The organism is Cupriavidus sp. FW305-3-2-15-C-LB2 (genome assembly GCF_058787575.1).
Genome location: NZ_JBYSZW010000026.1, coordinates 6,973 through 62,185 on the forward strand (window position 1 = coordinate 6,973; position 55,213 = coordinate 62,185).

The window sequence follows — 55,213 nt, forward strand, 5'->3', positions numbered from 1 at the left end:
GCTGCGCGACGGTTGGGCCGAAACACCGCTGCGGTCCAGGCCGGCTACCGTGCGGGCACCGTCGGTGTAGGGATCAGGCTTGCCAACGCGGGCACCATCGGTGTACGGGTCGAAGCTGCGCGACGGTTGGGCCGAAACACCGCTGCGGTCCAGGCCGGCTACCGTGCGGGCACCGTCGGTGTAGGGATCAGCCTTGCCAACGCGGGCACCATCGGTGTAGGGATCGGCCTTGCCAACGCGCGCGCCTTCGGTGAACGGATCAAACTTGCCGGTGCGGGCGCCTTCCGTGAAGGTGTCGAACTTGCCGGTGCGGAAGGTGTAGCCGTACTTGTCGCCGGTGAAGGTGCTGTCCTGCACGCTGGCCGCTTGCGCAACACCGCCCGCGAGCGCGGCGGCAAGGGTGGCGGCGGTAATCAGGGTCTTGGTGATCTTGGTCATGATGGGCTCCAGGGTGCGATGTTTCGGGATCGCGTCAATTCGGTATCAGTGGCTGTGGCAGATCGCTTTTTTCGATCCCGCATCTACTAGTAGATAGATACTCGGCCTCGAAAAAATGACCGCCTCCGGTCATGCAATGGGACCGCCACGTTTTCGCCTTGTCTTGCTTGTTGCCGGCGGTGCAGCGCTTCCATGAGTCAAATACTATCTACTACTAGGTAGAGAGTCAAGGAAAAACATTTCTATCGGCCCGATAGCCTATGCCTTTTCTGGCTCTATCTCGTTGTTTTAAAAGCGCTTATCACCGATTCCGAAGCGCCGGCGGCCGACCGGCTGTCTGCAAATAAAAAAGCCGCCATGCAGCTTGCGCCACATGACGGCTTCAGACGCGCCACTGATATTGCGCGAAAACCTTAGCCGGCGACGGCGGCCATCAGCGTATCCGCAGCGGCTTCCACCCGGTCGGAGGTCCCGAACAGGCGTGCCGCAATCAGCCCGCTCTGCAGCGAGCCAAACACCACCTGTGCCAGCCGCGCCGGCGGCACCGGGAACGGCGTGCTGCGCTGCGGCTGAGCCCGCTCCAGCAGGCCGGCCAGCCATTGTTCGTTCATCAGGAAGAAGCCCTGCAGCAGCTTGTGCACGGACTCCGGCAGGCACAGCGTCTCGGTCGACAACATGCCGCACAGGCAGATCTGGTCCGAGCCGCAGCTGGCGCGGAACGGCGCCAGGTAGATGGCCGCCTGCTCGGCGACCGGCAGACTGGTGTCGATGGAGCGGATGCGCTCGGCCAGGCGGGCGCTGTATTCCTTCACCGCCTCCAGTACCAGGTCCTCTTTGGACGGGAAGTAATAGTGGATGCTGGAGGTCTTGACCCCCACCAGTTCCGCCAGGTCGCGGTAGCTGAAGCCGTTGAAGCCGCGGCGGCGGATCAGGACGAGGGTGTGCTCGAGCAGTTGCTCGCGTACTGATTGCGTTTTCATGAAAACAGTTTATCTACGCGAAGATAGGCGCTCAAGCCGAAATGCCCCGGGGCTGGGGTAATTCCCTAGCCCGGGGCATCTAAGGCATGTGCTTTAACCAGGCAGGACCTGCGCGGCGAAGGTGATCATCGAGCCACTCGTCACGCAAAGCACCAGCCATCCGCCAAGCAGCAGGATACTGTCACGCAAACTCATGATGGACTCCATCGGACGGCAGTCAGCGTGACCGCCGCCGTAAAGTTGTTGGCCGCCGGCCTCAGCCGGCAGCAATCAAGCCAGGGCGCCGTCGGTGTAGGGGTCAGCCTTGCCGACGCGCGCGCCGTCCGTGTACGGGTCGAAGCTGCGGGCCGGCCCGGCCGACACGCCACTACGGTCCAGGCCAGCTACGGTGCGGTACCCGTCCGTGTAGGGATCGGTCTTGCCGACGCGGGCGCCGTCGGTGTACGGATCAAACTTGCCGACGCGGGCGCCTTCCGTGAACGGGTCGAACTTGCCGGTGCGGGCACCTTCCGTGAAGGTGTCGAACTTGCCGGCGCGGTAGCTGTAGCCGTACTTGTCGCCAGCCGAGGTGTTGTCTTGCACGCTGGCGGCTTGCGCCACGCCACCTGCCAGTGCGGCGGCAAGGGTGGCGGCGGTGATCAGGGTCTTGGCGAACTTGGCATTCATGATGGGCTCCTGGGTGCGATGTTTCGGGATCGCTTCAATTCGGTATCAGTGGCTGTGGCAGGGTCACTCTTTCGAGCCGCATCTACCAGTAGATAGATGACAGGTGCTAAAAAAATGACCATGCCGGTCTTGCGATGGGATCGCCACTTTTCCGCCCGTTCTTGCTTGCTTCCGGCGGTGCAGCGGTGCCATGGACTCAATACTATCTACTACTAGGTAGATAGTCAAGGCAAAAGTTTTCTATCGGGCCGATAGCCGCCTGCCGACGCTGCACGATATGGCTGCGAATCCACTTAAGGCATGCGTGCGAATGAACTTTTCTTCACCCGGACGCCGATGGCCTGCTAGCCTGAAGGGAACGCCATCCCGAAACTCGCCATGCCTGAAGGCCCCCGCCCCGCTCAGCCGGAATCCCGCCACCGCTGGCTCGCCACCGCCGCGGCACTCGCCGTGGCCGCGGGTGTTGCGCGGCATCTACTGTTTCGTGCGGTAGAACGCAAAGCCTTTGTCACGCCGACGGATGAAACAAAGGACGCGGCAGCACCCGACATTTCAGCCCTGACGGTGCGCCATGCCACGTTCGCCAGCGGCAATCGCATCCTGCACGCCGCCTTCATGCCGGCCGCGGACCCCGAAGCGCCAGCGCTGATGGTGTGCCACGGCGACAATGAGAGCCTGCCCGACTGGGCCCCGGTCCAGGCCATGCTGGCGGGCGCGGGCATCGCCTCCTACGTCTTCGACTACAGCGGCTACGGCCGCAGCAGCGGGCGGCCAAGCGTGCGCCGCCTGCGCGAGGATGCGCTGGCCGCCTACCGGCAATTCCTGGCAGCCACGCCGCAGGCAAAACGGCGCGTGGTGCTGGGGCATTCGCTGGGATCCGGCATCCTGCTGGAGGTGGCGCAGCGCTTCGATCCGCAGCCCGACGGCTATGTCATTGCGGCGGGCTTCAGTTCGGCGCGCCTGGCCGCAGTGCAGACCGGGCGCATACCCGCATGGGCCGCGTGGCTGCTGCCGGATCCGTGGAACAACGCTGCGCGTGCCAGCCGGCTGGAGCGGCCGCTGCTGGTGGTGCACAGCCGGGACGACGCGGTGATCGTCCCACCCCACGCGGAACGCGTGGCCCGTGCGGCCAGGCATCTGCATGCGCTGGTGATGCTGGACGCCATGCCGCATGACGCAGCCATCCTGCCAGAACATATCGAGGCATTCTGGCCGCCGATCCTGCGCTTTGTGCGCGCGCAGGACGGCGATGCCATGCAGGCACTGTTGGCAGGAAACGACGCGAAATATGAAGGCGATCCGCCTGGCAACGCGGATCAGGCAGGCACATCGACCAGTCGCACAGGCACATTGGCGACAGCAAGCGGCGAGCGCAGGCAGTAGGGTCGCGGGACGGCCGGACCATGGCCGAACAATCTACCGCAGACGTCCGCCACCGGCAATCATCCTTGTGGGCGAGGCGCCACGGCGAGATGCCCGAGAGACTTTTTGCCGGTTTCTTGTCTATATTGGACCCCATGGCACGAGCATCGCAATTTCGCCATTGACAGCACTGGAGGTACTGCCATGCGTTGGCTTGCAAACCTGTTCAGTCCGCCGACCCCGGAGAAAATCGCCGAGAGGGAACTGCAAGACATGAGGCTGACGCTGTTCCAGGCCGAAAGGCGCTTGCTCGAAGCGCAAATGCAGGTGGCCTACTACCGCGACATGGTGGCGTTCCTGGAAGACGTCGCGGCCAAGGGCGTGGAAGACGTGGTCGACAAGCGCCGCGCCACGCCGCCTGCGATGCCGGAGCTGCCGGCACGCACGCCTGGCCTCACCACGGTCCCTATCGTTCCGTCCGCGGCCTGACGCAGCCGGGACAGGCCCCGACCTGTGCGATACTCGCGCTGCCTGGCGCCCGTGCGGCGCGCAGGCGCATATCCACAGGAACCAGCCCCATGAGCGAACTGCTGCCCGCGATCGAATTCGAAACCGCGCCCAATCCCGCATGCGCCGTCATCTGGATGCATGGGCTGGGCGCCGACGGCAGCGATTTCGCCCCGGTCGTGCCTGAGCTGCGCCTGCCCGCAGCGCCCGGCGTGCGCTTTATCTTCCCGCACGCGCCGGCTATCCCCGTGACCTGCAACGGCGGTTATGTCATGCCGGCCTGGTATGACATTTATTCCCTCGATGAATCCGGGCGACGCGCCGATGAAGCCGGCATCCGTGCCTCTTGCGAAGCCATTCGCGCACTGATTGCGCGCGAGAACGCCCGTGGCATCCCCACGCACCGCATCGTGCTGGCAGGCTTCTCGCAGGGCGGCGCGATTGCCTACACCGCCGGGCTGAGCCATGCCGAGACGCTGGCCGGCATCGTCGCGCTGTCCACCTACATCCCTGCGCCGAAAGCGCTGGCGGCCGAGGTCAGCGCCGCCAACGCCACCACGCCCGTTTTTGCCGCCCATGGCACGCAGGACGACGTGGTGCCGCTGCAGCTGGGCGTCGCCGCCCGCGATTTCGTGCAGGCGCGGCAGCACCCGGTGACCTGGAGCACCTATCCGATGGGCCATTCGGTCTGCCTGGAAGAGATCGCCGCCATCGGCGCCTGGCTGGCAGCGCGCTTTGCGCAGGCAGCCACCGCGCAGTCCTGATCCGCTCCCCGACAAGATGATTGCCGGCCGCTGCGCCGCGCATCGCACCACGCCGCAAGCATGACCCTCGCCCCACTCCCCAGGATCGATTTCAATACCCGCAAGGCACTGCTGTTCGCACTCGCTGCCGAACGGCTGTCGGCCTACTATGAACACCGCCAGTGGATGACCGACGCCCAGGGTGCGACGCTGGCCGGCGAATGGCTGTCGCGCTCGAAGCTGCAGTTGCCGCTGTCCGAGCGGCGCCTGTTGTCGGAACTGAGCGACCAGGTTGCACGCCAGCTGGCTGAGACCCTGTCACGCGAGGCCGGCCTGTACGCCGCGCACGAAATGATGGAAGCCCTCGATCCCAACTACCAGTCTGCGTTTGCCTACGACATGCTGGAAGAATGCGAGCGGCTGCTGCATGAAAACGGCGTGACGGAATAGCGGGCCGGACGGCGGCCGGCGTTTGCAAAGATTGACAATTGCATTGCGCGCGGGCGCGTAAACTTCGCGCACTGATGACGCCCCCCTCCCGCCTACCATGGAACGCAAGCACTGCCTGGCCTGGATCGCGCTGAGCATGATCGCAGCAGCCTTGCTGACACTGCTGTGCCTGATCCTGAATGACCACGCCGAGACCCAGGCCGCCAAAAGGGTCGAGCAAATGGCCGTCCGGGTGAAGCCCGCCGGCGCAGGCCTGATCCAGACCCACGCTGCGTCCCCGGCCGCTCAACAGCCGGAGCGGCTGTCGCAGGCCCTGGGCGCGCGGCGCTGAGCCGCATCGGGTGCGCCCCGGCCCGTAACTTCAGAACGACGACCAGTGGTTAAGAAGAACAACAGCACGGGCCGGAGCGCGGGCTTGAGTGTAGGCGCGGTGCCCACCGACGACTGCAAAGAATTGATAAGAGCGCGGTAGCCGCCGCCTACGCGGCTGCCTCTGCAGGGCCTGTGCCGCCACAAACGCCCCGCAGCAGCGCATCGTGCTGCCGCACCGCCTCGCGCAGGGTGGCCTAAGCCCCTGGCAATGCCGGCCACGCCACGCCGGCCAGCGCGGCGAGCGCCGAGTAGGACGTCGCCAGGTGGTACGGCGAGGTCGAAGGCATCTCGGCGCGTACCACGCTGCCCGAGCGCGCCAGGCATTCATGCCAGCCGTGATCGTGCAGGAAGCGGCTGCGGAACTGCTGCGTCCAGGCTTCCAGCGCCGCCAGCGACTCCGGCGCGCCATGCACGGCGAGCGCGCGCGCATATTCGGTCTGCGCCCAGATGCGCTGGGTATCGTCCAGCATGGAGCCATCGGCGTTCAGTGCCGCGCTGACGCCCTGCGTCGACGGCACCACGCCGTGCCGCTGCGCAAAGGCAAAGGCCTGGCGCAGCGTATCGGCCAGCGGCAGGTCGCCGAGCAGCGCCGGCCTGCCTGCCACCAGCGAGAACCACTCGAACTGGTGGCCCGGCTCGATGCGGTTGCCGGGGCTGCCTTGGGGCAGCTCGGCAATGCAGCCGCTGGCCGGATCGACAAAGCGCTCATGCACCGCCATCGCGATCTCGCGCAGGCGTTCGGCATACCATTCGTCCCCGGTCGCATCCAGCGCGGCCAGGTAGGCCTCGGTCAGGTGCATGATGGGGTTCTGCAGCACGCCGGCGCCCTTGGGCCGGAAATGCTCGGTAAGCGCGGCGTGGTACAGGCCCTGTTCGTCGCCGAAGAGGTCCTCGACGACATCGACGGTTTCATCGAGCACGTCGAGCGCATCGGGATTGCCGCGCCGCGCATGATAGTTGGCGCAGGCGAAGATCACGAAGGCATGCGTATAGAGGTCGCGCGTGGCATCGAGCGGCGTGCCGGCCGGGTCGACGCTATAGAGCCACGCGCCCTCGCCATTGCCGAAGTAGGCCTGCAGCGAGCCGAACAGCGTATCGGCATGCGCATGGTTGCCGGCCAGCGAGAACACATAGAGCTGGCGGGCGCATGCCATGGCGCGATAGCGGGCCGGCGCCAACGGCGCGGCACTGGCGCCGTCGAGTGCCTCGTAGGGCAGCAGCAGGTCGCCGTTCCAGCCGCTGGCGGTCCACAGCGGCAGCACGGTGGCATCGTAATGTGCCGTCAGGGCGGCGACCCCTTGGTTGAGCTCAGGCGAGATGGGCATGGTCTGGCGGAAAGTACAGGCGCGGCGAAGGCCGCAAAGGCCGTATCTTGCCATGCCGCGGCCGCAAGACAGTCATGGCATTTGCGGCGACCTCTTGCTAGCATCAATGGCGCCCACCCGCGAACGGGAGACAGCCATGTCGACTTTGCCCCTCACGCTGACTGACGATCACCGCACATTGGTGCTTCACGTCCTTGAAGATGCACCCGGCCAGTTCACCTGGCGCATCGTCATGGAAGAACGCTGTGGCGCCGCCGACGAGGATTGCACCGTCGCAGCGCCATCCACCTACGGTTCCCGCGCAGAGGCCGAGGCCGCCTGCTGGGCCGCCGGCAACGGCATACTGAACGGTCCGCGCGCCGCAGGCGAGCTGCACGCCACCTGAAGCCCCCACGGCATCGCGCAACACTTGCACTACGTGCCGCGTGTCCTAGTCTGGAAGCGTGGCAGTGGCAACGCGGGGTATGCATTTACCTGCGGTTTTCCGTTCCGGCCACGCCCGGGCAACGTATGCTGCCCGGGGCGCTTCCTGCCACCTGCCTGTCATATTCCTGGCCTTAACTGACCTGGTCGCCATGCCGCCCCTAGAAACGGGCACGGTGGGCAAGGCCGCAGGAGCATGCAATGGATAAGCCGGTCGTCACTCCCCAGCGCTTCGTTGAACTGATGAACGAGCGCCTCACCAAGCATCCCCTCTTCCGCGAGGGCATGCGCGTCTATGCCATCCCGCAGCACACCGACCATCCGCGCAGCCTGGTCTGCGTGGGGCCGCGCGGCACCGAATGCGTATGCGCCACCATTGAAAACATCGTGCGGGGTGAATGTGAGGTGTTCCCGGACATCGACCAGGACTGGCACCGCCCGCCCAAACCCGGCAACCCCGCCGAGATGCGGGCGCGTTGAGTTGCCCCGGCGCGCCTCACGTCTATGCCCAGTGGATGGCATGACCAGAACGTGACATACCGCGGCCACCGCATCCATGTCGCGGCGCTGCGCTATGGCGGCCAGCATGACGGGTGGTGGACGCTGCGCGCGGAGATCTGGCATCACGGCAGCAAGCTGGCGCTGCCCTGCCCGGCCGCGCAGACGCGCTTTGGCTGCGCCACCGACGCCACGCGCGCGGGCATTGCCTGGGGGCGCGAGGCCATCGACACGCACATCGCCGGCCTGCACGATGCCGAGGACGCGGCGCTGCAATAGCGGCGCTGCACCAGCGCCGCTTCAGCCCATCAAACGTCGATCGCCGAATCCGACTTCACCTTGCGGCGCAGCTCGAACTTCTGGATCTTGCCGGTCGAGGTCTTGGGCAGCGGCCCGAAGTAGACCGCCTTGGGCACCTTGAAGCCCGCCAGCAGCGTGCGGCAATGCGCGATCAGTTCTTCCGCGCTGACGCTGGCGCCGTCCTTCAGTTCGACAAACGCGCATGGGGTCTCGCCCCACCTGGCATCGGGCTGCGCCACCACTGCGGCGGCCAGCACCGCGGGATGCCGGTAGAGCGCGTCCTCCACCTCAACGCTGGAGATGTTCTCGCCGCCGGAAATAATGATGTCCTTGCTGCGGTCCTTGATCTTGATATAGCCATCGGGCATGCACACACCCAAGTCGCCGGTATGGAACCAGCCGCCGGCAAAGGCCTCGCGCGTGGCCTTCTCGTTCTTGAGGTAGCCCTTCATGCAGATATTGCCGCGGAACATGATCTCGCCGATGGTCTCGCCATCGGCCGGCAGCGGCTGCATGGAATCGGGATCGAGCACCGCCACCTGCGACTGCAGGTGATAGCGCACGCCCTGACGCGCCTTCCTGACCGCGCGGTCTTGCTCGGACAGCGTGCTCCAGTCATCCTGCTCGGCGCAGACCGCGGCCGGGCCGTAGACCTCGGTCAGGCCATAGACATGGGTCAGCTCGAACCCCATCGCCTCCATCTGCGCCAGCACCGCGGCCGGCGGCGGTGCGCCGGCCACCATGCCGCGCACCGGGCCGCGCACGCCCTCGCGCCACGCGGCGGGCGCATTGACCAGCGCGGTATGCACGATCGGCGCGGCGCAGTAGTGGGTCACGCCCTCTTCGCGCATCAGGTCGAACACCAGCCTGGGCTCGAACTTGCGCAGGCACACGTTGACGCCCGCGCGCGCGGCAACGGTCCACGGGAAGCACCAGCCATTGCAGTGGAACATCGGCAGCGTCCACAGGTAGACCGGGTGCTTGGGCAAATCCCACTCGAGGATGTTGGACACGGCATTGATGGCCGCGCCGCGGTGGTGGTAGACCACGCCCTTGGGGTCGCCGGTGGTGCCCGAGGTGTAGTTCAGCGCGATGGCTTCCCACTCGTCGGCCGGCATGTGCCACGCATAGTCCGGGTCGCCCGAGGCGAGGAAGGCTTCGTAATCGGTGTCGCCGAACGGCGCCTCCTGCGGGCCCAGCACGTCATGCACGGCGATGACCTTCAGGCCGGGGATCTCCAGCGCCATCTGGCGCGCCAGGTCGGCAAACTCGGTATCGGCCAGCAGCACGCGCGCCTCGCCATGGCGCAGCATGAAGACCAGGTTGGCGGCGTCGAGGCGGATATTGAGCGCATTGAGCACGGCGCCCGCCATCGGCACGCCGAAATGCGCCTCCACCATGGCCGGCGTATTGGGCAGCAGCGCGGCCACGGTATCGCCCTTGCCGATGCCGGCACGCGCCAGCGCGCTGGCCAGGCGCCGTGCGCGCGCATAGGTGTCGCGCCAGTTCTGGCGCAGCGGGCCGTGCACGATGGCCAGGCGCTGGCCGTACACCTCGGCGGCGCGGACCAGGAAGTCGATGGGCGTAAGCGGCACGAAGTTGGCCGCGTTGCGGGCCAGGCCGCTGTCGAAATCGGTGGGCATTGCTTGTGTCTCCGCGTATCTGGCGGCGTTGGCGGCAGGGCCGCGCAACAGGCCGCGTGATGCTGTCAATGCGCTGCATGGGTGCAGCGATGTCCGGGGCGAGGTGACCATTGTCCGCGCCATCCGGCGCTGTCACTTTTTCTGGCACAAGGCTATCATCGCACACGCTGGCGCACTGTCGCCGAGACGACAAACCTGCCGCAAACCCGCGCCAGGCAAGGCTTACACGATTCTTACAGGGACCCGGCCCGAGCCGCGCGTCCATGCCATGAGCGAACCTGCAGACCCGATTTCCGCCCCTGCCGCAGTCCTTGCCGGCCATGCCTGGTTCGGTGCCCTGGCGCCGGAACACCAGGCGCTGGCCGCGCGCGAAACGCTGCTCCAGTCCTTTGCCGCGGGCGCCTTCATCGCCCGGCGCGGCGAGCCGTCGCGCCACTGGATCGGGGTGGACAGCGGCCTGATCAAGCTGGCGGTGTACACCCCCGACGGGCGCGGCTGCACCTTCTCCGGCGTGCCCGCCGGCGGCTGGTGCGGCGAAGGCAGCGTGATCAAGCGCGAAGACCGCCGCTATGACGTGATCGCGATCCGTGACTCGCAGGTGCTGCTGGTGCCAGAGCCGGTGTTCAATACGCTGCTGGCGCAGAGCCTGCCGTTCGCCAGCTTTGTCGTGCGCCAGCTCAATGAGCGCATGGGCCAGTTCATCGCCACCGTGCAGAACGACCGCCTGCTGGGCGCCGATGCGCGCGTGGCGCAGGCCATCGCGCAGCTGTTCCACCCGGACCTGTATCCGCGCACCAGCCCCGTGCTGGAGCTGTCGCAGGAAGAGATCGGCCTGCTGACCGGGCTGTCGCGCCAGCGGGTCAACCAGGCGCTGCGCCGGCTGGCCGATGCCGGCATGGTCCACCTGTCCTACCAGAGCATCCGCGTGACCGACCTGCCCCGGCTGCGCCACTTCGGGCTGTCCGAGCTGTAACGCCGCCGTCACCGGGCGCCGTGAACGATCAAACGGACGACGTCCGCGGCCTTGCGCCGCCCGTTGAATCCTGCGACAGTTACCGGCCGCACCCCCGCTCAGCTTCCGGGTTGTCTTCCGCATGCCGCTTGTCAGCCGTCACCACGTCCGCTTTGCCCGCCTGCGCTTCCCCTTTGCCGTGCAGGTACAAGCCCTGCACGGCACGGCCAGCCTGCGCGACGCCAATGCGCGGCGCGAGGTGCGGCCCGGCGACCCGTTCGTGGTCCACGCCTTTGCCCACTTCGACTGCGACTTGCCCGGCACGTGGCAGCACCCTTGCGCCATCGTCCTGACTGCCGTCCCAGACAGTGAATGCCCGCGCCTGGCCGGCAAGCCCGGCGACAGGCCCTGGTCGCGCCGCTTTGCCGGCCTGGTCTTTTCCCGCCCCGATACCGACTGGAATGTCGAGCGCCTGGCCGCGCAATGGCAGGTGCCGGCCCGCCAGGTGCGCGCCCGGCTCTTCGCCGAAGGCGAGGCGCTGCACCCGCTGCTGCGCGAGCAACGCGCCGCCCATGCCCTGCACGCGCTGGCCGCCGCCGGCCCGGTGTCTTCGCTGGACGTGCTGGCGGCGCATGCCGGCCTGCGTTCCGGCAGCGCGCTGGCGCGCAGCTGGCAGAACTGGTTCGGCATCGATGCGGCGCGCCTGGTGGAAGATTGCCGGGCAGGCAGCCGCACCACAGCGCCCACTGCCACCTGGCCCGGCCTTGTGCCGACGGCTGCCTGACACAGCGGCCTGGGCGTCACATGGCGCGGAGTTTGTCAACCACCGCGCGCAGCAACCAGCAATGCATCGGCAATGATTGCGCTGATCCCGGGCAATACCGCCCTGACCCTCGGCATCGGCGTGAACGGATTGTTCTACGATATTTCGGTCGGCCGCCCGTAACCTCGCCCCCAACCGTGAATCCGGGCACCCCGCGCCCGGACACGAACCAAGCCGGTGCCGCCCTGCGGCACCGGCTTTTCTTTTTTTCCGCCAGACCAATGAATGCAACCACGGCAGCCAGGCACGTGACAGCCATCCTGCAGCGTTGCCGCAGCAGCCTCTGCCCACACACTCCCGACAATTTGTCAATCGCCTGAACTCGGGTTGGCCCCATCCCCCCCTATCACGCAGACTCGCCTCGCGGGGCGGGTCAGCCACCCTGCGGGCGGGGCCTGCATGAGCCGGATATCGACCACCGCAGGACTCCGCCAGAACAAAAACCATACAGGGCGAAACGGGATGAAAACAAAACAACTGTTCTTGACGGGTCTGGCGACGGCGGTCCTGTCTGCATGCGGAGGCGGCGATGGCGGTTCGACCGCGCCGACCACCACCACGGCGGCACCTGCCGCCACCAGGATCAGCGGCACCGCCGCAGTTGGCGCCGCACTGGGCAATGCCGCCGTGCAGGCCAAGTGCGCATCGGGCAGCGGCACCGCCACCACCGCGGCGGACGGCAGCTTCACCATCAGCATCGAAGGCGCGACGCGTCCCTGCGTGCTCAGCGTCACGGCGCCTGACGGCACCACGCTGCATTCCGTGGTCGAAGCCGGCACCGGCACCACCGCGACGGCCAACATCACGCCGCTGACCGAGCTGGTCACCGCTTCACTGGCACAGGGCAACACCGATGCCTTCTTCGAGCAGTTCGATGCGAACGCGCAAGCCAGGCTCACCTCCGACAACGTAACCAGTGCCATCGGCGCCGTGCGCCTGGTGCTGACGGGCGTGGTCGACCTTTCCAGCATCGACCCGGTCAAGGATCCGCTGGTGGCCGCCAACGGCGCCAACGCGGGCAATGCGCAGGACCAGTTGCTGGACCAGTTGGGCGATCGCCTGGAGGCATCCAAGACCACGCTGGCTGAGCTTTCTTCGGCAGTCGCTGCCAATGCCGGCGCAGCGGCAGTCCAGACCGCACTGCAACCGGCAGCGGCCACCTGCGCCGGGTTGAAGACCGGCAAGTACCACGTCGTGGAACTGGGCACGCCGATTGGAGAAGCCGGCGAAATGGACGCCGCCACGTTGCAGTTCAAGCTGGGCACCGACGTGACCACCTTCACCGCCGACGCATCGGAAGCCTGCCGCTTCACCGCAGGCACCGACACCGTGCTGGTCACCAAGTCGGGCCTGAGCGTGGTGCTGCCTCCGGCTGGCACGGTCAACCGCCTGCCCGCCCTGCTGATTCCTGCCCAGGCACTGGCCCTGGCCGACCTGGCTGGCGACTGGAATGGTCTTGGCTATGAGCGCGATGGCCCGTCGCCGTACGCGGCGTCGCGCGTGAACTTCAGCCTGGATGCCGCGGGCAAGGTGACCGCCGGCGCAGATTGCTCGGGCCTGGATTCGTGCTCGGCATGGCTGCCGGATGAATTTCCCACCATCACGCTCAACCCCGATGGCGGGCTGAACCTCACCGATCAGGACGGTGGTGTTGAGCGGGCCTACGCGTTCAAGGGCACCGACGGGCAACTGGTCATCGTCTTCACCCACGGTGACGGATTCACGATGGCCACCAGGCGGATCGCCCGTGCGCTGCCTGCCGTGGGCGCGACCAGTTCGTTCTGGGACATGAGCATTCTTCCGGTGGACAGCAACTCCGCCACGGCCGATGGCATCAGCACGACGACGGCCTCCACGGTCAAGGTCACCGCGGTGGATGCCCAGGCAAACACGTACACGCGCGAGCGCGACGACGGACGGGTGGACACCTGGAAGGTGAACACCCCGCTCGACGGGCTGCGCTACCGTGCCCCGACGCCCAACAACAGCGGCGGTAGTGAGGCCATCAGCATGTCGATTGGCAACACGGGCCTGAATGTGGCGATCGGCGTGAATACGGCTCGCCGGTTCTTCAGCATCTCGGTCAACCGTCTGTAACTCCGCTGCAAGTCGTCAGGCCGGACTGCTGCGTCCGGACAGCGATTCAAGCCGGTGTCGCCTTGCGGCGCCGGCATTTTTTTCGTTGGGCTGCACAACCGGTGCTACCGCAGGACTTGCCGGCAGCGATCGATACGCTGCCGCGCGACTCGATCACGCAGGGCGAAGGCAACCCCGACCGTCAGGCGGCGGCCGCGGTAGAATCAGCAGAACCCCCGCTCAGCCGGGGGCCGGCGGCATCAGCCGCCCGAGTGCAGCGGGGACAGCGAATAGGCGAGCACCAGCCCCGCAACGATCGCCGGGGAACCCAGCCGGATCGCCGTGCTGCGGGACAGCACGCCCAGATACACATACAAACACACCAGCACCATCGCAGTCACATACAGCAGGCTGTCATAGACTTGCATGGATGTCTCCCTTGCCATTGTTCTTATTGCTTTACTTCGGTGGGCTGCCGACGGGGCGTGATGCGGGGGTCTTGCGGGAATGCGTGGGGGCGCTCCGTCGCCAGCATGCTATGGCTGTCTGTTGAAATGATAGTCACCACTTCGACGGAGCGTGGCAATCATGGAAATCCCTTTGCGGCACTGCACCAGTCATGATGCAGCGCCGCAAGGCAAGGTCTTGATAGAAGGAACGGGGCGTGCGCAAGGCGCGCATCGCGCCGGTCCTTAATCCGCGGGCAACATCTCAGGATTCCAGGCGATTTCCCACAGATGCCCGTCGGGATCCTGGAAATAGCCGGCGTACCCGCCCCAGAACGTATCCTGCGCCGGCTTGACCACGCTGGCGCCCGCGGCCAGCGCCTGGGCCATCACCGCATCCACTTCCGCCTTGTCGCCGACGTTATGCGCCAGCGAGAAATCCGTCTGCGCGCGCGGTGTCAGCTGCAGTCCGGTGTCATGCGCAAGACTGGTGCGCGGCCAGACCGCGAGCTTCAATCCGGCCTGCAGGTCGAAGAAGGCCACGGCGCCGTGCTCGAACTGCTCGCCGACAATGCCTGCGGTGGGCAGTCCCAGGCCGTCGCGATAGAAGCGCACCGCACGCTGCAGGTCATCGACACCCAGCGTGATCAGCGTAATCCGGGGTCTCATGGCGGGTTCCTCCTGTATCGACCGGCAGCCTAGCGCTGCCCGAAAGCCGCATCGGCAAACAGGTCTTTCAGTTCGCGCGGCTGCGACCGCCAGTATTGCTTCGGCGCCTGCACGCTTGCGCCCAGCCGCGCGGCCGCATGCCAGGGCCAGCGCGGGTCATACAGCATGGCACGGGCCAGCGACACCGCGTCGGCTTCGTGGTTGGCGATGATGGCTTCGGCCTGCTCCGGCTCAGTGATCAGGCCCACCGCAATCGTCGGCAGGCCAACCTCGGCCTTTACGCGCTGCGCGTACGGCACCTGGTAGCCGGGCCCGAGCTTGATCGCCTGCTGCGGCGACACGCCGCCGGTGGTCACATGGATCGCCGCGCAGCCGCGCGCCTTGAGAGCCTTCGACAACGCCACCGTGCCTTCGATATCCCATCCGCCCGGCACCCAGTCGGTTGCGGAAATACGCATCCACACCGGACGCTCAGCCGGGAACACCTCACGCACCGCGTCGAACACCTCGATCGGGAACCGCATGCGGTTCTCCAGGCTGCCGCCGTATTCGTCGTCACGATGGTTGGCCAGCGGCGACAGGAACTGGTGCAGCAGGTAGCCGTGCGCGGCATGGATCTCGATCCCGTTCAACCCAAGCCGCGCCGCACGCCTTGCCGCCGCGACAAAGTCGTCGCGCACCTTGTCCATGCCGGCACGGTCCAGCGCGGCAGGCGCGACTTCTTCCGCGCCATGCGGTACCGCGGAAGGCGCCACCGCATGCCAGCCACCAGGCGCATCCGGCGCGATCTGCTGCCCGCCATCCCATGGCGCCTGGCTCGACGCCTTGCGGCCGGCATGCCCCAGCTGGATCGCAATGGCGATCGGCGAATGCGCGCGCATCGCCTTGACCACGCGGCCAAGCGCCGCCTCGTTTTCGTCCGAATACAGGCCCAGGTCCTGCGGCGTGATGCGCCCTTCGGGCGAGACTGCCGTGGCTTCCACGATCAGCATGCCGGCGCCGGACAGCGCCAGCGAACCGAGGTGGATCATGTGCCAGTCGCCGGCGTTGCCGTCCCGCGCGGAGTACTGGCACATCGGGGCGATGATGATGCGGTTGGCGAGGGTGAGATCGCCGATGGCGAGCGGTTCGAACAGAAAGCTCATGCGTGCTGCTCCATGCAGGGATCGGACAGGAAATATCGATTCTAGGCCGGCGCCGGAATTGCTGCCGGCCCGGCCGCGCCGCTACGACGCCGCCAACGGATCGCGCGCTGCCAGGCGCAGCCAGCTCGCGATCGCGGCCAGCCCGGCGAAGCCCGCGCCCAGCGCCAGGGCCAACCCCGGCCCGTGGTCCCCGGCAATGCCAAAACACAGCGCCACCAGTGCTGCACCCGTGGCCTGCCCCAGCAACCGCGCCGTGGCCACCACGCCGCTGGCGCCACCGCTGCGCTCGCGCGGGGCGCTCGTCATCAACGCCTTGAGGTTGGGCGACTGGAAGAAGCCGAAACCCGCACCGCAGATGCACATGCGGATGCCGATATCAAGCGCGCTGGGGTCGGCCGGCAGCATGGCCAGCGACAGCATGCCAACGCTAAGCACCGCCAGCCCCACGCCGCCGAGCACGGCCGGCGGGTAGCGGTCAGACAGGCGCCCGGCAAGCGGCCCGATCAGCGCCACCACGACGGACCACGGGGTCAGCAGGAAACCGGTCTCGACCTGCCCGCGCCCGAGCACGTGCTGGAAGTAGAACGGCAGCGAGACGAAGGCGAGGCCTTGCGCGGCGAAGGAGCACACCGCGGTCAGCGTCGACAGCGCGAACATGGGCCGCCGGAACAGGTCCACCGGCAGCATCGGCGCCGGATGGCCGCGCTCGCGCCACAGCAGCAGGCCGAACGTCACCATGAAGATGCCCGCCGCGGCCAGCGACAGATGCAGCGGCGCGCGCTGCGCACCTTCGCCCAGCGCAAGGACCAGCGCGGCAAAGGCAACCACGCTGAGCCCCGCCGCGACGCGGTCGAACCCATGCGCACTGCGCGGCGTCTGCGGCAAGGAGCCGCGCCCGATCGCCAGCGCGAGCAGGCCGATCGGCAGGTTGACGGCGAACAGCCACGGCCACGTGCCGAATGACAGGATCACCGAGGCCACGGTGGGGCCCACCGCGAACGACACGCCCACCACCAGCGCATTGAGCCCCAGTCCGCGCCCGAGCCGGTGCGTGGGGAAGATCGCGCTGATCAGCGCCGTGTTGACGCTCATGATTGCCGCCGCGCCGATGCCTTGCAGCACACGCGCCGCCGCCAGCGTCGGCAGCGACCACGCCAGCGCGCACACCACGGAGGCGGCGGTGAACAGCACCACGCCGCCAAGGTAGATGCGCCGGTGGCCCACCACGCCGCCCAGCGCCGCGAACGGCAGCAGCGTCGACACCATGGCCAGCTGGTAGGCATTGATCACCCACACCGACGCGGCCGGCGTGGCGCGCAGGTCCGCCGCGATCGACGGCAGCGCCGTGTTGGCGATCGCGGTATCCAGGGTGGCAAGGGCGACGGCGATGAGGATGGCGGCCATGCCGCGGCGCTCGCGCGAAGTCATCGCGGCGTCCGCGGTGGAAGCGGATTGGAGGGGTGCTGTGCTGGACACTGTCTTTACCGGTTGCCGCCATGCCGGGACTAGTGGTGCGAGGGCTGCACACAAGGCATGGTGAACGTCAGGTCAAGACGATACGGGAAAACCCTTCAACGTGCTGAAGGCGCGTTCCTATGTATGCACATTTCGCCTCCGCCCGGCCAATGACACTGAGCATCGGCCGCCCGCCACGGCACGGGGTTACTGCGCCGACAGCCCGCCATCCACGCCGATGCTCTGCCCGTGGATAAAGCGCCCGGCCGGTGCCGCCAGCAGGACGGCAAGACCCGCGACATCGCTGGCCTCGCCGATGCGCCGCATCGGCACGCCCGCAGCCAGCCGCGCCTCGCGCTCCGGATCGCCCCACAGCGCGTCGCGTGAGAACTCGGTGCGCACCGGGCCGGGATTGATTGCGTTGACGTTGATGCCGGACGGCCCCAACTCCAGCGCCAGGCTGCGTACCGCCTGGTCGATGGCGGCCTTGGTCACGCTGTACATCCCCAGGAAGGCAGAGCCACGCTTGGCGGCAATGCTCGACATGAAGATGATGGATCCGTCATGGCGACCGATCATCTGCGGCGCCAGGGCGTTCACCAGCACCAGGTTGCCGCGCACATTGCCCGCCATGGCCGCATCGAACACCTCGGGTCCCTGGCTCAGCATCGATCCGGGCTGGCCGCTCGCGGCGGCATTGAGCACCAGTGCATCGACGCGCCCATACGCGGCCAGCGCCTGCTCCGCGAAGGCGCGCACGCTGTCGACATCGGCGATATCGCAGGCGATGCCGGTGGCGCGGATGCCCTCGGCCTCCAGCTGACTGGCGGCGTCGCGCGCCGCGCCTGCATCGCGCCCGGACACCACCACGGCGGCGCCGGCCGCGCCAAGCGCGCGCGCCATTTCCAGGCCCATGCCACGGGTGGAGCCGGTGATGACGGCAACGCGGCCGCCAAGGTCGAAGAGGTTCTGCATGACTGATCACTCCTGTGAAGATTGGGAGCCGGCACCTGGACACACATCGGCACAAATGCGGCGAAAGGGAGACTGCACATAGATGATGATCATCATCTATTGAATAAAGTATGGTCATCATCTAAACTCCGGTCAAGGCATAAATCCCGAAGAGGTCTTCAGATGGCACGCGCATCACGCGAACAAACCGACAAGAACCGCGAGGCGATCGAACAGGCGTCGTCGCGCCTGTTCCGCGAACGCGGCCTGAATGGCGTCAGCGTGGCCGAGTTGATGGCCGACGCGGGCCTGACCCATGGCGGCTTCTATGGCCACTTCGCCTCCAAGGACGCGCTGGCCGCGCAGGCCTGCAAGCGCGCGTTTGAAGAATCGACCGCCCGCTGGGAACGCCGCCTGGCCCGCGCCGATGGCGACCGCAAGGCCATGCTGGCCAACCTGGTTGAGCCCTACCTGACCGCCGCGCATTGCGCCAACCCGGGCGTGGGTTGTGCCGCCGCGGCGCTGGCCGTGGACGTGGCCCGCGAGCCGGCCGGCAAGCCCGTGCGCCAGGCCTACGTGGAAGGATTGCGCGTGTTGGTGGACGACATGGCGCAGACAGTTGAATCCGATGACCCCCAGCTGCGCCACGATGAAGCGCTGGTGCGCATGGCCCTGCTGGTCGGCGCCCTTACGCTGGCGCGTGCCGCCGACGGCGATCCGCTCTCCGACGAGATGCTGAATGCGGTGCGGAGCCGCCTGCTGGGCAGCACCGCCTAAACCCCGTTTTCCCCAAGGCTGAGACACCCCGCCGCCGTCAGACACGGCGGGGATGGCTTCGCTTTGCCCTTTGCCAACGCCTCCCGGACCCTGACAACGAGACCCCCATGTTCGCGCAAGCCCTTTCCAGCCGGCTCGACCGGCGCGGCATCCACTACGCGTGGCTGGTCGCCGCCCTGACCTTCCTGGTGATGCTCACCACTTCGGCCGCGCTTGGCCTGCCTGGCGCCTTCCTTAAGCCGCTGACCAAGGAGATGGGTTGGAACACCGACCAGATCTCATCGATCCTGGCCTTTCGCTTTGCGCTGTTCGGGCTGATGGCACCGTTCTCGGCGCTGCTGATGGATCGCTTCGGGGTGCGCAACGTGGTCTGCGCCGCGCTGGCGCTGATTGCCGGTGGCATGGCGCTGGCCACCGTGACGACCGAGTTGTGGCAGCTCTTTGTCGCCTGGGGCCTGATGCTGGGCGTTGGCTCCGGGCTGACCGCGCTGGTGCTGGCGGCCCTGGTTGCCAACCGCTGGTTCAGCGCGCGGCGCGGGCTGGTGATCGGCATCCTGACGGCCAGCGCGGCGACGGGGCAACTGGCCTTCCTGCCGGTGGCCGCCTGGCTGATCGAGCATATGGGCTGGCGCGTGGCCGTGCTGCCGGTGCTGGCTGCCTGCGCGGCGCTGGCGCTGCTGGTATTCGCACTGATGCGCAACCGACCCGCCGATGTCGGCCTGGCGGCGTTTGGCGATATCCCGGCCCATCCAGCCACGCCGCCCGCCGCACAAACCGTCACGCCGTTCACGCTGCGCGGGCCTTTCCTGGTGCTGCGCGATGCCGCCCGTACCCAGACCTTCTGGGTACTGGCCGGCACCTTCTTCATCTGCGGCCTGAGCACCAACGGGCTGATCCAGACCCACTTCATCGCGCTGTGCGGCGACTTCGGCATGGGCCCGGTGCCGGCCGCCTCGGCGCTGGCGATGATGGGTGCGTTCGATTTCATCGGCACCATCCTGTCGGGCTGGCTGTCGGACCGCTACGACAGCCGCAAGCTGCTGTTCTGGTACTACGCGCTGCGCGGCCTGTCGCTGTTCTGGCTGCCGCATTCGACCTTCACGCTGTACGGCCTGTCGATCTTTGCGATGTTCTACGGCCTGGACTGGATCGCCACCGTGCCGCCCACTATCAAGCTGGCGGCCACCGCCTTCGGGCGCGAACGCGCGCCGATGGTGTTCGGCTGGATCTTCGCGGCCCACCAGATCGGCGCGGCCGTGGCAGCGTTCGGTGCGGGGTTGAGCCGTACGCTGCTGCTGACCTATACGCCGGCGCTGTACGCGGCCGGTGCGGCCTGCATGGTGGCGGCGTTGCTGGCACTGATGGTCAGCCGGACACGCGCTGCGGCGGCAACCGAGGCAGCGCGGGCGTAACCTGCGCTGCCTCGGTGCCAGCCTCAGCCTGGATGAAGCGCGGGCGCCGCTGATCCAGACGGCGCAGGCCCTGTCGGTGAACCAGGTAGCGGGAGAGAAGGCGTGAAGGGAAAGCCGCCGGTTCAACCGCCCTTTATAGCCCGCCTTGGCGTCCGAGCTTCCTACTGTGTGACGACCACTTCCACCCGCCGGTTCGCCGCGCGGGCGGCGGGGGTCTTGTTGTCCGTCAACGGCTCGGTGTCGCCTTTGCCGATGGCTTCGAGGCGTCTCTTGGCGACGCCCTGGCTGGCGAGGTATTCGCTGACCATGGCGGCACGCTCCTCGGACAGGACCTGGTTGGACGGGTAGCGGGCGCTCTTGATGGGCTGGTTGTCGCTGTGGCCGATCACCTGCACCTTGCCCTGCAACTTATTGATTTCGCCCGCCACTTTGTTCAGCGTCGGCTTCAGCTTCGCATTGACCTCGGCCCGGCCCGCGCCGAACATGTCGTCGCCGCGAAACACTACGGTGCTGCGGTGGTTGTCGTCCCTGACAGCTACCACGCCGCGCGCGATCTCGTCCTTGAGCAGCTCGGCCAGGCGCAACGCCTTCGGTGCGGGGGGTGGAGTCAGGTTGCCAATGGCCCCGATCTGTTGCACTACGTCACGCTCCTGGAGCATCAGCTGGTACTTGTAGTATCCGGCCAGGCCAGCGACGGCCAGAAGGCCCGCTGCGCAGGTCATCCAGACCGGGATGCCGCTCAGGTGATGGAAGCGGCCAGGCGGGGCGGGCTGCGAGTGGGAAGACAGTTCCTTGGGCACTGGTCCGTTGTGCTTGCTGATCGCATCGAGCAGGCGTCCCCGGATCGCGTGCAGTTGCTGGTCACCGTCCGCCATGCCGCGATACCGCCCCTGAAACCCCAGCGAGAGGATGTGGTAGTAGACCTCGATGGTGCCGATGTTCTCGGCCACCGATTCCACCAACCGGCCCAGGATGAGGAACACCTTGGTGCCGCCCTCGCGGTCCTGGTGGAAGGTCGAGGCCAGGGCGCTGCCAGGCCATGCGCCCAGCGAAGCCGCACTGCCGCCGCCCCACTCGGTATGGCTCACGGCCTCATCCAGCGCGGTGCAGAGTGCGTAGTGCGCGGCGGTGGTGTGTTTGCGGTCGATGTTCAGTCGGTCGCACACCGCCTGGAAGGTGCGCAATTCCTGCTCCAGCAGGGTGCGCAGACGTTCCACCTCACCGCGCTTATCCAGCTTGGGCGGGATGTCTGCCAGTGCGCGCAGCAGCGGCCTGGCGGCTTTCAGCAGGGGATTGCGCGCACCGTTGATCTCGGCAATGCGGACCTCGATGGTCTTGGCTGAAGGGAGAAGCTTCGTGGCGGGTTCCTGAGTCTCCTGACCGGTTACGGCCTGCCTGGCAGAGGAGCCTGGTTTCGGCGGCCGTGTCCGTTGCGGCGCGGGATCATCTTTGTCTAGCCATGCTGTCATGTTGGCGTTCCTTCAAGGATTGACGGATGCGGCAAGAGCGGTGCATTTGCCATCACGCGTCCGTCACAGCCTTGGCATCGGGAATCCCGAGGGGATGACTTTTTCCATGGCCTTCCTGCCTTGATCGATGACTGCATCCCGGGCGGCATCCGCTGCGCGCCCTGCTGCGTCGCCCAATGCCCGCATGACCCTGTCCTTGGCGGCATCGATTTCGCGCTCGACGGCCAGAGCGGTATCTTGCACCTTGTCCAACACGCCCTTTGCGCTCATGCCGAGGTGCCGCACTGCCTTGCTGTCGCCGACAAAGAATGTCCTGGCCCACCCGTAGCCGCCTGGTGCGTATTCGTGGAAATTCGGCACACGGAACCAGGCACGGCTGTCGTGGATGTAGTTATCGAACAACTCAATGGCTGCCTTCTCACGCAAGGCAAAGTCGTCCACGGCCTTGGCAGCGGTCGTGGCCCTCAGGTAGAGGATCATCTCCGGCGCAGGTTCCACCAATACGTCATCGATGGGCCAATAACCGCGAACGGCAGCGCTTTTGGTCAAGATATCGTCGTCGACCATAACGAGCAGCTTCGAATCCGTGCGTGGACGCTCTGCGCGGGGCATCGCCAGGTACTTGAAACCATTGGCGACCCGTTCCGCTGCCCCGATGGGTGAAAAAGCCGGCCGGGCCATCATTTCCTTCCGCACATTCAAGCCGGGCTGAAGTTCAGGGTGCAGGTATCCCAATAGCAACTGGAATTCCTCAGCCGCCTCCAGCAAGTCGGTGCGGTCATTGGTGACAAAGTCATCGGCACCTTCCCCAGGGCGGCAGTCGGCCGGGTTCTTGCCAACCGCCTCCGCCATCAGCTCATTCTCCCGCGCGGCGATGGCGGCATCGTTCGCGGCAATCTTGGCCTCCAGGGCTCGGCGCTTGGTCAAACCCGCCATGTCCTGCGAAGTCGTCTGGGGAAACATTGCGCGGTCTCTGAGTTGCTGGACCTGAAGCTTCAACTGGATGCTGTCCTGTTCCAGCTTCTGGATTACGGGATCGGCCTTCCTTGCCTTATCCACGTCAGTGCGCAGTTGCTGGGGAGTCTTGCTGTCCTCGCGCTTGTTCGCCGGCTCCGCGCAATAGTGGTAGAACCCTTGGTTGGTAATGTAGGTGCCGGTGTGCCAGCGTGCGCGCAAGGTGCGCCATTGCAGGCTTTGCCGCAGGCCAAATTCGAGGGCCTTCTCCACGCCGTCAATGGCGGGCAGGGTTGCCCGCCAATCGTTGAAAGCCTTGGCGACGGCAGGGTCGATGGCGAAATCCGGCATGTTGTTCGCATCCATCCGGTCTTCGTCGTTCTTGGCATCCACCAGCCGCAGCGGCACACCGACCTTCAGTGCCTCGATGTACATGTCGTGCAGCGGAATCTTGCCCAACCGGTGGCCCTCGCCCTTGACCGACTTGCCCTGATCGCCCGGCGCGTAGCTGCCACCCACGTCCGAGTGGACGCCCGGGTAGGGCACTTCCAGCAGCTTGCTGTCGCCTGCCGGGTAGCTCTTCCCCTTCCGGATGGAATCCAGCGGGAAGCTCATGCGTTGTTCATGCATGGAGAAGAAATGCACGCACCGCCGCACCTGGGCGGGAATGTTCAGGGCGCCGCCCCCTGCCGCCCAGAAATGCCCGTCGAAGTATTCCAGATCCACGGCGGATTGAAACGACTCGGGCGGGCCCACCGACGCGACCGTATCGAACAGCCCCAGGAAGTTGACTTCGTAGTCGATCTTGCCCGCCAGCTTCCCGGCCTTGGCCCAGTAGTTGATCAGCTTGCTGACGAACACTCGGGCGCCCGCCGCGCCGCGCGAAAAGCCAAAAACGTTGACGTATGCCTTCCTGACGAGACGATTGCGTTTGCACTGGCGAACCAGGGAGTCGTATAGGCTGCCGAGGTGCTTCTCCTTGGCAGTGAGTAGGGAGGAACCCAGGTTCCAGTCGAGCTTCGCACAAATCTTGGCAGCTTCGTCATCTTTGATGAGACCATTTTCGTCTCCCGGAACCATAGCTTGGTACACGGCGTTCAGCACGCGCGTGTAACCCCAAGCACAGCGTTTGGCAAAGCCGCTCGCAAAAGCCTTGCCACTACTGCTATAGGTGTGTTCGCCCAATTCGGGAAAGAGCGTACCGACTCCCGCAATGTAAGAACTGAAGATCCCCTGCTGCGGGCGGGTAGGGCAGGCCCGGAACAACCGCGCAACATTGGTATGCGTCTTGTAGGTAGAATCCCGCCAGCGGGCAGGAGTTCTGACATCATCATTGTTGTTGGTGCCATCGAAGAACAGGTTGATGTGAATTGTCTGTTCACAGTCGCCATGGGGATCGTCCACGGTGGTCTTGCCATTCTGGTAGGCGCGCTTTCCCTCGGGAAGGCGACCCTTATCCGTTTCCGGCATGGCAATAGGCAGGCGGAAAGCGGTCATCATTGGAACCTCTTCAGTGCTTGCTGGGTCAGGGCCTCGTCACGTACACCTTGAACGACGAAAGGGTCGTCTTCTGTGGGCTTCGTTCTGACGGAATTGTGACCATTCGCATTGCCGTCCATGACCATCACCTTGACACGATCCCCCGGTAGGAATATCGCCCAGAATCCGTAGGTATCCGGACCGTATTCCGGCACGGTGACTGTTGCGGTCAGCACCGCCAGCCCGCTTCTGTCCTTGTAGTCAAACGGCTTGCGGTCGCGCTCCCATTCGATGCGTAGTTGCGTGCCGGGCTTCCATGGCTGAGGGATGCCGACGCAACACATCTCGCCAGGTTCGGCAGGCCCTTCTTTGTATGCAGGCCCCATGTTTGCGCCGCCACCGTTCATTCCTCGTGGCCCCGTGACGTAATAGCTATAGATGGCATCGGACGAGTAGTTCAGACCGCGAGCGCTGCCGGGACTTACGTGCTCCTTCTCAGCTCCAACCGTGGTTTTTGCCGCCAAGTCAGTCCGCGATTCGCCTGAGCATGCGGAAAGGACACCGAGCGCGCCCAGCAACACCAGTGCGGCTTGCCATCGATGTGCGCGCTTCCGATTCAAGCTATTTCTTGTCATCGTTTCTCTCCGCTTGTTGATCGGCCTGCCTGGCAAGCACGCGCTTCCACACGTAGTCAGGAACATGGGCCATGCAGGCGTTGAAGCTGCAGCCCTCGTGCATCCGTTGTTCCAACGCGCGGTACACGTCTGGATCTTGATCAAAGTCGGCGCCATAGCGGTACGAGTATTGGCAGTACCCAAGGCGGTCGGCGGGCTCGATGAGCCGCCAGGCAGCCACGCGCTTGTAACGCGCAACGAAATCCAGGAAGCGCGGCAGGTAGGGACCATCGCCCGGTACGGTGCCGTCTTCAACGAGGCCCGCCAGCATCTGATCCGGCTCGCAGTGCGCCATGAAGTCATCAACCTGCTGCTCATCGAATGCAATGGCAACTGGTGTCGTCTCGAACTGATTGCCGTTCAGCGGCCCATCCAGTCGCTTCCACTCGGGATCATGGCCGCGGTACTTCCACTGGAGAATGGGTTCCATCAGCTTGTGCGTCGTCTCTTCGCCCCACAGCGTCATGACTGTGCGCAGGTTGCGCGGATCGAAATAACGCACCATGGCGTTCAGCCCGTCGCCGAGGTCGGCGATCAGGAACTGCCGCAGGTGCGTGGCGAGCGCGTCGATTCCGATGCGGCTCCAGATCAGGGTCATGCAGGGGGCGAGCAAGTCCAGTTCATCCAGCCTGGCAAGCCACGGTTCGCCTGCATCTGCAATGTGCGCCAGGAACAGCGAGGCGTCGCCCGCTTCTTCCTCGGGAAGGCCGGCATACACATTACGGTGCTCGGTGGCCTCGCGCATCAGGTCACCAATCAGCAGCGGGTGCTGGGCGCCGTCGGCGAGCGCGTAGATATAGACGGTGTTTGGTTCGGTTGTCATCGCCGGTCTCGGGTCAGCGCAGCAGCAGGCCCGTGTTGCGCCTGGCTGCCTTGAGCAGGCATTCCAGGCAGACCTGCTTTGTGCTCAGTTCCGTCGGGATGCTGTTAGGCCCGGTCAGCAGCTTGCTGGCGGCGTGGACGGTGAACCTGCCGTTGGTGCCATGCTCGATGTTGCCGTCCAGTCGCAGGTAGCTGCCGCCGCCTGCCAGCAACAGTTTCTGCCTGGCCTGAATGGTGATCTCGTCGGCGGTCAGGGTGATCTTGAGCTTCGCCAGCAGATTGATATTGTTCTTCAGGGCTTGCAGGTCGATATCGCCCATGTTTGCAACCAGCTTCATGCCAGCCTCATAGGCGAACATGCGCAGCGCCTTGCGCACGCTGGCAAAGAAGCCGCCACCGGCGGTGACGGACAGGTGTTCCCCCGTGGTCAGTGCGGTGTCGCCACCGCTGGCGATGTGGGTCGAACCCGCTGCCGTGGAGACGATGCCGGCGGGGCTGGCCGATACCAGATGGGGGGCGGTAAATTCCTTCAGTTCGCCTCCGCCCTGGATTTGCTCGAGCTGCTTCTCCAGCAGTTTTGCAATGTCGGTCTGTTCGCCGTCCTGGGCCTGGGCTTCAGTCGCCTTCTCTCCCATGGTGGCGGCAATGCCCTGTGCCTGTTCGAGCAACTGGACGACATCCCGCACATTCATCGCGTTGCCTTCAGCGTTCAGGCGCGAAAAGGTGGTGATAAGCAGGCCAAGTGCGGCGCGCAGCGCGCCATGCGCGTCGGTGCGCAGTTCGAACCCTTCTCCCCGCTTGTCCTTGCGTCCCTCCCAACCCCTCACCCGGACAATGTGGCCCAGGGCCAGCAGGCTGTTCTGGTAGTCCGACCCGACTTGCACCTGCTGCTGGCCCTGCGTGTCGTCGTAGAGGGTCTGGTTGCGGCCTTCGCCGAACAGTTCCTTGCTCTGGTAGCCGGACAATGCATGCTGGCTGGGCAACTGCCACGGCGGCAGGTTCAGCCGGTTATTGACAGGCCCGATGATGATTGGCCGATCCGGGTCTCCGCCCTCGTATATGACAATGACTTCCTGGCCGATGCGCGGCAGGTGCGTGTTGCCGAAACGACCGCCCGATGAAAAACCGGTTACGCGAATCCAGCAGGAGCTATTCTCGTCAAAACTACCGTAACGATCCCAGACAAACTGGCAGCGCACCCGTCCCAGATCATCGCTCCAGATTTCCTGATTGGCCGGGCCGACGACCCTGGCGATGTGATGCCCGCCGATGTAAGGCTTCTTGACCGACTCGGGCCGGAAGATTTCGCTGGTGGGGCTGGGCTTCGAATTCCACCTCGCAGCGCCATTGCTGGTCGCTACCCGCGAACTCGCCCACGTCCTCGATTAGCAGGCGCGTAGCGAAAATCAGGTACTCGCGGTTGGCCTTAGCACGCAGGAAGCGCTTCAGCGTAAAGGTGTGGCCCGGCGCCATTGCGCGCACGTTGCCCTGGCCGCGCACCCGCACGCCGTGTTGCCGCAGGCGTTCCATATTGATGCGCGCCAGCATGTCGCCTTCCTTGCGGGCGTCATTGCCGGACTTGGGCTGAACGTAATCGCCTGGCCAGCTGTACAGTTCATAGGTGGCATGGCTGGTCTCGCGGGGGTCGTCAACGGAGACATTCAGGTCGGCGCGGGGCTGGTTGTAGTCGTAATCCCCGTGCGCCCACGAGCCTGTAATCAGGCAATCGCGTACCTCGAATTGGTGGAGGTGTTCTTCGTCCACCCGGTCCGAGGATGGATACCAGTTGATGGTGTGATACGCGGGGCTGGGGATGTTCTGGAAGGCGCCATTGCCATCCGTCAGCACCATGCGGTGATGGCCGTTCGTGTGCTCCCAATGGAAATTCAGGCCCCACTCTGCGAGCAGCCGGCGCACGAACTGGTAGTCGGTCTCGCCGGCCTGCAATTGATACTGGCGCTTGGGATACTCGATGAGTGAAAGCCGGCGCTCGACCGGAAATGTATATCTGCTCAGCACCACTTCCACGATTTCCAGGACATTCATGTTCTGGAACCGCTTGAAGGTGGAGGTGAGCGTGCCGAGCCAAAACCAGGGGCGCAAGGTCAGGCGATAGCGAATGCGCTCGTTTTCGTGGTAAGGGCCGCGCACATCGGTGACGATCCCTGTTATCTCGCGCTTGCCCCTGCCGAGGCCGCCGTCCAGGCCGCTGCCGGAGCCGTCCAGTTCGATACTGACTGTCAGCTCCTTGCCTTGCATGGCTTCCAGGTCGAAATCGCCCGCCGGACCGTACAGGACATTGCGGTCGTCCGGCGTCTTGAGTTCCAGCTCATACTCGAACAGCGAATTGATACCCTCGGTGCCGGACAGCCTGGAAAATACTAGCAGCGGCTGTCCCAATAGTTCCGGCAACCCATCACCGGATACGGTAACGGTACGGGAGGAAAACGGTAATCGGCTACCCATGCGAAGCACTCCGTGGAGTTGAACGCTTTCGTGCCGAAAAAAACTAGTGACTGGATACGCTGCGTCTCACGGCACGCTGTCGCTGCGGCGGTCATTGAATGACGGCGCGCTGCAACTCAAGATGGATAGTAAAAATGGTGCTGTCGAAAAAATAAATCAGGCGATTCTGATTTTGCTCTTCAAGAAAAATGAAGCCAGAATTCAAAAAAACAGAATTCACCAGGGACAGCATGCTCGCAACGGCATGCAAGCCGCGCCGCCGCCGTAAAGAAATGCGACAGCTGCTGGTCGGCCACGAAGAATATGGCGAAGAACACCGACCCCATGCCGTATCCACGGCCACACGGGGCTCCGCAAGCAATGTTTCACCTCGGAACCTGAAAGCGCGGGTTCCGCCCCCTTCAGCCTTTGCCCTTGCCCCTGGTCGCGGCGGCTTTCCCCTGCGTGCGCCCGACGGCCCGTTTTGGCACGGCCTCCGGCTTCGCCGCCTGGGCCGACTTCATCAAGTTGCTTTCGCTGGTGGTCACACCCACGATCCGGGCGAGCTGCCGGCTTACGCTGATGTAGGCGTGGCCCATGCGGGCATCGAAATACAGCGCATCGCCCCGCGCCAGGTGCAGCTTCTCGCCGTTGTCGAAATGGATTTCGATCTCGCCGCTGAGCACATAGACAAACTCCTCGCCGGGATGGCGCGAGAAGTCACCGGGGCCCTCGATGCGGCGCGCATGCACGGTGCCGACCACCGGGCTCATCTGCTTGCCGACGGCCTCTGTGCCAAGAAACTCATAGGTCAGCGACGATCCCCGGTAGGTCACGCCCGCGCCGGCCCGGGTCACGACCGGCCCCTGGAACGGTGACGTCTTCGTGCCGGCACCCGCGAACATCGAGCCCATGTCCATCTGCAGCGCCTGGCCCAGCGCGGCAAAATTCTCGTAGCCCAGCGCCAGTTGCCCGCGCTCCGCGCGCGAGATGGTGGTGATCGAGACTCCCGACAGTTCGGCGAGGTGCGCCAGCGTCCAGCCAAAGGCCTTGCGCGCCGCGCGCAGGCGCTTGCCAAAGGTTTCACGGTCGAGCGTGCGCGACTCGCCGTCATCGGTCCCGATGCCGCTGCCGCGCCCCTGGGCGGTGTGTGGTTTCAAGCCTGCGTCCTTTTTTCCGTTGGACGGAATGCTAACAGAGCAGACCGCGCCAAGGCTTATCCCCTTGCCGCCCACCTTAGCGCAAGATTTGCGCATCCGCAATTTGCATATACGCAAATTCTTGCCTACACTCACTCCCATTCCGAATGCATGAGCGCCCCGCAGGCGCTCTCCTGCCACCTGATCCATGCACCCGACTCACGCTGCCTCACCGATTCCAGCCGACTATCTCATCATCGGAGGCGGCATTGCCGGTGCTTCCGTCGCGTACTGGCTCGCGCCCCATGGCCGCGTCATCCTGCTCGAACGCGAAGCCCAGCCTGGCTACCACTCGACCGGCCGCTCGGCGGCGTTGTTCATGGAAAGCTACGGCACCACGCAGGTCCGCGCGCTGACGATGGCAAGCCGCGCCTTCCTGCAGGATCCGCCGCCGGGTTTTGCCTCGCACCCGCTGCTCACGCCGCGCGGCGCGCTGATGGTCGCCGGCCCCGGGCAACAGCATTTGCTTGACGCGCACTGGGACGTGGTGCGCGCCGTCGATCCCGACGCCCGCCTGCTGAGTGCCGCGCAAGCGTGCGAGCGCGTACCAGCGCTGCGCGCGGAGCAAGTGATCGGCGGCGTTTATGAGCCCGGCGCCGCGGACATGGATGTGGACGCGATCCACCAGGGCTACCTGCGCGGCATGCGCCAGGTCGGCGGCAAGCTGGTGTGCGATGCCGATGTCACGGCCATGGCACGCGTGCGGGACCACTGGCGCGTGGAGGCTGGCGGGGCGGTATATGCGGCACCGGTGGTACTCAACGCCGCCGGCGCCTGGGCCGACGTCATCGCGCGGCTGGCCGGCGTGCAGCCGCTGGGGATTGAACCCCGCCGCCGCTCTGCCTTCGTCTTTGCTCCGCCCGCGGATATGGACACCAGCGGCTGGCCCATGGTCTTCGGCGCCGACGAGGACTGGTACATCAAGCCCGATGCCGGCATGTTGCTGGGCTCCCCGGCCAATGCCGACCCGGTCGAGCCACAGGACGTCCAGCCCGAGGAAATGGATATCGCGCTCGCCATCGACCGCATCGAGACCGCGACCTCGCTCAGGATCCGCCGCCCTGCGCGCACCTGGGCCGGGCTGCGCTCCTTCGTCGCCGACGGTGACCTGGTGGGCGGGTTCGACGACGCCGTGCCGGGCTTCTTCTGGGTGGCGGGCCAGGGCGGCTACGGCATCCAGACCTCGGCGGCCATGGGCGAGACCTGTGCCGCGCTGGCGCGCGGCCTGCCGGTGCCGGCGCATCCTGCTTCGTTCGGCCTGAGCGCCGGGATGCTTGGGCCGGGGCGCCTGCGCCGCCTGGCCGCCTCGGCCTGAATCGCGCTTTCCCCCAACCGCTAATCCCCGACTGACCAGGAGCCAACCATCGTGCGTGTCTTCAGTGCCTCCCTCGCTACCGAAACCAACACCTTTGCGCCGATGCCCACCGGCCTGGCGTCCTTCAGGGATCGCGGCTACTTCGCGGCCGGCCAGCATCCTGACCAGATGACGTTTTTCTCAGGGCCGCTGTGGGCAGCACGGATCCGCGGCAAGGAGCGCGGCTGGCAGCTGTGCGAAGGCATGGTGGCCGGCGCGCAGCCCAGCGGCACCACCACCCGCCATGCCTACGAAACCCTGCGCGAGGAACTATTGGCCGACCTGCGCGCGGCGCTGCCGGTGGACATGGTGCTGCTCGGCCTGCACGGCGCGATGGTGGCCGATGGCTATGACGACTGCGAGGGCGACCTGCTGCAGCGTGTGCGCGCCATCGTCGGCCCGGACGTGGTGATCGGCGCGGAGCTGGACCCGCACTGCCACCTGACGCCCGAGATGACGGCATACGCCGACGTGATGGTCGCCTTCAAGGAATACCCGCATACCGACGTGCTGGAACGCGCGCTGGAACTGGTCGACCTGTGCGCGGCCACGGTGGCAGGCAAGGTTCGCCCGGTGGCGGCGGTGGTCGATTGCAGCATGATCGTCACGGTCCACACCTCGCGCGAGCCGGCGCGCGGCTTCATCGACCGCATCCAGTCGCTGGAAGGGCGCGACGGCGTGCTGTCGATCTCGGTGGCGCATGGGTTTTCATGGGGCGATGTGCCGGCGATGGGCACCAAGGTCCTGGTCTACGTCGATGGCAACCAGGCCAGGGCCGATGCGCTGGCGCGGCAACTCGCCGACGAACTGATCGCCATGCGCGACGGGCTCACGGTGCGCTACCCGGACATCGACACCTCGCTTGACGAGGCGCTGGCCTGCGACGGCGGGCCGGTGGTGCTGGCCGACGGCGCCGACAATCCCGGCGGCGGCGCAGCCAGCGACTCCACCTTTGTCCTGCGTCGCATGATCGAGCGCGGCATCGGCAATGCGGCGGTCGGCCCGATGTGGGACCCGATCGCGGTGCGCATCGCCTTCGATGCCGGCGTGGGCGCACGCCTGCGGATGCGCATCGGCGGCAAGATCAGTCCGCTATCGGGCGACCCGTTGGACCTGGACTGCACGGTCAAGGCTCTGCTGCCCGACATGGTGATGACCGGGCTGTCCGACGCGCCGGTACCGATGGGCGACTGCGCGCTGGTGGAAGCCAACGGCATCGACATCGTGCTGAACACGCTGCGCAACCAGGCCATGGGCACGGACATGTTCACCCAGCTGGGCTGTGACCTGGCGCGCAAGCAGATCATCGTGGTCAAGTCCTCGCAGCACTTCTACGCGTCCTTCTCGAAAGTGGCAAGGCACGTGATCTACGCAGGCGCCCCGGGGGCCGTCACGCTTGACCTCACGACCCTGCCCTATCGCAAGATCCAGCGGCCCAAGTGGCCCCTGGACAGCGCTGCGGCCTGAGCGCCGGCCGCCTGGCTGCGATCACGACAACAACGACAACGAAGAAAGCGGAGACTGCACATGACACCAAACCGATCCCTGTCCGCCGCGCTCGCGGTGGGCGCCCTGGTCCTGGCAGGCGCCAGCCTTCCCGTGCTGGCACAGACCAAGACGCTCAAGGTCGTGGCGCATGCCGACCTGAAGATCCTCGATCCGACCTTCACCACGGCCTACATCACGCGCAACTTCGGCTACATGGTCTACGACACGCTGTTCGCGCAGGACGCCAGGGGCAAGCCGCAACCACAGATGGTCGAGAAGTACAGCAGCTCGAAGGATGGCCGGCAGTGGAGCTTCACGCTGCGTCCCGGCCTGAAGTTCTCGGATGGCAGCGCGGTTACCTCGGCCGACGCGATCGCCTCGCTGCAGCGCTGGGGCGCGCGCGACAGCCTGGGCCGAGCCATGGGCGAAGCCGGCGCCGAGTGGAAGGCGGTCGACGCGCGCACGTTCACGCTGACGCTCAAGGAGCCCTTTGGCATGGTGCTCGATGCGCTGGCCAAGCCCTCGGGCTTTCCCCCGGTGATCCTGCCGGAGCGCCTGGCCAGGATGCCCACCACCGCGCCGCTGCCCGAGGTGCTGGGCTCCGGCCCCTTCATCTTCAAGCGCGACGAATGGGTGCCGGGCAACAAGGCGGTGTTCGTGCGCAACCCGCACTACGTGGCACGCAGCGAGCCCGCGAGCGGCCTCGCCGGCAGCAAGCAGCCCCGCGTGGACCGCGTCGAATGGCTCTACCTGCCGGACGCCAACAGCGCCATCGCGGCGCTCAAGCGCGGCGAGGTCGACCTGATCGAACAGGTACCGCCGGACTACATCACCCCGCTGCGCGGCGACGCCAGCATCAAGATCGGCTCGGGCGGCGCCTACCAGGGCGTGCTGGTGATGAACCAGCTGCATCCGCCATTCAACAACCCGAAAGTGCGCCAGGCCTTCCTGCAGGCGGTCAGCCAGGAACGCTTCACCGCGGCCATGGGCTATCCGCTCGACATGCGCATCAACTACTGCGCCACCTTCTTCATCTGCGGCGGCCCCAACGATACCGCTGCCGGCGCCGAACCGTACCGCAAGGCCGATCCGGCGCGTGCCAGGCAGTTGCTGGGTGCGGCGGGCTACAAGGGCGAAAAGGTGGTGCTGCTGGTGCCGACCGACATTCCCCAGCTCAACGCTGAAGCCCTGATGGCGGCACAGACCATGCGCAGCATGGGCATGAACGTCGACATGCAGAACATGGACTGGGCCTCCATCGGCGCGCGCCGCGCCAAGCGGGATGCGCCCGAGGCCGGGGGCTGGAATATGTACGTGACCGTCGCGGGCGAGTTCGATGCCGATTCCCCGATTACCAATGCCTACCTCAGCGCCCCCTGCGGCACCAGCCTGCCCGGCTGGCCCTGCGACAAGCCGCTCGACGCACTGCGCACGGCCTGGGTCCGCGAGACCGTGCCCGCCAAGCGCAAGGAACTGCTCGATGCCTTCCAGAAGCGCGCCTATGAGGCGGTGCCCTATGTGAACGCCGGCCAGTACTCGTCGGCGTTCGCGGCGCGTGCCAGCCTCAAGGGCATCGACAAGATGTGGGCCGGCATGCCCACGGTCTGGATGCTCGACAAATAACCACGAAGCACGAACCACCGGGGGAAACACGACAATGGGCTACCTGCTCAGACGCCTGGCCGCGACGCTGCCCGTGATGGCAGTGGTGGCCGTGGTGGTCTTCCTGCTGATCCACTTGTCGCCGGGCGATCCGGCGGCGCTGATCGCAGGCGACCTCGCGACCGTTGACGACATCGCCAGGCTGCGCGGCGTGCTGGGGCTGGACCAGCCGCTGTGGCGGCAGTTCTTGCTGTGGCTCGGCCGGCTCGCCACCGGCGACCTCGGCACCTCCATCTTCACCCAGGTGCCGGTGGCGCAGTTGCTGGCACAGCGGCTGGAGCCGACCATCTCTGTCGCCGCGCTGACCATGCTGCTGACCTTGCTGGTCGCGGTGCCACTGGGAACGCTGGCCGCGTACCGCGCCGGCAGCTGGGTCGACCGGCTGGTAATGCTGTTCGCGGTGCTGGCATTCTCGCTGCCGGTGTTCCTGGTGGGCTACCTGCTGGTCTACGCCTTTGCCATCCAGTTGCCGTGGTTCCCGGTGCAGGGCTATGCGCGCCTCGCCGACGGCGCCGGCGCATGGCTGCGCAGCCTGGTGCTGCCCTGCGTCAACCTGGCGCTGGTCTATATCGCGCTGGTGACGCGCATGACGCGCGCCACCGTGCTGGAAGTGCTGCATGAGGACTACATCCGCACTGCGCGCGCCAAGGGCCTGGGCGTGCTGCCGGTGCTGGGCCACGCGCTGCGCAACGCGGCGATCCCGATCGCCACCACCGTCGGCATGGGCATCGCGCTGCTGATCGGCGGCGTGGTCGTGACCGAGACCGTGTTTGCGATCCCGGGTGTCGGCCGCCTGGTGGTCGACTCGGTGCAGCGCCACGACTACCCGGTGATCCAGAGCGTACTGCTGGTCTCCGCCGGGGTCTACGTGCTGATCAACCTGATGATCGACCTCAGCTACCGGCTGTTCGATCCGCGCATCAAGTACTGATGGCTTTCGCCGCGAGACACTGCTGACATGACCACTTCCCTGCCCGCGAACGAACCTGCCGTACCGGCACCCGACCATGCGCCTTTCGTGCTGCCGCGCTGGCACTGGGCGCGCAAGCACCCCACGCTGATCCTGGGCGCGCTGTTGTTGGCGGTGATCGCCGTGTTCTCCCTCGGCGCGCCCTGGATTGCCACCGTCGACCCGCAGGACATCGACCCGCTGGCGCGCATGCAGCCGCCATCGACCGAGCACTGGTTCGGCACCGACGCGCTCGGCCGCGACGTATTCAGCCGCGCGGTCTGGGGCGGCCGCGTCTCCATGATCGTGGGCCTGTCGGTCGGGCTGCTGGCAACCGTGTCCGGCGTGCTGCTGGGCCTGGTCGCAGGCTTCGTGCGCCGGGCGGACTCCCTGGTGATGCGCGTGATGGACGGCCTGATGGCAATCCCGGGCATCCTGCTGGCGATCGCGCTGATGGCCGTCACGCAGGCCAGCCTGGGCGCGGTGATCATCGCCATCGCCATACCCGAGGTCCCGCGCGTGGTGCGGCTGGTGCGCTCGCTGGCGCTGACCCTGCGCGAGCAGCTCTACGTCGAGGCGGCACACGCGGTCGGCACCCGCCTGCCGGTGATCCTGGTGCGCCACGTGGTGCCCAATATGGTGGCGCCGCTGATCGTGCAGGCCACTTTCGTGGCCGCCACCGCCGTGCTCACGGAAGCCGCGCTGTCGTTCCTCGGCGTCGGCGTGCCGGCCCAGATGCCGAGCTGGGGCAACATGATGGCCGAGGGGCGCAATTTCGTGGCCGTGGCCTTCCACATCATCCTGTACCCGGGCATCCTGCTGGCCGCGACGGTGCTGGCCATCAACCTGCTCGGCGACGGCCTGCGCGACGCGCTCGATCCGCGCCTGGCGCGGCAACTCTGAATCCGGGAGCGCAACCATGACCATCACGATGTCGCGCGCGATGTCCCATGTCAGGCCGGCCACGGGCGAGCCGCTGCTCGAAGTGGAGGACCTCCATACGCATTTCGACACGCTCACCGGGCCGGCCCGCTCGGTCAACGGCGTCTCGTACACCGTGCGTGCCGGCCAGACGCTCGGCGTGGTGGGCGAGTCAGGCTGCGGCAAGAGCGTGACGGCGCTGTCCATCATGCGGCTGCTGCCCACGCCGCCGGCACGCATCCGCGGCGCTGTGCGGCTGCGCGGCACGGACCTGTTGCAGCTCAGCGAACGCGAGATGCGCCGCATCCGCGGCAATCGCGTCTCGATGATCTTCCAGGAACCGATGACCTCGCTGAACCCGGTGCTGACGATCGGCCGCCAGATTGGCGAAACCGTGCAGCTGCACCAGGGCGCGAGCCGCTCCGAGGCGCTCAGGCGCGCGGTGGAAATGCTGCGGCTGGTGCAGATCCCAGAGCCCGAACGCCGCGTCAACGAGTATCCGCACCAGCTTTCGGGCGGCATGCGCCAGCGCGTGATGATCGCGCTGGCGCTGGCCTGCAATCCCGAGGTGCTGATCGCCGACGAACCCACCACGGCGCTCGACGTGACCATCCAGGCGCAGATCCTGGACCTGATCCGCCGCCTGCAGCAGGAACTGGGCATGGGCGTGGTGATGATCACGCACGACCTGGGCGTGGTGGCCGAATGCTGCGACCGCGTGATCGTGATGTACGCCGGGCTCAAGGTCGAGGAAGCCAGCGTCACTGAGTTGTTCGACCGCCCGCTGCACCCCTACTCCCGCGCGCTGATGGCATCGATGCCGTCGATGAACACCAGCCGCCGCCTGGCCGAAATCCCCGGCCTGGTGCCCTCGCCACAGGAAGCGCGGCGCGGTTGTGCCTTCGCGGCACGCTGCGCGCATGCCAACGCGCGCTGCGCGCGCGAGCTGCCGCAGCTCACACGCCACGGTGGCGACCATGCGGTGGCCTGCTTCGCCGTCGAGGAAGGCCGCATCGAATGCAACCCGCAAGCCCAGGAAGCCATCGCATGAGCACAATCTCCGCCACGCCAGCGCCCCTGCTCAAGGTCGACCGCCTGAAGAAACACTACCTCGCACCGCGGCGCTGGCTGGCACCGGGCAGCCCGCCGATCCAGGCTGTGGACGGCGTGTCCTTCACCGTGGAGCACGGCGAGACGCTATCGCTGGTCGGCGAATCCGGCTGCGGCAAGACCACCACTGCCAAGTCGGTGCTGCGCCTGATCGAGCCGACTTCAGGCTCGGTGCAGCTCGACGGCGAGGAACTGCTGGGCCTGCCGGCAAGCGCCATGCGGCAGCGCCGGCGCGACCTGCAGATCATCTTCCAGGACCCCTATGCCTCGCTCAGCCCGCGGCTGACGGCGGGCGAGATCGTGGGCGAGCCGCTGCGCAACTTCGGCCTGCAGTCGCGTGCCGAGCGCAACGAGCGCGTGCAATGGCTGTTCAGCAAGGTCGGCCTGCGGCCCGAAGCCGTGCGCAAGTTCCCGCACGAGTTCTCCGGCGGCCAGCGCCAGCGGCTGGGCATCGCGCGCGCGCTGGCACTCAACCCGAAGCTGATCGTCTGCGACGAGCCGGTATCGGCGCTCGATGTTTCCGTCCAGGCGCAGGTGGTCAACCTGCTGATGGACCTGCAGGCCGAGTTCGGCATCGCCTACCTGTTCGTCGCGCACGACCTGGCCGTGGTGCGCCATATCAGCCACCGGGTCGCCGTGATGTACCTCGGCCAGATCGTCGAACTGGCCGACCGCGACACCTTGTTCTCGGCGCCGCGCCACCCCTATACCGAGATCCTGCTGTCCGCCGTGCCGGTGCCCGACCCGCGCAGGCCCGCGCGGCGCCTGCTGCTGCAGGGCGATCCGCCCAGCCCGGCCAATCCGCCGGCAGGCTGCCGCTTCCACACGCGCTGCCCGCATGCGCAAGCCCGCTGCAAGGAGCAGGCCCCCTTGCTGACCGAACGTCCCTCCGCCACCGGCATCCACCACGTGGCCTGCCATTTCCGCTGACCGCCACGCTCCAGTCCAGGAAAGGAATCCCATGTCCGACCCCACCTCTGCACACGCCCCGCACTATGACCTGCTGATCGCCGGCGGCACCGTGATCGATGGCAGCAAGGCACCCCGCTTCAGCGCCGATATCGGCGTGCGCGACGGCTGCATCGCTGCGATCGGCGACCTCGCCGGGCACACGGCCGACCGCGTGCTGGATGCAACGGACCTGATCGTCGCCCCAGGCTTCATCGACGCGCACACGCATGATGACCAGGCGGTGCTGTCGCAACCCACCATGCCGTTCAAAGTCTCGCAGGGCGTCACCACCGTGATCGCCGGCAACTGCGGCATCAGCGCCGCGCCGCTGCGCGCCGACATGGATCTGCCGATGCCGCTGAGCCTGATCGACACACCGGCGCAAGGCCGCTTCACCACCTTCGCCGCCTACCTCGACGCGCTGCGTACCATGCCGAGCTCGGTCAATGTAGCCGCCATGGTCGGGCATTCGACCTTGCGCGCGGTCACCATGGCGGCGCTGGACCGGCCAGCCGATGCCAAGGAGATCGCCGCCATGCAGGCGCTGGTCGAGGAGGCCATGCAGGCCGGCGCGATCGGCCTGTCGACCGGCACCTTCTACCCGCCCGCCGCCATGGCGACGACCGAGGAGATCATCGAAGTCTGCCGGCCGCTCAGTGTGCGCAAGGCGCTCTACGTCACCCATATGCGCGACGAGTCCGACCACGTCATGGCCTCGCTCGATGAGACCTTCCGCATCGGCCGAGAGCTCGACGTGCCGGTGGTGGTGTCGCACCACAAGGTGCAGAGGCAGGCCAATTTTGGCAAGAGCCAGGTAACCCTGCCCTTTATCCGCGAGGCCATGAAGCACCAGTGCGTGTCGCTCGACTGCTACCCGTACACGGCCGGCTCCACCATGATCCGCACTGACCGCGGCATGCTCGACGGCCGGGTGCTGATCGCCGCCAGCGAACCGCACCCCGAATGCGCGGGCCGCGATCTCGACGACATCGCCAGGGAATGGGGCGTGCCCAAGGACGAAGCGGCGCGCCGCCTGCAGCCTGGCACCGCGATCTACTTCCAGATGGACGAGGACGATGTCCAGCGCATCCTTGCCTTCGACGAAACCATGATCGGCTCCGACGGCATCCCCGTCGGCGCCAGCCCGCATCCGCGCCTGTGGGGCACCTTCCCGCGCGTACTGGGGCACTACTGCCGCGAGGTCGGCCTGTTCCCGCTGGAGACGGCGGTCTGGAAAATGACCGGACTGACGGCGCGCAACTTCGGCCTGCACCGGCGCGGCACGCTTACCGTGGGCAACCATGCCGACATCGTCGTTTTCGATGCGGCCAACGTGCGCGATGCCGCCAGTTACGAAACCCCCACCCGGCCAGCCGAAGGCATCGACACCGTGATCGTCAACGGCACCATTACCTGGCAGCACGGCGCGCACAGCGGGGCCCGCGACGGGCAGGTCATCACGCGGCCAGCAGGTCCCGAGGCGGGAAATGCGGCGCCTGCCTGAGGCCCGCAGCAAGGGGCCGCCAGAAGCGAAGCCGCCGGCGGCTCAGAACTTGGGAATGCGCAGCGTCTTGCTGACCATCAGCGTGCCCGACAGCGCGAACAGCAGCGCCAGCGGATGCAGCACCGCCGGGCCCAGCACCCACGCGCCGCCCGGCAGTTCGCCGCCAAGCTGGCCTTGCCAGGCGCACCATGCCAGCACCGCGGTCAGCAGCACGCTGGTCGGGATCGGCGTGCCTTCGAAGTAGGCGACCTTGCCGCTGTCGCTGCCCTCGGCCAGGGATTCGGCGGTGACGTTGAAGCGCGCCAGCCGGCTGACACCGCAGCAGACAAAGTAGATCAGCACGGCCAGGTCCCAGCCGCCGCGCATGCCGGCGGCAAAGGCCAGCGTGGCCGGCCCGACGCCGAACGAGATCACGTCGGCCAGCGAATCCAGTTCGCGCCCCAGCGCCGAATGCGCATGGCGCCAGCGCGCGATGCGGCCGTCAAGCACGTCGAAAATAAAGGCCAGCGGCGCCAATGCCGCCGCCGTGTAGAAATGCGACAACTGCTGGTCGGCCACGTAGAACATGGCGAAGAACACCGACCCCATGCCGCAGGCCGCATTGCCCAGCGTAAAGACATCGGCCAGCTGCAGCTCGCGCAGCATCGAGAAATGGCGGGGACGTTCCGGCCGGGTGCTCATGGCGTGCGCTTACAGGACCTTGGCCACGTGGTGCACGTCAGGCGGCGCGGCAAAGGTTTCACCGACCAGGGCGCGCCATTGCTGGAACTCGGGCGATTCGCGGAAATGGACCATATGGTCGTCCACCGTCTCCCATTCCACCACTAGCGTGTATTGTTCCGGCTGCTCGATCGAGCGGAACAGCTGCACGCCGTGGCAGCCGCGCGAGCGCAGGAACAGCGGCGTGGCCTGGCTCACGCCCTGCTCCAGTTGCTTGTCCATGCCGGGCTTGATGGTGAGTTGTGCGATTTCCTTGATCATGACGGTTTTACCAATGGAGTAGATGCCGGGGCACCGGCGGGTGTCTGCTACCTTAGCACGATCGCGGGGCCACATGCCTGCTGCAAGCATTCCGTTACACGCGGCGGTTAGCATCGTCCACCCTGCCACTACCTGCCGATAACACCATGCGAATGTCCCTGCGCAAGCGCCACCTCGCCCGGGCCGTCTTGCCCGCCCTCGCCTTGACCTGCCTGGCGGGCGCGCATGCTGCATCGCAACCATGCGGCACGCCGGCGACGTCGATCGCCGAGATCCAGGGTGCCGCGGCGGCGTCGCCGCTCGCGGGCAGCGTGGTGGAGGTAGAGGCAGTCGTCACCGCGGCCTTCAGCGGCGATGGCAGCCTGCGCGGCTTCTTCCTGCAGACCGCGGACGCGCAACGCCTGCACCGGCCCGGCGTGTCGGAAGGCCTGTTTGTTTATGCGCCACGCACCACGGCGCGCGCCGGCGACATGGTGCGCGTGTCCGGAAGGGTCGAAGAGAAATTCGGGCAGACGCAGCTGGTGCTGTCCGGTGCGCTGGCGGTGTGCGCACGCAGCATGGCGGTGACGCCGCAGACGCTGGCCTTGCCGGTCGCGGGCGAATCCGATCTTGCCGCGCGTGAAGGCATGCTGGTGCGCCTGCCCCAGACGCTGACGGTTGCCGATACCCATGAGCTTGGTCGCTATGGCACTCTGGCGCTGAGCGACGGCCGGCCCATCGCGCCGACGCAACAGGCACTGCCGGGAACGGCCGCGCGGCAAGCCGCCGCCGCCAACGCCCGCAACCGGCTGTTGCTTGACGATGGCTCGACGCGGCAGTATCCCGCCGTGGTGCCCTACCCGCCACCGCGCCTGGCCGCGGACCACCCGGTGCGGGCCGGAGACACGGTCAGCGGCGTGCAGGGGGTGCTGGAAAAACGCCACGGGCAGTGGCGCCTGCAGCCGGTGCCCGGAGCGAGCGCGCCGGTATTCCAGGCCACCAACCCGCGCCGCGGTGCCCCGCCGCGGCATCCGGCCACCACGCTGCGCGTGGCCGCCTTCAACCTGCAGAACTACTTCAATGGTGACGGCCAGGGCGGCGGTTTCGATGCCCCCGGCAACCGCGGCGCGCAGGACGCCGCGGCGCTGGCACGCCAGGAAGCCAGGCTGCTCGCCGCGCTGCGGGGACTGGATGCGGACGTGATCGGCGTGATGGAGGTAGAAAACGACGGCTACGGCCAGTACAGCGCGATCCGCCAGCTGGCCACGCGGCTGGGGCCGGACTGGCGCGTGCTCGATCCCGGCACGCCGGCGCTTGGCAGCGATGCCATCGCTGTCGGCCTGCTGTACAACGCCCGCACCGCCGTGCCCGCCGGGCGCGCGGCCACCACCTGGCTGGGCGAGCGCAGCCGCCAGCCGCTGGCCGGCACCTTCCGCGCGGCGGCTGGCGGCACGCCGGTCACGGTCGTGGTCAATCATTTCAAGTCCAAGACGTGCACCGAGGCCACCGGCGCGCAAGCCGACCAGGGTGATGGCCAGGGTTGCTGGAATCCCGCGCGCGTGCAGGCAGCCCAGGCGCTGGCCGAATGGCTGGGCACAACGCCGACGGGCGTGGCCGGCGCGGGCGTGCTGGTGATCGGCGACCTGAACAGCTATGCGATGGAAGACCCCGTGCGCGTGCTGGCGCGCCGCGGCTATGCCGACATGGTCGCGGAATTCGCCGGGAAGCCGGCGTACAGCTACGTCTACAACGGCCAGGCGGGCTATCTCGATCATGTGCTTGCCGATGCCGCCGCGGCCCGCCATGTCATGGCCGTGCATGCCTGGCATATCAATGCCGACGAGCCTCCGGCCTTCTCCTACGCCCCGGCGCCGGGTGCGCCTGCGGTGCCGGGCCACTACGCGCCCGGCCCCTACCGTTCATCGGATCACGACCCCCTGGTGGTCGACTTCGCCAGCAGCCCCCGCGCCAGGTAAAGCACCACCAGCAGGTTGGCTGCCGCCAGCGTGCCATGCAGCCAGCTGGGGTGGACCAGGGCCTCGTACAGTTCCAGCGGAATGTAGATGCCGCCGGACCACACCCCGATCCAGTTGCCCCATGCAAGCCCGCGCCAGAGCCCGTACGCTTCGGCAAAGCGCATCAGCGTATAGACCACGGCAGAGCCGCCGATTGCCCACAGGCGGGCGTTGTCGGGATGCGCAAGCAAGGACAGGAAGATGGTGGGATAGCGGCTGGCCGGATTGACATGCAGGCGCTGGATGATGGCTTCCGCGAGCGCCTGGGCGTCGCGGTGCAGCAGTGCGGCCAGGCCCAGGCCGGCCACGATCACCAGCAAGCCCTTGGCGGCCTCGAACAATGCGATACCTCTCAGCCCCATTGCGCCCTGCTTTGCCATGCGGTGTCCCCGGTCGATGCAAGAATTGCAAAGCCGGTATTGTGCAACACCGGCAGGCAATGCCGGCATTGCGTGGCGCCGGTGCGCGCTGTCAGCGCCCGTATTCGCGCTCGCGCATGGGCCCGTCGGCATCGATGCCGCCGCTGGCGGCAATGGGGCCGTCCACGGTCAGCGGGCCGGCCACGCTCAGGTCGCCCCTGACCACCATGTCGCCATGCACCGTCACCGGGCCGTTGAAGACCTTGAGATAGCCGCCGCCGTACGGCAGCCCCCGTGCGGTGGCTGGCCCGGTGAAATACGCGGCGGTGAGCGGGCCGCTGGCATAGACGTGGCCGGCGACAACCAGCTTGCCGTGCACCGTCAGCGGCCCCTGCACCTGCGCCGAACCGCCGATGGTGATCGGGCCGGATTCATGCGGCTGGGCACGCAGCGGGCCGGCCGCGGCCAGCAGTGACAGCGCCCCGGCCGCCGCCAGCCGCCACCACGGCCAACGAACATCAAGGCGGAGCATTCGGTACGACATGACGTAGCCTCCGGCCGCACCGCGCCTAGCGCTGCAGCTTCTGGTAAGTGCCGATCAACTCTGCGGTGGCCAGGATATGGCCCCGCATCGCCCGCTCCAGCGCCTCCTTGTCAGGCATCCCCAGGTCCGGCAACGCCACGTCCAGCGCATACAGCTTGAAGAAGTAGCGGTGCCGGCCGATCGGCGGACACGGGCCGCCATAACCAGCGCGGTGCCAGTCGTTCAGCCCGTCGCGCGTGCCCGCGGGCAGCCCGGCCTTGCCGATATCCGCCGGCAGCGCCTCGGCACGGGACGGCAGGTTATAGAGCAGCCAGTGGACCCAGGTCATTTTCGGCGCGGCGGGGTCGGGTGCGTCGGGGTCGTCGACGATCAGCGCCAGGCTGGCCGTGCCGGGCGGCAGGCCGGTCCAGGCAAGCGGCGGGGAAATATCGGCGCCTTCGCAGGTGTGCTCTGCGGGAATCTCGCCACCCGGGGCGAATGCGGTCGATTGCAGCTGGAACGGCATACGGGCCTCGCTGGACGCACTGAGGGATGGCTCCAACTTAGGCCGGATCGGTGTCCCACGCAAGGCGTCGCCGCGCGCTATGGCGGCTGCGTCTCCAGCAGCGCCTTGAGCCGGCGCACGGCTTCGGTGGACTCGGCCTGGACGCGCTCGCGCAGCGTCAGGCGGTTGATCAGGGCAAAGAGCAGCGTAGGCGACCGGTAGCGGAATTCCCGCTCAATGCGCGTGCGTTCGGCCGACGGGGTCAGCGACGGCGTCATGGCGGGCGTAAGCCGGTAGGTGATGGTGCCGACCCTGCGCCCTTCGGCCACGCCTTCGATCGACCATGTGCGCGGCCGCTGGCTTTCGATGACGGTCCAGACCACCGCGCCACCGCGCTGCGCCACCATGAAGGTCTCGGTCACGCGCTCGCCCTGCCCCAGCGGATGGTCGGTCGCTCCCGCCACGCCGAGCGAGGCCGGATGCCACTTGGGCCAGTGCAGCGGCGTGGACACGTAGTCGAACACCTGCGCTGGCGGGCGCGCAATCACCACCTCGTCATGGATGGCGGTGCGGTCGGACCATGGCAGCGGCGCCAGCAGCATGCCCACGGTGATCGCGGCGAAGATCAGTCCCCAGAACGGTTTCCTGTGTCGAACAAGCATGGCGGCGGGACAGGATGCATCCGGGGCGCCCCCGTGCATCCTGTACGCATGGCGCGATGCTTCCAGTGTAGTGACTGGGAAGCATCGCGTCAGTCCCGCGCTGCTTAGCGGGCCTGGGATGCCGGCGCGCCCTCGGCCGCCGGCGCCGGCACGGCCGCCACCGTCTCCGGCAGCGGGCCCCAGCCGCCGCCCAGCCGGCGGATCAGCGACACCGTTGCCGCAGCGCGCAGGCCGGCCACCTGGTTGGCCTCGCGCTGCGACTGCAGCACGGTACGGTCGGCATCGATCACCGTCAGGTAATCGACCGCGCCGGCATCGTAGCGGCTACGCGAGATCCGCGCCGCGCGCCGGGCGCCGCCAAGTGCGCCGTCCAGCGCGCCGGCCTGCTGGCTGAGCCAGCGCACGTCCGCCAGGCTGTCTTCCACCTCGCGGAACGCCACCAGCACGGTCTGCCGGTAGCCGGCCACGGATTCCTCGTGCGCGGCACGGGCACCGGCGAGGTTGGCGCTGTTGCGGCCGCCATCGAACACGGTCTGTGCGATGGTGGAGCCGATCAGCGGCCCCAGCGCCCAGGTGCGCGACGACCACTTGAACAGGTTCGACAGGTCCGCCGATTCAAAGCCGAACAGCCCCGTCAGCGTGATGCGCGGGAAGAACGCCGCCTTGGCCACGCCGATGCGCGCGTTGGCCGCGGCCATCTGGCGTTCCGCCGCGGCGATGTCGGGGCGGCGCTCCAGCAGCTCGGACGGCAACCCGGCGGGAATCGCGATCGGCGCCGCGTCGAACGGGCGCGCCGGCAGCGAGAATGCCGCCGGCGGCACGCCGGTCAGCACCGCCAGCGCATGCTCCTGGTTGGCGCGGCGGCGTTCGATGCCGGCCAGGTCCGCGCGCGCGGTGCCGAGTTCAGCTTCGGCACGGGCGGGATCCAGGTCGGTGGTCTCGCCGGCGTCATAGCGCTTCTTCAGCAATGACAGCGCATCCTCGCGCAGTTTGATGGTGGCATTGAGCAGGTCGCGCTCGCTGTCCAGCGTGCGCAGCGCGAAGTACGCCTGCGCCACGTCGGCCTGCAGCGCCAGCTGCACCGAGCGGTACAGGTCCTCCGCGGCCTCGCCTTCAGCCCGGGCGGCGTTGACGCTGGACGCGACGCGGCCGAACAGGTCGAGCTCATAGCTGGCGAACGCGCGCGCCTTCAGCACCGTCTGCGGCGGCACCCGCGTGCCGTCAGGCAAGCCTTGCGAGGCCGCCGACGGCTGCGCGCGTGTCGGGTCCAGCCCCACGCTCAGTTGCGGGTACAGGTCCGCCTCAGTGGCACCCGTGAAGGCCCGCGCCTGCTTCAGGCGGGCAGCGGCAATCGCCAGATCCTGGTTGGAGCTGCCAGCCGCGTCGATCAGGCGGTCCAGTTCGGCATCGCCAAAGATCTTCCACCAGTCGCCGCGATGCTGGCCTTCGGCCGGCGTCGCGGTCTTCCATTGCGCGCCTTCGGCCTGGGCGGCCTCGGCCTCCTTGAAGGCCGGCACGGTGGCCGTTTCGGGCACCTTGTAGGTCGGGGCCAGCGAGCAGCCCGCAAGGATCAGCGCTGCCGCCAGGGTCGCCAGCTTATGCAGCCAATTTGTTGTCGAAAATGCAGGGGCATTCATGTTGATCACCATTATTCAGCCGATGCCGTCAGTTGCGCGCCCTGCTCTTGTGTGGCCGTGCGGCGCTGGCCGCGCGTGGCCAGCAGGCGCAGCGCCACATAGAACACCGGCGTCAGGAACAGCCCGAAGAAGGTCACGCCGAGCATGCCCGCGAACACTGCCACGCCCATGGCATGGCGCATCTCGGAGCCGGCGCCGGTGGAGATCACCAGCGGCACCACGCCCATGATGAAAGCGAACGAGGTCATCAGGATCGGGCGCAGGCGCAGGCGGCTGGCTTCGATCGCGGCCTGCACCACGGTGCGGCCGTGATGCTCCAGTTCGCGCGCAAACTCCACGATCAGGATCGCGTTCTTCGCTGACAAGCCCACCAGCACGATGAAGCCGATCTGCGTGAAGATGTTGTTGTCGCCCTGCGTCAGCCACACCCCGGTCATCGCCGCCAGCAGGCTCATCGGCACGATCAGGATCACCGCCAGCGGCAGCGTCAGGCTTTCGTACTGGGCAGCCAGCACCAGGAACACCAGCAGCACGCACAGCGGGAAGATCCACACCCCCGCATTGCCGGCCAGGATGTCCTGGTAGGTCAGCTCGGTCCATTCGAACTTCATGCCCTTGGGCAGGGTCTCGGCGGCAATGCGCTCGGCCGCGGCCTGGGCCTGGCCCGACGAGAACCCGGGCGCGGGCCCGCCGTTCATGTCGGCGGCGGTAAAGCCGTTGTAGCGCACCACGCTGTCCGGACCAAAGCCCTGCTTGACCTGCACCAGCGACGACAGCGGCACCATGTCGCCGGCGGCGTTGCGCGTCTTCAGCTGCAGGATGTCCTCGGCATGGGCGCGGAACGGCGCGTCTGCCTGCACCTTGACCTGGTAGGTCCGGCCGAACTTGTTGAAGTCGTTGACATAGGCCGAGCCCAGGTAGGTCTGCAGCGTGTCGAACACCTCGGTCACCGGCACGCCCAGCTGCTTGGCCTTGACGCGGTCCAGCTTGACGTCGAGCTGCGGCACGTTGACCTGGTAGTTGCTGAAGATGCCGGTCAGCTCGGGCGTGGCGCGCGCCTTGTTGGCAAACGCGTTGGTGGCCTCGAACAGCGCGTCATAGCCCAGCGCCGCACGATCCTCGATCATCAGCTTGAAACCGCCGATGGTGCCCAGGCCCTGCACAGGCGGCGGCGGGAACACCGCGATAAAGGCATCCTGAACGGCCGCGTACTTCTGGTTCAGGTCGGCCGCGATCGCCGCGCCGGACAGCTCCTTGGTCTTGCGCTCCTCGAACGGCTTGAGCGTGGCGAAGACGATGCCGGCGCTGGGGCTGTTGGTGAAGCCGTTGATCGACAGGCCCGGGAAGGCCACCGCCGATTCCACGCCCGGATGCTTGAGCGCGATATCGCTCATCTTGCGGATCACGTCCTCGGTGCGGTCCAGCGTGGCGCCGTCCGGCAGCTTGGCAAAGCCCACCAGGTACTGCTTGTCCTGCGCCGGCACAAAGCCCTTGGGCACCAGCTGGAACACGCCCCAGGTCAGCGCCAGCATCACCGCGTAGACCCCGAATACCGAGCCCTTGCGGCGGATCACGCCCTTCACCCCACGGCCATAGCTTTCAGCGCTGCGGCCGAAGAAGCGGTTGAAGCGCTTGAAGAAACCGCCGAACACGCGGTCCATCCTGCGCGACAACCAGTCCTTGGGCGCGTCATGGCTCCTGAGCAGCAGTGCCGACAGTGCCGGCGACAGCGTCAGCGAGTTGAACGCCGAGATGATGGTCGAGATCGAGATGGTCAGCGCGAACTGCTTGTAGAACTGGCCGGTCAGGCCCGTCATGAAGGCCAGCGGCACGAACACGGCGATCAGCGTCAGCGCGATGGCGATGATGGGGCCGCTGACTTCGCGCATGGCCTTGTAGGTGGCCTCCTTCGGCGTCAGCCCCTCTTCGATATTGCGCTCGACGTTTTCCACCACCACGATCGCATCATCGACCACGATACCGATGGCCAGCACCAGCCCGAACAGCGACAGCGCGTTGATCGAGAAGCCGAACGCATGCATCAGCCCGAAGGTACCGACGATCGACACCGGCACCGCCAGCAGCGGGATGATCGACGCGCGCCAGGTCTGCAGGAACAGGATCACCACCAGCACCACCAGCGCAATGGCCTCGAACAGCGTATGCGTCACCGCCTCGATGGAGTGGCGCACGAACTGCGTGGGGTCATAGACAATGCTGTAGTCGATGCCGTCCGGGAAGTTCTGCTTGAGCTCTTCCATGGTCTTGCGCACGTCATCCGAGATCTGGATGGCGTTGGAGCCCGGCGCCTGGAAGATGGGAATGGCCACCGCCGGCTTGTTGTCCAGCAGCGAGCGCAGTGCGTACTCAGACGCGCCCAGCTCGATGCGGGCAACGTCCTTCAGGTACGTGACGGCACCGTCTGCGGAAGTGCGCACGACGATATCGCCGAACTCCTCCACCGTGCTCAGGCGGCCCTGCGCATTGACCGACAGCTGCAGGTCCGCGCCCGGCAGCGCCGGCGACTGGCCGATCACGCCGGCCGCCACCTGCACGTTCTGCTCGCGGATGGCCCTGACCACGTCGCTGGTGGCGAGCTGGCGCTCGGCCATCTTCTCCGGATTGAGCCAGACGCGCATGGCGTAGTCGCCCGAGCCGAACAGCTGCACCTGGCCCACGCCCTGCAGGCGCGCCAGCCGGTCCTTGACGTTGATCACCGCGTAGTTGCGCAGGTAGGTCATGTCATAGCGGTCGTTGGGCGAGACCAGGTGGACCACCATGGTCAGGTCCGGCGAGCTCTTGACCGTGGTGATGCCCAGCCGGCGCACGTCTTCCGGCAGGCGCGGCTCGGCCTGCGAGACGCGGTTCTGCACCAGCTGCTGGGCCTTGTCCGGGTCGGTGCCCAGCTTGAAGGTCACGGTCAGCGTGAGCAGGCCGTCGCTGTTGGACTGCGAAGACATGTACAGCATGTCTTCGACGCCGTTGATCTGCTCTTCCAACGGCGAAGCGACGGTCTCGGCAATCACCTTGGGGTTGGCGCCCGGAAACTGCGCGCGCACGACCACCGACGGCGGCACCACTTCCGGGTACTCCGAGATCGGTAGCTTGAACATCGATATGGCGCCAATCAGGAAGATCAGCACCGACAGCACCCCCGCGAAGATGGGGCGGTCGATAAAAAATTTAGAGAGATTCATCTTGGTCTCTGCAAAAACGCTCCCCTGGCGGCCCGCCATGGCGGGCACCATCAACTGCTTTGGGAGCGAAAAAAACTAGGGGCGCTGGGTGTGCGGGTTCACGTGGTTACCATAAGCGACGGAATCAAACATCGCTCAGGCCGGCTCCCTCTCCCCTCAGCGGGAGAGGGGAGCAAACCATCGGCTCGCATGACTCAGCTCACCGGCTTCACGTCGGCTTCGCCCTTCTCGCTCGCAGCCTGCTTGCGGTCAGGCGTAGTGCCGCGTGGTTCCAGTTCGCTGCGGAAGGCCATCGCCACCGGCTTGGGCTGGACCGTGTCGCCCGGCCGCACGCGCTGCAGGCCATTGACGACGATGGTCTCGCCCGGCTTCAGGCCCTTGCGCACCACGCGCAGGCCGTCATGGTTAGGCCCCAGTTCCACTTCGCGGTAGACCAGCTTGTTGGTCTTGTCGACCACCAGCACGAACTTCTTGCCCTGGTCGGTGCCGATGGCGCGGTCATTGACCAGCACCGCCGCATGCGGCGCGCCGCCGCCCAGCTTGACCTTGGCGTACAGTCCCGGCAGCAGGCGCCCGTCTTCGTTCTGGAACACCGCGCGCACGCGGATGGTGCCGCTGCGCGGGTCCAGGCGGTTGTCGACCGACTGGATCTTGCCCTCATGCGGATTGCCGTCCTCGTTGGCCAGGCCCAGGTAGACCGGCAGGTTGGGCTGGCCACCGCCGGCACCCGGCGCGGTGTAGCGCAGGTAGCTCTGCTCGTCGATCTCGAAACTTGCATAGATCGGCGACACCGACACCACCGTGGTCAGGGCCGGCGAGCCCGTGCCCGCAGCCACCAGGTTGCCGACGGTGATCTCGGCGCGCGACACGCGCCCGGCGACCGGCGCGGTGATGCGGGTGTAGGCCAGGTTCAGGCGTGCGGTTTCCAGCTGCGCCTGGGCAGCCCGCACGTTGGCACTGGTTTCGCGGGCCGCGTTGATGCGCTCGTCGAACTCGCGCTTCGAGATCGCGTTGTCGTCCAGCAGCCGCTGGGCGCGCGTCTGTTCGCTCTGCGCATGGGCGGCGCGCACCTGCGCCGCGCCCAGCGCGGCGTCGGCACGGGCGACTTCCGCGGCATAAGGACGCGGGTCAATCGTGAAGAGCGGGTCGCCCTTCTTCACCAGCGCGCCCTCGCGGAAGTGCACGGCGTCAATGGTGCCGCCGACGCGCGGGCGGATCTCGACGCGCTCCACGGCCTCGACCCGTCCGGAGAACTCATCCCACTCGGTGATGGTCTGGCCGACCACGGCGGCCACTTCAATCGCCGGCGCGGGCGGCGGGGTGTTGGCATGGGCTTCGCCGCCATGCCACGGGCGCAAGATCGAGCCGGCCACGCCGGCGCCCAGCACCACGACGATGGCGAGGGCAATCAAAGTACGTCGTTTCTGCTGCTGCATTTCTCAAACTCCTGGATCGGGTTTTCTTCAACCGGAAAAGCAAATGGCCGAACGCCGCCTGCCGGTCCGCGTGGGCGGACCGGAACCATGGCCAAACTGATGGTCGGACTTAGGACCGCTTGCGTGTCGCGGCGGTCCTGGCTCTGGCCGAAACAGAGCCGGCTGGCGGTTGTCTGGAGCGGCTCAGCCGGCGGGCTTGGCTCCAGGCCGGCTGGCGTTGGCGTCAGCGCGGCGTTCAGTCAGGGATGAGGTATCGTCGGCCGCGGCCAGACATCGCCGCAGGAACCGCGCACCTTCGTCGACCCATGCCTGACAGCTGTCATGGGCCTCTTCCACGCCGTCGCCGCAGGCGCCGGGCATGATCATGGCCTGGGCGGGCACACCGGCCTTGGCCAGGCGCCCGGCGAAGGCTTCGCCTTCGGCACGCAGCGCGTCGTATTCAGCCACCTGGACCAGCGTGGGCGGCAGCCCGGCCAGGCGCGAGGCCAGCGCCGGGGCGGCATACGGATGCACCGTATCCGCCGGCGTCGGCAGGTAGTCGCGATAGTTGTCGGCCAGGCGCCGCAGGGTGTCCATCGGCACCTGCCCGCCGTCGAACCCCGCGCAGGACGCATGCTGCAGGCACGGGTCCGTCACCGGGCGGATCAGCCATTGCCCGCGCGGTTGCGCGGTGCCGCGGTCGCGCAGCATCTGCGCCAGCGCGATCGCCAGGTTGCCCCCGGCCTCCTCGCCCACCAGCGCAAAGCGGGTCTTGTCCAGCTTCAGCCGCCGGGCATTGCGCAGCACCCACTGCACCGTGCTGTGCGCGTCCTCCGGCGCCGCCGGGAACGGATGGTCCGGCGCCAGCGAATACGCCGGCGTTACCACCACCGCCGGCACCGTGGTGGCCAGGTCCTGCACCAGATGGCATGCGTGTTCCAGGCCGCCTTCGACGAAGCCGCCGGCATGCAGGTACACCAGCCAGGGCAGCAGCGCGGCGCCCTCGGCGCCCGGCGCCGGATAGCCCGCCGGGTAGCACACCCGAACCAGGATCTCGCGCCCGTCACTGGTCACCGTATGCTCGGCCACGCGCACCTGCCCCTGCCCGGCTGCCGTGGGGGCAGAGGCGGCGCTGGCTGCATCAGGGCGTTGGCCTGGCTTCTCGGACATGGCGTTGGCGCACGGCGGAAACAATGCGCTTGAGTGTTGCGATGCAACGGATTATGGTGATTGACGAGGATGGGATAAAGCGAGAGATCGCCAATGCACTGTTCCGGGATTGGAATAATCGCAAACCGCCCCGTCATGCCACTGAAACCGCATATCCCCACGCATGACAAGGTCTTGGATTTTGTGATTCACTGCGGCTCTCGGCACGCGCGGCGGTCTGCCAGGCCGGTGCGCGCCCGATCAGAAATCCATGCCGGAACCCGCGCCCAGCCAGCGCGCAGTCCCTGTACCAGCCAGCCGGCAGACTCCCCACAACAACAACCAGCATGGCCACGTGCGTCACGAGCGCGCGCGGCACGCCGTTCGGATCTATCGTCGGAACCTCATCATGGACCGTCTCGTATCAATGCAGGCATTCACCCGGGTCGTGGACGTCGGCAGCTTTGCGCGCGCCGCGGAATCGATGGACTTGCCCAAGGCCACGCTGACCCGCCTGATCCAGAACCTGGAAACCCACCTGGGCGTCAAGCTGCTGCACCGGACCACGCGCCGCATCAGCGTGACCAACGACGGCGCGGCCTATTACGAACGGTGCGTGCGCATCCTGGCCGATGTCGAGGAAGCCGAGCAGTCGCTGACGCGGCAGAACAACTCGCCACGCGGCACGCTGTCGGTGGACACCACCGCGGGGCTGGCGCAGCTGGTGCTGGTGCCCCACCTGCACGAATTCTTCCAGGCCTACCCGGACCTGAAGCTGGACCTGACCATCAACGGCAAGCCGATCGACCTGCTGCAGGAAGGCGTGGACGTGGTGCTGCGCGTGGGCACGCCGGTCGAGGAATCCATGGTGGCCCGCCGCATCGGCCATGTACAACTGGCGTTCTACGCCTCGCCGATCTACCTGAACCGCTTCGGCACCCCGCACGACCTGGCCGAACTGGCCCAGCACAAGGCGGTCAATTTCCTGTCCAACCGCACCGGCCGTGAGATGCCGTGGCCCATGGCGCGCGGCATGGAGCGCAGCGAGGTGCTGCTGCCGTCGGCCATTTCCACCAACGATGCCGATGTCTACATGGGCTGCGCCCTGGAAGGCCACGGCGTGGCACGGGTCTCGCGCGCCATGGCCGAGCCCTATGTGGCCAGCGGCCGGCTGGTGGAGGTCATGACCGACTGGCAGACCGAAGAACTGCCGATCTCGGCGATGTATCCGCAGAACCGGCACCTGTCGGCCAAGGTGCGGGTGTTCGTCAACTGGGCAGCGGACCTGTTCTCGCGCCACCCGCACTTTGGTGCGGCACAGCAGCGGCTGGCAGCCGCAGCCTGATGGCGTGATTGGCTAGTGTCCTGTTCCGTATCTACGGAACAGGACACTAGTGCACTCAGTCTAGTGCGGCATGTAGGACAAAACCGGAAATCGGCCTGGCGCCGGCCAGCCTATACTGTTTCTTCCGAAATCATGACAAGAAGAGGAGTCCGATGAAACAAGTGCTTCCCCCCCTGGCGGCCTGCATCGCCGCGACCATTGCACTGGCCGGCTGCGCCGGCTCCGGCATGAGCTCCTCGTCTGCGGCCAGCGCGTCCGGCACCAGCGCCAGCAGCAGCGCCAGGGCGGCGGCCACGCTCCAGCCCAAGAGCGGCAGCAATACTGGCGGCACCGTGACCTTCCAGCAGCAGCCCGGCGGCGTGATGATGACTGCGGCGATCACCGGCCTGCCGCCCAACTCCGTGCACGGCTTCCACGTCCATGAGAAGGGCGACTGCTCCGCGCCTGACGCGATGAGCGCGGGCGGCCACTTCAACCCGACCGGCAAGCCCCACGGCCAGATGACCATGCCTGACCACCATGCCGGCGACATGAACAACGTCACCGCGGACGCCAGCGGCAACGTTCGCGTCAGCATGCTGCTGCCGGACCTGACCGTTGGCACGGGCGCCAACGGGGTGATCGGCCGCGCGGTGGTGGTACACAAGGATCCGGACGACTACAAGACGCAGCCGACCGGTAATGCGGGCGGGCGGATTGCTTGCGGGGTTGTCGCGGCTTCGTAAGTCGTAGGCTCACTACCGGCGCGTCCAGCGACTGCGGGTGGACCCCCTCTCCCGCAAGCGGGAGAGGGGAGCAGACCGTCGGCATGGAAATTCTTCCGCGCCTCAATACCCCTTGAAATTCGCATTCACCCGCTGCCGCAGGTAGTCCCCCGCGCTGATCGGCGGATACTTGCCACCCGGCCCTTCGATCATCGCACCTCGGTTGGCCTGGCAGAAGAACGCCATGCTGTAGCGCGGGCCCATGTATTCATCCGGCGCGGGATTGCGCACGCGGTGGAAGTTCGACGGCAGCCGGTCGTCGCTCCAGCGCATCAGCATGTCGCCAATATTGCAGGTGATGACTTCCTCGTCCGGCTCGATCGGGGTCCATGCCTGCGCCTCCATCTCCTTGCCGGGGCAGACCTGCAGCCCGCCCTGGCCGGGGCGCTGAAACAGCAGCGTCAGGCAATCGAAATCCGTATGCGCGCCGGCGCGCCAGAGCTCCAGCTTGTCGCGCAGTTCGGGCGGGATCGCGTAGTAGTGCAGCAGCCGCAGCGTGCTCTGGTAGTCCGGCGCCCGCGGATCGTGCGCCTGCGTGAAGAAGTCGCTGGCAAAGCCGAGCTTGCCGGCGAAGCATGACAGCACCTTCATTCCCACCTCCCAGCATTGCGCCTCGAAGGCGAGCATGGTGGCGCGAAAGCCTTCCAGTTCGTCATCGCCGGGCCACAGCCCGGCCATGTGCGGGCGCGTGATCTGGTAGGACTCCTTCTGGTCCGGGGTGCCGGTCGAGGGGCGCACCTGCGCGCGGCTTTCCCAGCCGGCGTTGTTGGCCTTCTGCAGCGGGTATTGCGCCTTGACGGCGTCAGGCAGCGCGAAGAAGCGCTCGGTCATGGCAAAGGCTTCGCGCACGCTGGTCAGGTCGATGCCGTGGTTGGCGATCTGGAAGAAGCCGACGTCGACCGATGCCTGCCACAGTTCGTCGGCGATCTGCGCCTTGCGCCGCGCGTAGTCGGACAGGTCGATGCGGCGGATCTCGCGCTGGCGGGTTTCCGAACCGAACGCGCCCATGCGCGATTCGCGGTGGAGTTCGGCCAGGGCGTAGGCGGTGTCTGGTTGGCTCATGGTGTTCCTTGTGCAAAGCGGGTCAGGGATTGGCCCCTCGCCGGCACAGGCAGACCACCATGGCAACGCACGCCGGGACAACGCGCTCCTGAGGTCGCCTGTGCCAGCCTGCGCGATGGCGAGAGGCACGGACTTCAAGAGCAATTCCCGGCCATCCGGCGTGCGTCTGCGACGCGCCGCGCGGATGGTGAACGCTTCTACTCTTGCCCGAGGTTATGCAGGT

52 protein-coding genes and 1 pseudogene are annotated in these 55,213 nt (G+C 66.8%); 25 read left to right on the forward strand and 28 right to left on the reverse strand.

Translation table 11 applies throughout. The features are described from left to right. The 3 genes from AC3WRR_RS19220 to AC3WRR_RS19230 all read right to left on the reverse strand — a co-directional run. The coding region (locus tag AC3WRR_RS19220) for a copper resistance protein CopQ (protein WP_492297853.1) at nt 1–438 on the reverse strand (438 nt) is incomplete at its 3' end. 413 nt (nt 439–851) lie between these two features. Next, nucleotides 852–1,418, reverse strand: a complete 567-nt coding sequence (locus AC3WRR_RS19225; RefSeq protein WP_010812504.1) for a TetR/AcrR family transcriptional regulator — start codon at nt 1,416–1,418, stop codon at nt 852–854. 270 nt (nt 1,419–1,688) lie between these two features. After that, nucleotides 1,689–2,084 carry a hypothetical protein gene (locus AC3WRR_RS19230; RefSeq protein WP_010812502.1) on the reverse strand — a complete coding sequence of 132 codons (396 nt, stop codon included), beginning with the start codon at nt 2,082–2,084 and terminating at the stop codon, nt 1,689–1,691. A gap of 378 nt (nt 2,085–2,462) precedes the next feature. Here AC3WRR_RS19230 and AC3WRR_RS19235 point away from each other — a divergent pair, with 378 nt between their 5' ends. The 5 genes from AC3WRR_RS19235 (at nt 2,463) to AC3WRR_RS19255 (ending at nt 5,477) form a co-directional block, all read left to right on the forward strand. Further along, nucleotides 2,463–3,467 (forward strand): alpha/beta hydrolase, encoded by a 1,005-nt coding sequence (locus AC3WRR_RS19235; protein ID WP_011617046.1) that lies wholly within the window; start codon nt 2,463–2,465, stop codon nt 3,465–3,467. Between the two features lie 183 nt (nt 3,468–3,650). Further along, entirely contained in the window at nt 3,651–3,935 is a 285-nt protein-coding gene (locus AC3WRR_RS19240; protein ID WP_010812500.1) for a hypothetical protein, read from the forward strand. A gap of 89 nt (nt 3,936–4,024) precedes the next feature. Further along, the gene (locus AC3WRR_RS19245; RefSeq protein ID WP_011617045.1) at nt 4,025–4,717 is read left to right on the forward strand and encodes an alpha/beta hydrolase; all 693 of its coding nucleotides are present in this window, start codon (nt 4,025–4,027) and stop codon (nt 4,715–4,717) included. 60 nt (nt 4,718–4,777) lie between these two features. After that, entirely contained in the window at nt 4,778–5,146 is a 369-nt protein-coding gene (locus tag AC3WRR_RS19250) for a hypothetical protein (RefSeq protein WP_492292632.1), read from the forward strand. Between the two features lie 97 nt (nt 5,147–5,243). Then, the gene (locus tag AC3WRR_RS19255) at nt 5,244–5,477 is read left to right on the forward strand and encodes a hypothetical protein (protein WP_010812497.1); all 234 of its coding nucleotides are present in this window, start codon (nt 5,244–5,246) and stop codon (nt 5,475–5,477) included. A gap of 235 nt (nt 5,478–5,712) precedes the next feature. Here AC3WRR_RS19255 and AC3WRR_RS19260 read toward each other — a convergent pair whose 3' ends face one another. Next, entirely contained in the window at nt 5,713–6,843 is a 1,131-nt protein-coding gene (locus tag AC3WRR_RS19260; RefSeq protein WP_010812496.1) for an AGE family epimerase/isomerase, read from the reverse strand. A 136-nt stretch (nt 6,844–6,979) separates the two neighbouring features. Here AC3WRR_RS19260 and AC3WRR_RS19265 point away from each other — a divergent pair, with 136 nt between their 5' ends. The 3 genes from AC3WRR_RS19265 (at nt 6,980) to AC3WRR_RS19275 (ending at nt 8,043) form a co-directional block, all read left to right on the forward strand. Beyond that, nucleotides 6,980–7,228 (forward strand): hypothetical protein, encoded by a 249-nt coding sequence (locus tag AC3WRR_RS19265; protein ID WP_010812495.1) that lies wholly within the window; start codon nt 6,980–6,982, stop codon nt 7,226–7,228. Nucleotides 7,229–7,467: 239 nt separating this feature from the next. Continuing rightward, nucleotides 7,468–7,746: a hypothetical protein gene (locus AC3WRR_RS19270; protein ID WP_010812494.1), complete on the forward strand. Its 279-nt coding sequence runs from the start codon at nt 7,468–7,470 to the stop codon at nt 7,744–7,746. 51 nt (nt 7,747–7,797) lie between these two features. Beyond that, a complete protein-coding gene (locus AC3WRR_RS19275) occupies nt 7,798–8,043 on the forward strand; it encodes a DUF6566 family protein (protein ID WP_231881500.1) in 246 nt (81 codons plus the stop codon). Nucleotides 8,044–8,072: 29 nt separating this feature from the next. Here AC3WRR_RS19275 and AC3WRR_RS19280 read toward each other — a convergent pair whose 3' ends face one another. Next, complete coding sequence (locus AC3WRR_RS19280) at nt 8,073–9,707, reverse strand: acyl-CoA synthetase (RefSeq protein ID WP_492297855.1); 1,635 nt, start codon at nt 9,705–9,707, stop codon at nt 8,073–8,075. Nucleotides 9,708–9,975: 268 nt separating this feature from the next. Between AC3WRR_RS19280 and AC3WRR_RS19285 the strand changes: the two genes are divergently transcribed. The 3 genes from AC3WRR_RS19285 to AC3WRR_RS19295 all read left to right on the forward strand — a co-directional run bounded on the left by AC3WRR_RS19285 (nt 9,976) and on the right by AC3WRR_RS19295 (nt 13,579). Beyond that, a complete protein-coding gene (locus tag AC3WRR_RS19285; RefSeq protein ID WP_041688066.1) occupies nt 9,976–10,680 on the forward strand; it encodes a Crp/Fnr family transcriptional regulator in 705 nt (234 codons plus the stop codon). A 121-nt stretch (nt 10,681–10,801) separates the two neighbouring features. Next, nucleotides 10,802–11,443 (forward strand): hypothetical protein, encoded by a 642-nt coding sequence (locus AC3WRR_RS19290; RefSeq protein WP_010812490.1) that lies wholly within the window; start codon nt 10,802–10,804, stop codon nt 11,441–11,443. Between the two features lie 501 nt (nt 11,444–11,944). Beyond that, complete coding sequence (locus AC3WRR_RS19295) at nt 11,945–13,579, forward strand: hypothetical protein (protein ID WP_492297857.1); 1,635 nt, start codon at nt 11,945–11,947, stop codon at nt 13,577–13,579. A gap of 239 nt (nt 13,580–13,818) precedes the next feature. On the opposite strand, the gene AC3WRR_RS19300 is transcribed toward AC3WRR_RS19295, so the two are convergent. The 5 genes from AC3WRR_RS19300 to AC3WRR_RS19320 form a co-directional block, all read right to left on the reverse strand. Beyond that, a complete protein-coding gene (locus AC3WRR_RS19300; protein WP_010812488.1) occupies nt 13,819–13,986 on the reverse strand; it encodes a hypothetical protein in 168 nt (55 codons plus the stop codon). Nucleotides 13,987–14,250: 264 nt separating this feature from the next. Next, the gene (locus tag AC3WRR_RS19305) at nt 14,251–14,673 is read right to left on the reverse strand and encodes a VOC family protein (protein WP_011617040.1); all 423 of its coding nucleotides are present in this window, start codon (nt 14,671–14,673) and stop codon (nt 14,251–14,253) included. Between the two features lie 29 nt (nt 14,674–14,702). Further along, a complete protein-coding gene (locus tag AC3WRR_RS19310) occupies nt 14,703–15,818 on the reverse strand; it encodes an NADH:flavin oxidoreductase/NADH oxidase (protein ID WP_010812486.1) in 1,116 nt (371 codons plus the stop codon). A gap of 81 nt (nt 15,819–15,899) precedes the next feature. After that, nucleotides 15,900–17,246 carry an MFS transporter gene (locus tag AC3WRR_RS19315; RefSeq protein WP_010812485.1) on the reverse strand — a complete coding sequence of 449 codons (1,347 nt, stop codon included), beginning with the start codon at nt 17,244–17,246 and terminating at the stop codon, nt 15,900–15,902. Nucleotides 17,247–17,480: 234 nt separating this feature from the next. Further along, on the reverse strand, nt 17,481–18,248 hold the full coding sequence (locus AC3WRR_RS19320) for an SDR family NAD(P)-dependent oxidoreductase (RefSeq protein WP_010812484.1): 768 nt from the start codon (nt 18,246–18,248) through the stop codon (nt 17,481–17,483). Between the two features lie 162 nt (nt 18,249–18,410). On the opposite strand from AC3WRR_RS19320, the gene AC3WRR_RS19325 reads away from it, so the two are divergent. Beyond that, a complete protein-coding gene (locus tag AC3WRR_RS19325; protein WP_010812483.1) occupies nt 18,411–19,004 on the forward strand; it encodes a TetR/AcrR family transcriptional regulator in 594 nt (197 codons plus the stop codon). Nucleotides 19,005–19,111: 107 nt separating this feature from the next. Further along, complete coding sequence (locus tag AC3WRR_RS19330) at nt 19,112–20,416, forward strand: MFS transporter (RefSeq protein ID WP_011617037.1); 1,305 nt, start codon at nt 19,112–19,114, stop codon at nt 20,414–20,416. 161 nt (nt 20,417–20,577) lie between these two features. Here the strand turns inward: AC3WRR_RS19330 and tssL are convergent, their stop codons facing one another. From tssL to AC3WRR_RS19360, 6 genes and pseudogenes are all read right to left on the reverse strand, one after another. Further along, on the reverse strand, nt 20,578–21,885 hold the full coding sequence (gene tssL / locus AC3WRR_RS19335) for a type VI secretion system protein TssL, long form (protein WP_439669944.1): 1,308 nt from the start codon (nt 21,883–21,885) through the stop codon (nt 20,578–20,580). 63 nt (nt 21,886–21,948) lie between these two features. Then, entirely contained in the window at nt 21,949–24,339 is a 2,391-nt protein-coding gene (locus tag AC3WRR_RS19340) for a T6SS phospholipase effector Tle1-like catalytic domain-containing protein (RefSeq protein WP_492297859.1), read from the reverse strand. Next, nucleotides 24,336–24,953, reverse strand: a complete 618-nt coding sequence (locus tag AC3WRR_RS19345; protein WP_492297861.1) for a DUF3304 domain-containing protein — start codon at nt 24,951–24,953, stop codon at nt 24,336–24,338. The genes AC3WRR_RS19340 and AC3WRR_RS19345 overlap by 4 nt, the downstream gene beginning before the upstream one ends. Then, the gene (locus tag AC3WRR_RS19350) at nt 24,940–25,815 is read right to left on the reverse strand and encodes a DUF4123 domain-containing protein (protein ID WP_010812478.1); all 876 of its coding nucleotides are present in this window, start codon (nt 25,813–25,815) and stop codon (nt 24,940–24,942) included. The genes AC3WRR_RS19345 and AC3WRR_RS19350 overlap by 14 nt, the downstream gene beginning before the upstream one ends. A 13-nt stretch (nt 25,816–25,828) precedes the next feature. After that, a complete protein-coding gene (locus AC3WRR_RS19355; protein ID WP_492297892.1) occupies nt 25,829–26,506 on the reverse strand; it encodes a DUF2345 domain-containing protein in 678 nt (225 codons plus the stop codon). Continuing rightward, nucleotides 26,495–28,280, reverse strand: a pseudogene (locus tag AC3WRR_RS19360) (type VI secretion system Vgr family protein); the annotation flags it as partial. The pseudogene AC3WRR_RS19360 and the gene AC3WRR_RS19355, both read right to left, overlap by 12 nt. A gap of 46 nt (nt 28,281–28,326) precedes the next feature. Between AC3WRR_RS19360 and AC3WRR_RS19365 the strand changes: the two are divergent. Beyond that, nucleotides 28,327–28,548: a hypothetical protein gene (locus AC3WRR_RS19365; RefSeq protein WP_492297863.1), complete on the forward strand. Its 222-nt coding sequence runs from the start codon at nt 28,327–28,329 to the stop codon at nt 28,546–28,548. Between the two features lie 133 nt (nt 28,549–28,681). Here AC3WRR_RS19365 and AC3WRR_RS19370 read toward each other — a convergent pair whose 3' ends face one another. Beyond that, the gene (locus tag AC3WRR_RS19370) at nt 28,682–29,419 is read right to left on the reverse strand and encodes a helix-turn-helix domain-containing protein (protein WP_011617030.1); all 738 of its coding nucleotides are present in this window, start codon (nt 29,417–29,419) and stop codon (nt 28,682–28,684) included. Nucleotides 29,420–29,606: 187 nt separating this feature from the next. Between AC3WRR_RS19370 and AC3WRR_RS19375 the strand changes: the two genes are divergently transcribed. From AC3WRR_RS19375 to AC3WRR_RS19410, 8 genes are read left to right on the forward strand one after another with little or no spacing between them, the layout of a single operon-like run. Then, nucleotides 29,607–30,773: an NAD(P)/FAD-dependent oxidoreductase gene (locus AC3WRR_RS19375; RefSeq protein ID WP_492297865.1), complete on the forward strand. Its 1,167-nt coding sequence runs from the start codon at nt 29,607–29,609 to the stop codon at nt 30,771–30,773. A 51-nt stretch (nt 30,774–30,824) separates the two neighbouring features. After that, entirely contained in the window at nt 30,825–32,279 is a 1,455-nt protein-coding gene (locus tag AC3WRR_RS19380; RefSeq protein ID WP_058697036.1) for a M81 family metallopeptidase, read from the forward strand. Nucleotides 32,280–32,339: 60 nt separating this feature from the next. Further along, nucleotides 32,340–33,923 (forward strand): ABC transporter substrate-binding protein, encoded by a 1,584-nt coding sequence (locus AC3WRR_RS19385; protein WP_492297867.1) that lies wholly within the window; start codon nt 32,340–32,342, stop codon nt 33,921–33,923. A 34-nt stretch (nt 33,924–33,957) separates the two neighbouring features. Continuing rightward, the gene (locus AC3WRR_RS19390) at nt 33,958–34,893 is read left to right on the forward strand and encodes an ABC transporter permease (protein ID WP_439672652.1); all 936 of its coding nucleotides are present in this window, start codon (nt 33,958–33,960) and stop codon (nt 34,891–34,893) included. Nucleotides 34,894–34,920: 27 nt separating this feature from the next. Next, the gene (locus AC3WRR_RS19395) at nt 34,921–35,814 is read left to right on the forward strand and encodes an ABC transporter permease (RefSeq protein WP_492297870.1); all 894 of its coding nucleotides are present in this window, start codon (nt 34,921–34,923) and stop codon (nt 35,812–35,814) included. A gap of 16 nt (nt 35,815–35,830) precedes the next feature. After that, nucleotides 35,831–36,883 (forward strand): ABC transporter ATP-binding protein, encoded by a 1,053-nt coding sequence (locus AC3WRR_RS19400; RefSeq protein ID WP_010812469.1) that lies wholly within the window; start codon nt 35,831–35,833, stop codon nt 36,881–36,883. Then, nucleotides 36,880–37,872, forward strand: coding sequence for an ABC transporter ATP-binding protein (locus AC3WRR_RS19405; RefSeq protein ID WP_010812468.1), 993 nt, complete (start codon nt 36,880–36,882; stop codon nt 37,870–37,872). Before AC3WRR_RS19400 ends, AC3WRR_RS19405 begins: the two co-directional genes overlap by 4 nt. A 31-nt stretch (nt 37,873–37,903) precedes the next feature. After that, a complete protein-coding gene (locus AC3WRR_RS19410) occupies nt 37,904–39,397 on the forward strand; it encodes an N-acyl-D-amino-acid deacylase family protein (RefSeq protein ID WP_011617024.1) in 1,494 nt (497 codons plus the stop codon). Between the two features lie 42 nt (nt 39,398–39,439). On the opposite strand, the gene AC3WRR_RS19415 is transcribed toward AC3WRR_RS19410, so the two are convergent. Further along, complete coding sequence (locus tag AC3WRR_RS19415; protein ID WP_010812466.1) at nt 39,440–40,078, reverse strand: CDP-alcohol phosphatidyltransferase family protein; 639 nt, start codon at nt 40,076–40,078, stop codon at nt 39,440–39,442. Nucleotides 40,079–40,087: 9 nt separating this feature from the next. Next, nucleotides 40,088–40,378 carry an antibiotic biosynthesis monooxygenase family protein gene (locus tag AC3WRR_RS19420; protein ID WP_010812465.1) on the reverse strand — a complete coding sequence of 97 codons (291 nt, stop codon included), beginning with the start codon at nt 40,376–40,378 and terminating at the stop codon, nt 40,088–40,090. Nucleotides 40,379–40,524: 146 nt separating this feature from the next. On the opposite strand from AC3WRR_RS19420, the gene AC3WRR_RS19425 reads away from it, so the two are divergent. Continuing rightward, nucleotides 40,525–42,333, forward strand: a complete 1,809-nt coding sequence (locus AC3WRR_RS19425) for an ExeM/NucH family extracellular endonuclease (protein WP_492297872.1) — start codon at nt 40,525–40,527, stop codon at nt 42,331–42,333. On the opposite strand, the gene AC3WRR_RS19430 is transcribed toward AC3WRR_RS19425, so the two are convergent. The 8 genes from AC3WRR_RS19430 to AC3WRR_RS19465 form a co-directional block, all read right to left on the reverse strand. Beyond that, nucleotides 42,285–42,752, reverse strand: coding sequence for a DUF2127 domain-containing protein (locus tag AC3WRR_RS19430; RefSeq protein WP_011617021.1), 468 nt, complete (start codon nt 42,750–42,752; stop codon nt 42,285–42,287). The genes AC3WRR_RS19425 and AC3WRR_RS19430 overlap by 49 nt on opposite strands. Before the next feature lie 91 nt (nt 42,753–42,843). Next, complete coding sequence (locus AC3WRR_RS19435; protein ID WP_439669936.1) at nt 42,844–43,275, reverse strand: hypothetical protein; 432 nt, start codon at nt 43,273–43,275, stop codon at nt 42,844–42,846. A 25-nt stretch (nt 43,276–43,300) separates the two neighbouring features. Next, nucleotides 43,301–43,780: a YbhB/YbcL family Raf kinase inhibitor-like protein gene (locus AC3WRR_RS19440; protein WP_492297874.1), complete on the reverse strand. Its 480-nt coding sequence runs from the start codon at nt 43,778–43,780 to the stop codon at nt 43,301–43,303. A gap of 77 nt (nt 43,781–43,857) precedes the next feature. Next, the gene (locus AC3WRR_RS19445; protein WP_010812460.1) at nt 43,858–44,421 is read right to left on the reverse strand and encodes an SRPBCC family protein; all 564 of its coding nucleotides are present in this window, start codon (nt 44,419–44,421) and stop codon (nt 43,858–43,860) included. A gap of 104 nt (nt 44,422–44,525) precedes the next feature. Then, complete coding sequence (locus tag AC3WRR_RS19450) at nt 44,526–46,058, reverse strand: efflux transporter outer membrane subunit (protein ID WP_492297876.1); 1,533 nt, start codon at nt 46,056–46,058, stop codon at nt 44,526–44,528. Between the two features lie 11 nt (nt 46,059–46,069). Then, nucleotides 46,070–49,255, reverse strand: coding sequence for an efflux RND transporter permease subunit (locus AC3WRR_RS19455; RefSeq protein ID WP_492297878.1), 3,186 nt, complete (start codon nt 49,253–49,255; stop codon nt 46,070–46,072). 194 nt (nt 49,256–49,449) lie between these two features. Further along, a complete protein-coding gene (locus AC3WRR_RS19460) occupies nt 49,450–50,691 on the reverse strand; it encodes an efflux RND transporter periplasmic adaptor subunit (RefSeq protein WP_011617018.1) in 1,242 nt (413 codons plus the stop codon). Nucleotides 50,692–50,874: 183 nt separating this feature from the next. Beyond that, on the reverse strand, nt 50,875–51,840 hold the full coding sequence (locus AC3WRR_RS19465; protein WP_058697030.1) for an alpha/beta hydrolase: 966 nt from the start codon (nt 51,838–51,840) through the stop codon (nt 50,875–50,877). Nucleotides 51,841–52,228: 388 nt separating this feature from the next. Between AC3WRR_RS19465 and AC3WRR_RS19470 the strand changes: the two genes are divergently transcribed. Next, a complete protein-coding gene (locus AC3WRR_RS19470; RefSeq protein WP_011617016.1) occupies nt 52,229–53,164 on the forward strand; it encodes a LysR family transcriptional regulator in 936 nt (311 codons plus the stop codon). Between the two features lie 152 nt (nt 53,165–53,316). Further along, nucleotides 53,317–53,889 carry a superoxide dismutase family protein gene (locus AC3WRR_RS19475; protein ID WP_010812454.1) on the forward strand — a complete coding sequence of 191 codons (573 nt, stop codon included), beginning with the start codon at nt 53,317–53,319 and terminating at the stop codon, nt 53,887–53,889. Between the two features lie 102 nt (nt 53,890–53,991). Here the strand turns inward: AC3WRR_RS19475 and AC3WRR_RS19480 are convergent, their stop codons facing one another. Next, a complete protein-coding gene (locus AC3WRR_RS19480; protein ID WP_011617015.1) occupies nt 53,992–54,990 on the reverse strand; it encodes an isopenicillin N synthase family dioxygenase in 999 nt (332 codons plus the stop codon). Between the last annotated feature and the right edge of the window lie 223 nt (nt 54,991–55,213).

What these genes read in the sequence shown, in the direction of transcription:
- AC3WRR_RS19410 (WP_011617024.1), top strand. Translation starts at nt 37,904, where the DNA reads ATGTCCGACCCCACCTCTGCACACGCCCCGCACTATGACCTGCTGATC.
- AC3WRR_RS19225 (WP_010812504.1), bottom strand. Translation starts at nt 1,418, where the DNA reads ATGAAAACGCAATCAGTACGCGAGCAACTGCTCGAGCACACCCTCGTC.
- AC3WRR_RS19425 (WP_492297872.1), top strand. Translation starts at nt 40,525, where the DNA reads ATGCGAATGTCCCTGCGCAAGCGCCACCTCGCCCGGGCCGTCTTGCCC.
- AC3WRR_RS19265 (WP_010812495.1), top strand. Translation starts at nt 6,980, where the DNA reads ATGTCGACTTTGCCCCTCACGCTGACTGACGATCACCGCACATTGGTG.
- AC3WRR_RS19480 (WP_011617015.1), bottom strand. Translation starts at nt 54,990, where the DNA reads ATGAGCCAACCAGACACCGCCTACGCCCTGGCCGAACTCCACCGCGAA.
- AC3WRR_RS19440 (WP_492297874.1), bottom strand. Translation starts at nt 43,780, where the DNA reads ATGCCGTTCCAGCTGCAATCGACCGCATTCGCCCCGGGTGGCGAGATT.
- AC3WRR_RS19260 (WP_010812496.1), bottom strand. Translation starts at nt 6,843, where the DNA reads ATGCCCATCTCGCCTGAGCTCAACCAAGGGGTCGCCGCCCTGACGGCA.
- AC3WRR_RS19375 (WP_492297865.1), top strand. Translation starts at nt 29,607, where the DNA reads ATGCACCCGACTCACGCTGCCTCACCGATTCCAGCCGACTATCTCATC.
- AC3WRR_RS19435 (WP_439669936.1), bottom strand. Translation starts at nt 43,275, where the DNA reads ATGTCGTACCGAATGCTCCGCCTTGATGTTCGTTGGCCGTGGTGGCGG.
- AC3WRR_RS19420 (WP_010812465.1), bottom strand. Translation starts at nt 40,378, where the DNA reads ATGATCAAGGAAATCGCACAACTCACCATCAAGCCCGGCATGGACAAG.
- AC3WRR_RS19465 (WP_058697030.1), bottom strand. Translation starts at nt 51,840, where the DNA reads ATGTCCGAGAAGCCAGGCCAACGCCCTGATGCAGCCAGCGCCGCCTCT.
- AC3WRR_RS19470 (WP_011617016.1), top strand. Translation starts at nt 52,229, where the DNA reads ATGGACCGTCTCGTATCAATGCAGGCATTCACCCGGGTCGTGGACGTC.
- AC3WRR_RS19450 (WP_492297876.1), bottom strand. Translation starts at nt 46,058, where the DNA reads ATGAATGCCCCTGCATTTTCGACAACAAATTGGCTGCATAAGCTGGCG.
- AC3WRR_RS19385 (WP_492297867.1), top strand. Translation starts at nt 32,340, where the DNA reads ATGACACCAAACCGATCCCTGTCCGCCGCGCTCGCGGTGGGCGCCCTG.
- AC3WRR_RS19245 (WP_011617045.1), top strand. Translation starts at nt 4,025, where the DNA reads ATGAGCGAACTGCTGCCCGCGATCGAATTCGAAACCGCGCCCAATCCC.
- AC3WRR_RS19475 (WP_010812454.1), top strand. Translation starts at nt 53,317, where the DNA reads ATGAAACAAGTGCTTCCCCCCCTGGCGGCCTGCATCGCCGCGACCATT.
- AC3WRR_RS19320 (WP_010812484.1), bottom strand. Translation starts at nt 18,248, where the DNA reads ATGCAGAACCTCTTCGACCTTGGCGGCCGCGTTGCCGTCATCACCGGC.
- AC3WRR_RS19300 (WP_010812488.1), bottom strand. Translation starts at nt 13,986, where the DNA reads ATGCAAGTCTATGACAGCCTGCTGTATGTGACTGCGATGGTGCTGGTG.
- AC3WRR_RS19305 (WP_011617040.1), bottom strand. Translation starts at nt 14,673, where the DNA reads ATGAGACCCCGGATTACGCTGATCACGCTGGGTGTCGATGACCTGCAG.
- AC3WRR_RS19455 (WP_492297878.1), bottom strand. Translation starts at nt 49,255, where the DNA reads ATGAATCTCTCTAAATTTTTTATCGACCGCCCCATCTTCGCGGGGGTG.
- AC3WRR_RS19250 (WP_492292632.1), top strand. Translation starts at nt 4,778, where the DNA reads ATGACCCTCGCCCCACTCCCCAGGATCGATTTCAATACCCGCAAGGCA.
- AC3WRR_RS19350 (WP_010812478.1), bottom strand. Translation starts at nt 25,815, where the DNA reads ATGACAACCGAACCAAACACCGTCTATATCTACGCGCTCGCCGACGGC.
- AC3WRR_RS19395 (WP_492297870.1), top strand. Translation starts at nt 34,921, where the DNA reads ATGACCACTTCCCTGCCCGCGAACGAACCTGCCGTACCGGCACCCGAC.
- AC3WRR_RS19430 (WP_011617021.1), bottom strand. Translation starts at nt 42,752, where the DNA reads ATGGCAAAGCAGGGCGCAATGGGGCTGAGAGGTATCGCATTGTTCGAG.
- AC3WRR_RS19445 (WP_010812460.1), bottom strand. Translation starts at nt 44,421, where the DNA reads ATGCTTGTTCGACACAGGAAACCGTTCTGGGGACTGATCTTCGCCGCG.
- AC3WRR_RS19400 (WP_010812469.1), top strand. Translation starts at nt 35,831, where the DNA reads ATGACCATCACGATGTCGCGCGCGATGTCCCATGTCAGGCCGGCCACG.
- AC3WRR_RS19280 (WP_492297855.1), bottom strand. Translation starts at nt 9,707, where the DNA reads ATGCCCACCGATTTCGACAGCGGCCTGGCCCGCAACGCGGCCAACTTC.
- AC3WRR_RS19235 (WP_011617046.1), top strand. Translation starts at nt 2,463, where the DNA reads ATGCCTGAAGGCCCCCGCCCCGCTCAGCCGGAATCCCGCCACCGCTGG.
- AC3WRR_RS19310 (WP_010812486.1), bottom strand. Translation starts at nt 15,818, where the DNA reads ATGAGCTTTCTGTTCGAACCGCTCGCCATCGGCGATCTCACCCTCGCC.
- AC3WRR_RS19390 (WP_439672652.1), top strand. Translation starts at nt 33,958, where the DNA reads ATGGGCTACCTGCTCAGACGCCTGGCCGCGACGCTGCCCGTGATGGCA.
- AC3WRR_RS19315 (WP_010812485.1), bottom strand. Translation starts at nt 17,246, where the DNA reads ATGACTTCGCGCGAGCGCCGCGGCATGGCCGCCATCCTCATCGCCGTC.
- AC3WRR_RS19345 (WP_492297861.1), bottom strand. Translation starts at nt 24,953, where the DNA reads ATGACAAGAAATAGCTTGAATCGGAAGCGCGCACATCGATGGCAAGCC.
- tssL (WP_439669944.1), bottom strand. Translation starts at nt 21,885, where the DNA reads ATGACAGCATGGCTAGACAAAGATGATCCCGCGCCGCAACGGACACGG.
- AC3WRR_RS19255 (WP_010812497.1), top strand. Translation starts at nt 5,244, where the DNA reads ATGGAACGCAAGCACTGCCTGGCCTGGATCGCGCTGAGCATGATCGCA.
- AC3WRR_RS19230 (WP_010812502.1), bottom strand. Translation starts at nt 2,084, where the DNA reads ATGAATGCCAAGTTCGCCAAGACCCTGATCACCGCCGCCACCCTTGCC.
- AC3WRR_RS19290 (WP_010812490.1), top strand. Translation starts at nt 10,802, where the DNA reads ATGCCGCTTGTCAGCCGTCACCACGTCCGCTTTGCCCGCCTGCGCTTC.
- AC3WRR_RS19270 (WP_010812494.1), top strand. Translation starts at nt 7,468, where the DNA reads ATGGATAAGCCGGTCGTCACTCCCCAGCGCTTCGTTGAACTGATGAAC.
- AC3WRR_RS19285 (WP_041688066.1), top strand. Translation starts at nt 9,976, where the DNA reads ATGAGCGAACCTGCAGACCCGATTTCCGCCCCTGCCGCAGTCCTTGCC.
- AC3WRR_RS19355 (WP_492297892.1), bottom strand. Translation starts at nt 26,506, where the DNA reads ATGAATGTGCGGGATGTCGTCCAGTTGCTCGAACAGGCACAGGGCATT.
- AC3WRR_RS19325 (WP_010812483.1), top strand. Translation starts at nt 18,411, where the DNA reads ATGGCACGCGCATCACGCGAACAAACCGACAAGAACCGCGAGGCGATC.
- AC3WRR_RS19240 (WP_010812500.1), top strand. Translation starts at nt 3,651, where the DNA reads ATGCGTTGGCTTGCAAACCTGTTCAGTCCGCCGACCCCGGAGAAAATC.
- AC3WRR_RS19460 (WP_011617018.1), bottom strand. Translation starts at nt 50,691, where the DNA reads ATGCAGCAGCAGAAACGACGTACTTTGATTGCCCTCGCCATCGTCGTG.
- AC3WRR_RS19295 (WP_492297857.1), top strand. Translation starts at nt 11,945, where the DNA reads ATGAAAACAAAACAACTGTTCTTGACGGGTCTGGCGACGGCGGTCCTG.
- AC3WRR_RS19415 (WP_010812466.1), bottom strand. Translation starts at nt 40,078, where the DNA reads ATGAGCACCCGGCCGGAACGTCCCCGCCATTTCTCGATGCTGCGCGAG.
- AC3WRR_RS19330 (WP_011617037.1), top strand. Translation starts at nt 19,112, where the DNA reads ATGTTCGCGCAAGCCCTTTCCAGCCGGCTCGACCGGCGCGGCATCCAC.
- AC3WRR_RS19340 (WP_492297859.1), bottom strand. Translation starts at nt 24,339, where the DNA reads ATGATGACCGCTTTCCGCCTGCCTATTGCCATGCCGGAAACGGATAAG.
- AC3WRR_RS19405 (WP_010812468.1), top strand. Translation starts at nt 36,880, where the DNA reads ATGAGCACAATCTCCGCCACGCCAGCGCCCCTGCTCAAGGTCGACCGC.